This is a genomic window from Vibrio sp. IB15 (assembly GCF_016406055.1).
GTDB lineage: Bacteria > Pseudomonadota > Gammaproteobacteria > Enterobacterales > Vibrionaceae > Vibrio > Vibrio chagasii.
The window spans coordinates 1-47,661 of sequence record NZ_JAEFCE010000041.1 but is presented as its reverse complement, the minus strand read 5'-3'; the positions used below and the strand labels follow the sequence as shown (position 1 = coordinate 47,661).

52 protein-coding genes and 1 other RNA gene are annotated in these 47,661 nt (G+C 45.1%); 16 read left to right on the top strand and 37 right to left on the bottom strand.

The window, feature by feature from the left end:
- Positions 1–173 precede the first annotated feature (173 nt).
- Positions 174–482, bottom strand: a complete 309-nt coding sequence (locus tag JC606_RS15445) for an RnfH family protein (RefSeq protein ID WP_063522688.1) — start codon at positions 480–482, stop codon at positions 174–176.
- Between the two features lie 3 nt (positions 483–485).
- Entirely contained in the window at positions 486–914 is a 429-nt protein-coding gene (locus JC606_RS15440) for an SRPBCC family protein (RefSeq protein WP_063522687.1), read from the bottom strand.
- 118 nt (positions 915–1,032) lie between these two features.
- Here JC606_RS15440 and smpB point away from each other — a divergent pair, with 118 nt between their 5' ends.
- Positions 1,033–1,518: an SsrA-binding protein SmpB gene (smpB, locus tag JC606_RS15435; protein WP_004737567.1), complete on the top strand. Its 486-nt coding sequence runs from the start codon at positions 1,033–1,035 to the stop codon at positions 1,516–1,518.
- A 65-nt stretch (positions 1,519–1,583) separates the two neighbouring features.
- Positions 1,584–1,950: a transfer-messenger RNA gene (ssrA, locus tag JC606_RS15430) on the top strand.
- A gap of 100 nt (positions 1,951–2,050) precedes the next feature.
- Here ssrA and vopD read toward each other — a convergent pair.
- From vopD to sctW, 12 genes are read right to left on the bottom strand one after another with little or no spacing between them, the layout of a single operon-like run.
- Positions 2,051–3,055 (bottom strand): type III secretion system translocon subunit VopD, encoded by a 1,005-nt coding sequence (gene vopD / locus JC606_RS15425; RefSeq protein ID WP_137408940.1) that lies wholly within the window; start codon positions 3,053–3,055, stop codon positions 2,051–2,053.
- A 9-nt stretch (positions 3,056–3,064) separates the two neighbouring features.
- Positions 3,065–4,264, bottom strand: coding sequence for a type III secretion system translocon subunit SctE (gene sctE, locus JC606_RS15420; protein WP_198778913.1), 1,200 nt, complete (start codon positions 4,262–4,264; stop codon positions 3,065–3,067).
- Positions 4,265–4,267: 3 nt separating this feature from the next.
- Positions 4,268–4,759 (bottom strand): SycD/LcrH family type III secretion system chaperone VcrH, encoded by a 492-nt coding sequence (gene vcrH, locus JC606_RS15415; RefSeq protein ID WP_005528925.1) that lies wholly within the window; start codon positions 4,757–4,759, stop codon positions 4,268–4,270.
- A 12-nt stretch (positions 4,760–4,771) separates the two neighbouring features.
- On the bottom strand, positions 4,772–6,583 hold the full coding sequence (locus JC606_RS15410; protein ID WP_137408938.1) for a virulence-associated V antigen: 1,812 nt from the start codon (positions 6,581–6,583) through the stop codon (positions 4,772–4,774).
- Between the two features lie 10 nt (positions 6,584–6,593).
- Entirely contained in the window at positions 6,594–6,884 is a 291-nt protein-coding gene (locus JC606_RS15405; RefSeq protein WP_063522682.1) for an LcrG family type III secretion system chaperone, read from the bottom strand.
- Between the two features lie 60 nt (positions 6,885–6,944).
- The gene (locus JC606_RS15400) at positions 6,945–7,358 is read right to left on the bottom strand and encodes an LcrR family type III secretion system chaperone (RefSeq protein ID WP_137408937.1); all 414 of its coding nucleotides are present in this window, start codon (positions 7,356–7,358) and stop codon (positions 6,945–6,947) included.
- On the bottom strand, positions 7,358–9,484 hold the full coding sequence (gene vcrD / locus JC606_RS15395; RefSeq protein ID WP_157618708.1) for a SctV family type III secretion system export apparatus subunit VcrD: 2,127 nt from the start codon (positions 9,482–9,484) through the stop codon (positions 7,358–7,360). Before vcrD ends, JC606_RS15400 begins: the two co-directional genes overlap by 1 nt.
- The gene (vscY, locus tag JC606_RS15390; RefSeq protein ID WP_137408935.1) at positions 9,468–9,806 is read right to left on the bottom strand and encodes a type III secretion system chaperone VscY; all 339 of its coding nucleotides are present in this window, start codon (positions 9,804–9,806) and stop codon (positions 9,468–9,470) included. Before vscY ends, vcrD begins: the two co-directional genes overlap by 17 nt.
- A 7-nt stretch (positions 9,807–9,813) precedes the next feature.
- Positions 9,814–10,191, bottom strand: a complete 378-nt coding sequence (gene vscX / locus JC606_RS15385; protein ID WP_137408934.1) for a type III secretion system protein VscX — start codon at positions 10,189–10,191, stop codon at positions 9,814–9,816.
- Positions 10,188–10,562, bottom strand: coding sequence for a type III secretion chaperone SycN (sycN, locus tag JC606_RS15380; protein WP_063522677.1), 375 nt, complete (start codon positions 10,560–10,562; stop codon positions 10,188–10,190). Before sycN ends, vscX begins: the two co-directional genes overlap by 4 nt.
- On the bottom strand, positions 10,549–10,833 hold the full coding sequence (locus tag JC606_RS15375; RefSeq protein ID WP_137408933.1) for a TyeA family type III secretion system gatekeeper subunit: 285 nt from the start codon (positions 10,831–10,833) through the stop codon (positions 10,549–10,551). The genes sycN and JC606_RS15375 overlap by 14 nt, the downstream gene beginning before the upstream one ends.
- On the bottom strand, positions 10,814–11,707 hold the full coding sequence (sctW, locus tag JC606_RS15370; protein WP_063522675.1) for a type III secretion system gatekeeper subunit SctW: 894 nt from the start codon (positions 11,705–11,707) through the stop codon (positions 10,814–10,816). The genes JC606_RS15375 and sctW overlap by 20 nt, the downstream gene beginning before the upstream one ends.
- A 184-nt stretch (positions 11,708–11,891) precedes the next feature.
- Here sctW and sctN point away from each other — a divergent pair, with 184 nt between their 5' ends.
- Genes sctN through sctU form a run of 8 tightly spaced genes read left to right on the top strand, consistent with a single transcriptional unit; the run spans position 11,892 to position 18,419 of the window.
- Positions 11,892–13,214 (top strand): type III secretion system ATPase SctN, encoded by a 1,323-nt coding sequence (gene sctN, locus JC606_RS15365; RefSeq protein WP_137408932.1) that lies wholly within the window; start codon positions 11,892–11,894, stop codon positions 13,212–13,214.
- Positions 13,211–13,672 (top strand): type III secretion system stalk subunit SctO, encoded by a 462-nt coding sequence (gene sctO / locus JC606_RS15360; protein ID WP_137408931.1) that lies wholly within the window; start codon positions 13,211–13,213, stop codon positions 13,670–13,672. The genes sctN and sctO overlap by 4 nt, the downstream gene beginning before the upstream one ends.
- Positions 13,673–13,681: 9 nt before the next feature.
- A complete protein-coding gene (locus JC606_RS15355; RefSeq protein WP_198778912.1) occupies positions 13,682–14,671 on the top strand; it encodes a type III secretion system needle length determinant in 990 nt (329 codons plus the stop codon).
- Positions 14,671–15,636 (top strand): type III secretion system cytoplasmic ring protein SctQ, encoded by a 966-nt coding sequence (gene sctQ / locus JC606_RS15350; protein WP_198778914.1) that lies wholly within the window; start codon positions 14,671–14,673, stop codon positions 15,634–15,636. Before JC606_RS15355 ends, sctQ begins: the two co-directional genes overlap by 1 nt.
- Positions 15,633–16,283 (top strand): SctR family type III secretion system export apparatus subunit VscR, encoded by a 651-nt coding sequence (vscR, locus tag JC606_RS15345; RefSeq protein WP_005426130.1) that lies wholly within the window; start codon positions 15,633–15,635, stop codon positions 16,281–16,283. Before sctQ ends, vscR begins: the two co-directional genes overlap by 4 nt.
- A gap of 13 nt (positions 16,284–16,296) precedes the next feature.
- The gene (gene vscS, locus JC606_RS15340; RefSeq protein WP_005426136.1) at positions 16,297–16,563 is read left to right on the top strand and encodes a SctS family type III secretion system export apparatus subunit VscS; all 267 of its coding nucleotides are present in this window, start codon (positions 16,297–16,299) and stop codon (positions 16,561–16,563) included.
- A complete protein-coding gene (gene sctT, locus JC606_RS15335; protein ID WP_198778911.1) occupies positions 16,560–17,342 on the top strand; it encodes a type III secretion system export apparatus subunit SctT in 783 nt (260 codons plus the stop codon). Before vscS ends, sctT begins: the two co-directional genes overlap by 4 nt.
- Before the next feature lie 18 nt (positions 17,343–17,360).
- Positions 17,361–18,419: a type III secretion system export apparatus subunit SctU gene (sctU, locus tag JC606_RS15330; protein ID WP_137408928.1), complete on the top strand. Its 1,059-nt coding sequence runs from the start codon at positions 17,361–17,363 to the stop codon at positions 18,417–18,419.
- Positions 18,420–18,527: 108 nt separating this feature from the next.
- Here sctU and JC606_RS15325 read toward each other — a convergent pair whose 3' ends face one another.
- Positions 18,528–19,445, bottom strand: coding sequence for a LysR family transcriptional regulator (locus JC606_RS15325; RefSeq protein WP_137408927.1), 918 nt, complete (start codon positions 19,443–19,445; stop codon positions 18,528–18,530).
- A 110-nt stretch (positions 19,446–19,555) separates the two neighbouring features.
- On the opposite strand from JC606_RS15325, the gene JC606_RS15320 reads away from it, so the two are divergent.
- A complete protein-coding gene (locus JC606_RS15320; RefSeq protein ID WP_198778910.1) occupies positions 19,556–20,482 on the top strand; it encodes an alpha/beta hydrolase in 927 nt (308 codons plus the stop codon).
- Between the two features lie 88 nt (positions 20,483–20,570).
- Here JC606_RS15320 and JC606_RS15315 read toward each other — a convergent pair whose 3' ends face one another.
- From JC606_RS15315 to JC606_RS15230, 18 genes are all read right to left on the bottom strand, one after another.
- Positions 20,571–21,731, bottom strand: a complete 1,161-nt coding sequence (locus tag JC606_RS15315) for a VopS family T3SS effector adenosine monophosphate-protein transferase (RefSeq protein WP_137408925.1) — start codon at positions 21,729–21,731, stop codon at positions 20,571–20,573.
- Between the two features lie 3 nt (positions 21,732–21,734).
- Positions 21,735–22,172 (bottom strand): CesT family type III secretion system chaperone, encoded by a 438-nt coding sequence (locus tag JC606_RS15310; RefSeq protein ID WP_137408924.1) that lies wholly within the window; start codon positions 22,170–22,172, stop codon positions 21,735–21,737.
- Between the two features lie 238 nt (positions 22,173–22,410).
- Entirely contained in the window at positions 22,411–25,302 is a 2,892-nt protein-coding gene (locus tag JC606_RS15305) for an ADP-ribosyltransferase (protein ID WP_198778909.1), read from the bottom strand.
- Positions 25,303–25,305: 3 nt separating this feature from the next.
- A complete protein-coding gene (locus tag JC606_RS15300; protein WP_198778908.1) occupies positions 25,306–25,701 on the bottom strand; it encodes a hypothetical protein in 396 nt (131 codons plus the stop codon).
- 225 nt (positions 25,702–25,926) lie between these two features.
- Complete coding sequence (locus tag JC606_RS15295; RefSeq protein WP_137408184.1) at positions 25,927–26,562, bottom strand: HrpE/YscL family type III secretion apparatus protein; 636 nt, start codon at positions 26,560–26,562, stop codon at positions 25,927–25,929.
- Positions 26,541–27,206 carry a SctK family type III secretion system sorting platform protein VscK gene (vscK, locus tag JC606_RS15290; protein WP_137408183.1) on the bottom strand — a complete coding sequence of 222 codons (666 nt, stop codon included), beginning with the start codon at positions 27,204–27,206 and terminating at the stop codon, positions 26,541–26,543. Before vscK ends, JC606_RS15295 begins: the two co-directional genes overlap by 22 nt.
- The gene (gene sctJ / locus JC606_RS15285; RefSeq protein ID WP_137408186.1) at positions 27,199–27,957 is read right to left on the bottom strand and encodes a type III secretion system inner membrane ring lipoprotein SctJ; all 759 of its coding nucleotides are present in this window, start codon (positions 27,955–27,957) and stop codon (positions 27,199–27,201) included. Before sctJ ends, vscK begins: the two co-directional genes overlap by 8 nt.
- Before the next feature lie 59 nt (positions 27,958–28,016).
- Entirely contained in the window at positions 28,017–28,361 is a 345-nt protein-coding gene (sctI, locus tag JC606_RS15280) for a type III secretion system inner rod subunit SctI (protein ID WP_137408182.1), read from the bottom strand.
- A gap of 8 nt (positions 28,362–28,369) precedes the next feature.
- A complete protein-coding gene (locus tag JC606_RS15275) occupies positions 28,370–29,017 on the bottom strand; it encodes a YopR family T3SS polymerization control protein (RefSeq protein ID WP_198778907.1) in 648 nt (215 codons plus the stop codon).
- The gene (locus tag JC606_RS15270; RefSeq protein WP_137408180.1) at positions 29,017–29,373 is read right to left on the bottom strand and encodes a YscG family type III secretion system chaperone; all 357 of its coding nucleotides are present in this window, start codon (positions 29,371–29,373) and stop codon (positions 29,017–29,019) included. The genes JC606_RS15275 and JC606_RS15270 overlap by 1 nt, the downstream gene beginning before the upstream one ends.
- 3 nt (positions 29,374–29,376) lie before the next feature.
- On the bottom strand, positions 29,377–29,625 hold the full coding sequence (gene sctF, locus JC606_RS15265) for a type III secretion system needle filament subunit SctF (RefSeq protein ID WP_017107479.1): 249 nt from the start codon (positions 29,623–29,625) through the stop codon (positions 29,377–29,379).
- A gap of 16 nt (positions 29,626–29,641) precedes the next feature.
- A complete protein-coding gene (locus JC606_RS15260; protein WP_017107480.1) occupies positions 29,642–29,848 on the bottom strand; it encodes an EscE/YscE/SsaE family type III secretion system needle protein co-chaperone in 207 nt (68 codons plus the stop codon).
- Positions 29,835–31,136: a type III secretion system inner membrane ring subunit SctD gene (sctD, locus tag JC606_RS15255; RefSeq protein ID WP_137408179.1), complete on the bottom strand. Its 1,302-nt coding sequence runs from the start codon at positions 31,134–31,136 to the stop codon at positions 29,835–29,837. The genes JC606_RS15260 and sctD overlap by 14 nt, the downstream gene beginning before the upstream one ends.
- A gap of 5 nt (positions 31,137–31,141) precedes the next feature.
- Positions 31,142–33,013, bottom strand: coding sequence for a type III secretion system outer membrane ring subunit SctC (gene sctC / locus JC606_RS15250; RefSeq protein WP_137408178.1), 1,872 nt, complete (start codon positions 33,011–33,013; stop codon positions 31,142–31,144).
- Complete coding sequence (locus JC606_RS15245; RefSeq protein ID WP_137408177.1) at positions 33,013–33,441, bottom strand: YscB family type III secretion system chaperone; 429 nt, start codon at positions 33,439–33,441, stop codon at positions 33,013–33,015. The genes sctC and JC606_RS15245 overlap by 1 nt, the downstream gene beginning before the upstream one ends.
- A gap of 12 nt (positions 33,442–33,453) precedes the next feature.
- The gene (locus tag JC606_RS15240; RefSeq protein ID WP_137408176.1) at positions 33,454–34,434 is read right to left on the bottom strand and encodes a T3SS regulon anti-activator ExsD domain-containing protein; all 981 of its coding nucleotides are present in this window, start codon (positions 34,432–34,434) and stop codon (positions 33,454–33,456) included.
- A 143-nt stretch (positions 34,435–34,577) separates the two neighbouring features.
- Positions 34,578–35,438 carry a helix-turn-helix transcriptional regulator gene (locus tag JC606_RS15235; protein ID WP_063522654.1) on the bottom strand — a complete coding sequence of 287 codons (861 nt, stop codon included), beginning with the start codon at positions 35,436–35,438 and terminating at the stop codon, positions 34,578–34,580.
- Positions 35,439–36,021: 583 nt separating this feature from the next.
- Positions 36,022–36,429 carry a YscW family type III secretion system pilotin gene (locus JC606_RS15230; protein WP_170222459.1) on the bottom strand — a complete coding sequence of 136 codons (408 nt, stop codon included), beginning with the start codon at positions 36,427–36,429 and terminating at the stop codon, positions 36,022–36,024.
- Positions 36,430–36,783: 354 nt separating this feature from the next.
- On the opposite strand from JC606_RS15230, the gene JC606_RS15225 reads away from it, so the two are divergent.
- Together JC606_RS15225 and exsE2 are read left to right on the top strand one after the other, a co-directional pair.
- A complete protein-coding gene (locus tag JC606_RS15225; RefSeq protein WP_063522652.1) occupies positions 36,784–37,230 on the top strand; it encodes a CesT family type III secretion system chaperone in 447 nt (148 codons plus the stop codon).
- Between the two features lie 7 nt (positions 37,231–37,237).
- Positions 37,238–37,537 carry a T3SS regulon translocated regulator ExsE2 gene (gene exsE2, locus JC606_RS15220; protein WP_137408175.1) on the top strand — a complete coding sequence of 100 codons (300 nt, stop codon included), beginning with the start codon at positions 37,238–37,240 and terminating at the stop codon, positions 37,535–37,537.
- Between the two features lie 107 nt (positions 37,538–37,644).
- On the opposite strand, the gene JC606_RS15215 is transcribed toward exsE2, so the two are convergent.
- From JC606_RS15215 to JC606_RS15200, 4 genes are all read right to left on the bottom strand, one after another.
- Positions 37,645–39,525: an ATP-dependent zinc protease family protein gene (locus tag JC606_RS15215; protein ID WP_137408174.1), complete on the bottom strand. Its 1,881-nt coding sequence runs from the start codon at positions 39,523–39,525 to the stop codon at positions 37,645–37,647.
- 303 nt (positions 39,526–39,828) lie between these two features.
- Positions 39,829–40,638: a M15 family metallopeptidase gene (locus JC606_RS15210; RefSeq protein ID WP_137408173.1), complete on the bottom strand. Its 810-nt coding sequence runs from the start codon at positions 40,636–40,638 to the stop codon at positions 39,829–39,831.
- A 79-nt stretch (positions 40,639–40,717) separates the two neighbouring features.
- The gene (locus JC606_RS15205; RefSeq protein ID WP_137408172.1) at positions 40,718–41,446 is read right to left on the bottom strand and encodes a DUF429 domain-containing protein; all 729 of its coding nucleotides are present in this window, start codon (positions 41,444–41,446) and stop codon (positions 40,718–40,720) included.
- 50 nt (positions 41,447–41,496) lie between these two features.
- Positions 41,497–43,209, bottom strand: a complete 1,713-nt coding sequence (locus JC606_RS15200) for a class I SAM-dependent methyltransferase (RefSeq protein WP_198778905.1) — start codon at positions 43,207–43,209, stop codon at positions 41,497–41,499.
- Between the two features lie 269 nt (positions 43,210–43,478).
- Here JC606_RS15200 and JC606_RS15195 point away from each other — a divergent pair, with 269 nt between their 5' ends.
- The 3 genes from JC606_RS15195 (at position 43,479) to JC606_RS15185 (ending at position 47,508) form a co-directional block, all read left to right on the top strand.
- Positions 43,479–44,447, top strand: a complete 969-nt coding sequence (locus tag JC606_RS15195; RefSeq protein ID WP_137408170.1) for a hypothetical protein — start codon at positions 43,479–43,481, stop codon at positions 44,445–44,447.
- Positions 44,448–44,614: 167 nt separating this feature from the next.
- Positions 44,615–45,382, top strand: coding sequence for a 1-acylglycerol-3-phosphate O-acyltransferase (locus JC606_RS15190; RefSeq protein ID WP_063522645.1), 768 nt, complete (start codon positions 44,615–44,617; stop codon positions 45,380–45,382).
- A gap of 578 nt (positions 45,383–45,960) precedes the next feature.
- Positions 45,961–47,508, top strand: coding sequence for an alanine/glycine:cation symporter family protein (locus tag JC606_RS15185; RefSeq protein ID WP_137408169.1), 1,548 nt, complete (start codon positions 45,961–45,963; stop codon positions 47,506–47,508).
- The last annotated feature ends 153 nt before the right edge of the window (positions 47,509–47,661 follow it).

Here is a 47,661-nt window from a genome sequence, read left to right as displayed (position 1 = left end):
AGGCTATGAACTCGCCAAGTCTCTTGATTAACCAGACTTGTGATCAAGAGACAGGCTCAATGAGCAGGCTTTTTAATATTTGCTTACAAATTAACCCACCAAATCTCACTCACTGACACAAAAAAGCTCGCCGATTTGGCGAGCTCTCTGTGAATTGAATACGCTTTTTGATGCTATTTAGTAGCAGCGGCTTTTGCTTGTTCGGCACGTTTACGTCGAATCTCTTTTGGATCGGCCAATAGTGCACGGTAAATTTCGATACGGTCTTTATCACGAACCGTTGCATCTAACTTCACGTTACGGCTGAACACGCCAACCTTGTTTTTCGCTAAGTCGATCTCTGGGTACAGTTCCAAAACACCAGACTGCGCAATAATTTCTTCAACGGTCGCATTCTTATTAACGACCAAAGTAAACACACGCTGTTCATGCGGAAGTGCAAACACAACTTCTACGTGGATCATATCTGATTCAATAGTCATGGTTTAGTAAACCTGTTTCGCTCGTTGAGTGAATGCGCTCACCATGTTGGTCGTTAGCTCATTGAAAATCTTACCAAATGCCATTTCAATCATTCGGCTAGAAAATTCAAACTCTAACTTAAGCTCGACCTTACAGGCTTGATCATCCAATGGAGTAAAATACCAACCGCCTTGCAGTTTCTTGAATGGGCCGTCCACCAGCTCCATTAAGATCTCAACGCCATCCGCTAAACGGTTAGACGTTGTAAATGTTTTGCTAATACCGGCTTTAGAAACATCAACCGAAGCCACCATTGCTGAATCTGAAAACTCTATTACACGAGAACCAGAACACCCTGGCAAAAACTCAGGATAACGAGCAACATCATTGACCAAGTCAAACATCTGGTCAGCACTAAATGATACTAATGCTGAACGAGTAACCTTTGGCATATAGACTCCTGTTAAAGACAGCGTTACATTAAACAAACCACAATTTTAATGGTATTGAGCCAGAGCGCAAATAAAAAGGATTCCCCATCTTTCGCGCAATCCGTATAATGAGGCCATTATGGCAAAGAATAAATCAAAATCAAAAGCCGGTAGTAATACCATTGCGCTTAATAAGAAAGCTCGCCACGAATATTTCATCGATGATGAAATAGAAGCGGGGCTTGAGCTACAAGGCTGGGAAGTAAAATCCCTACGTGAAGGCAAAACCAATATCGCAGAAAGCTACGTTTACATCCGTGATGGCGAAGCATTCATTAGTGGTATGACGATCACTCCGCTTACTCAAGCGAGTACTCATATCGTGGCGAACCCAACACGTGTCCGTAAACTCCTAATGTCGAGAAAAGAGCTCGATAACCTATTCGGTCGTATTAACCGTGAAGGCATGACACTTGTCGCAACCGCACTTTACTGGTCTCGCTCTTGGGCGAAGATTAAGATCGGCGTAGCGAAGGGTAAAAAGCTGCACGATAAACGTACTGATATGAAAGAAAAAGATTGGGCGAGAGATAAAGCACGAATTATGAAGAGTAATTTGCGCTAATTTTAAGCACTTAAACGCACAGTGCTAGACAGTGTAAGCTTTTCTGGTACTATGCAAGAACACTTGGGGCTGATTTAGGATTCGACAGGAATTTTGAAGTCTGAGGTGCATGCCGTGGGGCGGTTGGCCACGTAAAAAGCCGCAAAAAAATAGTCGCAAACGACGAAAACTACGCACTAGCAGCTTAATAACCTGCTCAGAGCTCTCTTGCCCTAGCTTCCGCTCGTAAGACGGGGACCAACAAGAGATCAAACCCAAACAAGCTAGCGTGGCTTCTCCCACCTGAGAGGAAAAGCGCGAATTATAATTCAGGTTAGCCTTTAACTAGCGTGTCGGTTCGCAGGTTACTGGTGAAATTAAAGATCGACTAAGCATGTAGTACCAATGATGAATAGTTTTTGGACGCGGGTTCAACTCCCGCCAGCTCCACCAAACGTTTGGAAAGGGCCAACTCGAAAGAGTTGGCCCTTTTTGTTTGCCTTTAATCTAGATTTAACCAAACACAAATAACAATATGATGTCTGATACGCGATTACACCGTTGGAGTGGATGCTCGCCATGCTTGAGTTTGACTATCAGCGATAGAGCGGAAAAGCTCACGTAGCTCTTTTAACAAACCCTCTTGGAAACCAATGTATTCGTCTGCCCTTTGTTTATCTGATTGGGCACGAGTTGCTAATACTTCATCCTCTTTGCTTCGAGCTTGAGCTTTCGTTTGCTCTACGCTTGCTGCTGAGTTCCCCATTTGACCTAGAGCTTGAAGTACAGCGTTTCTCGCTTGATTGGACCCCGCCATCTTTTCAAATTTACGTCCAGTACTGGTTAAAGAGATCGACGTATCAGCAATATTTTCTTTAGCGGCTGCATATGCTTTTCTCACTTGATCCTGATATTTCGTCGACATATTACCACTAGCCATCAGCTCTTCAGCTTGCTCAAAGCCTGCTTTTTGAGTCTGCAAAACCTTGTTATGAGCGACTTCAGAACTAAGTTCTCGACCTGTTCTAAAAGAACCAATCGCACCAACGATTGCTGTTGCTCCTGCAAGAACACCTGATACGATAGCCATTGCGAGCATAGCCTTTGCCGCACTATTTAATTCTTCGGCTTGGCTCTTGATACTAGCTACATTTGCCTCGACCGCAATTTCACGTTGCTGTACTTGCTGGTCACGGGTTAATTTGGATACTTCATACAGCAAAGCGATAAGGGACAGTGACTGAGAAATAGCCTCTGACGAGGACTTAGCCACGTTTTTGCCTGCCAATGCGTTTTCTGTTATTTGCATTAACAGGTTTGTTGTTGAGGCCAACTCATCCATCAATTTTGCTACCGCGATAGCTTGGTCTCCAATAGCTGGCGCTTTTGGGCCATCCAATTGGTAGTGTTTCGCATTCGTCACGTTGCTTTCAGCACTAGCACGGATTGCAGCTGCTTCGATTTTGGTTTCAGGGGTTTTCTCAGTATGACTGGTTCTGTTGAGTTCGCCCAAACCATGAAGAGCTGCGTGTCCAGTATTACTAATATTTTCTATCATAATTATTCCTTAAACATTTGTAGGGCGGTTCGTCAGCGTTTTCATTGTTTCGCCTTTAGCTAGGACCATTTGCATGATGACGTTCATTAGTTCTTGGAAACCTTCCATCAACTTGGAAATTTCTTGTTTCAGTTTGTCAAGCACCGCTTGGCTCAGTGTCATCTCAGCCCTTAACTCTGTAATGTCCGCCTGAATGTTGGTCAAACGGGCGTTGTTTGTCCCGTGAACGCTATCCGTGGCAACTTTACCGACATTGACAGTGATGTCGGCACCCTCAGCACCAAAACGGATCGCTTTTGCAGTTGTCGTTGCCGCTTTCGACCCCCAATCAGCAAACTTTGTGATACTGGCGGATGCTTTTGTGGCGATATCAGTGACTTTCTGTGCAATTTGGCTTGCACTCTTGGCGGCCAACTTGGCAACCCCCGCCGCGGCAGCACCACCAAATGTGACAACAGCACCAATGACAGCAGTCGCAATCTCAAAAGCCATGACGACTTTACTCAGCACATCGACATTAATTCCGGCCTCTTTCATCGCTTCCTGTACAGCAGGTTCTTGCAAAGTCATGTTGACAGCACCCATTACACCGCCCGCGATCATTAACGCGCCAGCAACAGCACCGATCCCAGTTGCGAACATGATTGAGCCAACAACAATAGAGGCTACAGCGCTGACCCAGCCGAAAATCTTAGAAGCTAAGCCCGACTTTTGTGCTTCTTTCGCCGCGGCCTCAGATTCTTTGATCTTCTCCTGGTTTTCTGCCATCTCAAGTTTATGTTTTTCTTGAGCTACTTTGACTTCCTGCATTTTAAGCTTGTTTTGAGCACTCTTAATTTTGTCTGCGATAGCAGCCAGCTCAATCTCAAAGTCGTCCACTGAGCCTGCGATTATTCTCACGGCTAGTGATCCAGTGCTGTCAGCAACAGCATGTAAGCCACCAGCTATCGAGTCTACAATTTTTTGTAGCTGTGCAATGGCCTTCAACGTCAGGTCATTCACCTTATCGCTGACAGCGGCATTCGGTGCATCAAGCTGAACTTTTACCTTACCGGTGTTCAATGCTTCAGCACCTTTACCTTGTACGTTTTCAAAGGTTACTGACGGCGATGCGTGAGCAGCGGTCTTGCCAACCTTGTTTAACGTAGTTTCGTCAGAATCAAGCGTAAATACCTGATTCTGAATGTGGTCAAGTGCAATAGAACTCATATTCTAGTTACTCCTTTTGTTTCTCACCGCTTCTAACATGATGCCTGCTCGTTGATGCAAGTCTGCATACTCTGATTTACCAGCAGACATCTCCTTCGCGCTGTAAAACCCACTCTCTGCTTCCGTCAGTTGCTCAAGTTTGAGATGACATTCTGCAGAGTGGAAAGGTGGGCGTGGATCATTAATGTCCATAAGCGCAGCGTAGCTGTAGGCATCAAGCGCCTGCAGGTACTCACCTAGTTCCTGACGAGCCGCACCCAAACCAATGAAAAATCGCGCTTGATAGTGATCAAGCATGCTAAGCAGCTGAAATACCTTTGCGGCCTGCTCTATTTTGCCTGACTGAAAAAAGTTGTATCCAACCGCGTAAATGTGCTCAATGGTATCTGCCGATACATCGTGCAGCATTTTTAGCGTGCCTCCCTCTTCCAGAAATGAAAGGAGTTCTTCTGCTCGCATTTGAGATAGGTCAGTTGGCGCGTTTTGTGTAGTCATGGTTATTTATCCTTAAAGGGCTCGTAGGATTTCTTGTAAAATACTGTGGTACTTCTGAACAAATTTGTTCATCGCCTCAACGGTTGCATTGTATTGAGAGCTGATATCACTGAGCTCGGTCGTTTTTAGTTGAACTGTATCGTTTTTAACCTTGGACTGATCACTTACTGAATTAGAAAAACTTGCCAATTGATCGCCCTCAAAACTATCTGCTGCTACTGATACGCCCTGCTTTGTCAGAAAGTCTTTGTGGTTTTCGAACTTATTATTTGTCAGATATGCATACTCAGGTGAGGCCTTAAAAGACGCTTCACTGTCGTAGCCAAAGTCACTTGCTTGGAAACTCGTATTCCCTGGTTCATATTTTTCTTTTGCACTTTGTTTTGAGTGTATCTTCGACTGTATGGCACCAAAAATTCTTAACTCCATCGTTAAGTTTTCCAGTTCACCTTTCAAAATATTACGCTTTTCAAGACGGTCTACGCGGCGCTCATTTAAGGCAAATAACACGCGTTCATCAAAGCGATCACCGATACTCGACTCAATAACTGCCAATAAATCGCGAGCAGTCAATGCATGCTCAGCATTTACTTCTTTACTATCAACTTCCTGTGCTGTGATTTTTGCTAAACGCTCACTGAGCTTATAAAGGTTCTCCATCATTTTTTGATGACGTGTGACAAAATCGGTTCCGATATCTTTTCCAGCAACTATTTTCTCGAAAAGAAAACGAATATCTTGCTCGGTATTTTGCTTGATACGCTCAAGCTGTTCTGGTGTTGTTTGAGTTACCTGGATAGCAAGTAGATCGTTAAAGAACTTATCGATCTGAGTGTTAATAAGTGCAATCGCAATATTAGAAAACAAACTTGGTAAAGTGATCGCATTGGGATCTGCGTTAATTCTGTCAACTTCTAAATCCAAAATGGCTTTTAATTGTTTGACACCCTCTGCACCATAGGCATTTTCAAACTGTCCTTTTAGTTGTATCGCTAAGCTATTAATCGCATCGGTAAGCTCCTGCTTAGACATGCCAGGAATCCAAGCAATCTTGTTCGCCAATGCCTTTGCATCATCGGTGCTGATGGTGATCCCAATGCTATTGAAAGAAGCAACCAGCTGATCGGCAACCGCAGCTCTAAAGCTTTCTTCCGTTAAAAAGTAATCTGAGTTCTTAAGCTCATTGAGGTTAACTGAACCAAGATTAGTAAAGGCATTTCGCAAGAACGGAATAGCATTCTCACGAACCTCACTTGTTCTCATATGCACCGCCAGTGTATTTACAAGCGAGCTAATCTCTGCCATTGCTGCTTTAAGAGCACTCGTATTCAAAGCTTGAATTTGCAGTGCTTGGTTACTCTGGCTCCCCAAGCGGAAATCAGCGATAAAATCGGTCGAAAGTGAACTGTCGACCTTATCTTTTAGTAGTGTGCTAAACCAAGATTGAAATTGATGCGCGAGCGTAGTATTAACGCCCATTTCCACTTCTTTAGGTGCAATCTGGCCATTCAAAGCTTGTTGTTGCAGTGACCGCATCCAATGCGCAGTAGTCTCAGTGGCAGCAGTACCAGTAAAGGCCTCTTGCTTCTTTAACAGTGTGTCCAATGAATCTGCATAAAGACTCAAGCTTTCTTGTTCCGTGCGCCCTACGACAATAGGTAATTGGCGAATCAATGACTCTAATTGATTCACGTCGATATGGGCATCACTCAGAATGGGAGAAAAGGTCTTAACCAAACCCTGCTGGAATGCGATCTGAGAATCACGATTGGCCGTTGTATTGAGAACTCCGCTGATGGAGTTCATGGTTGTCATATCCGTCATGTAAAAACCTCTAGATCACCATGCCACGCATCATGGTCGGTCGCTTGCGCCTAATGCCTTTAGTGGTCGTGGCTTGTGGCTGATGCTGTTGTTGTCTGCGGCGTTGTACTTCTTCAAGCAACTCATGCTCTGCTTGTTTCATCAATTGGGGCGAAGCATTTAACCCATCGAGCAGAATATTGCCTGCTACCGGACCAACGCCTAATCCTTCGAGTAGTTCATTGAATACATCAGTTCTGTCTTCAGCATTGCGAATAGCAAGTTCCGCGTTTTCAATGGTTTCAGTAAAGGGTTGCTTCATCTTGTGTCCTATCTTAAAGCCAAGCATCTTTGGGATGCTGTCAGTAACAGTCGAGAGTTTTTAAATTTTTCTCTTTCTCAAAGGTCGGTAATCACTAAGGCGCAAGAAATACCAATCCTCTTGTTGATCATGGCTCGCGCCGCAGGCTCGTAAGTAGAATTGTGCTAACCGTTGGCTGCTCATGTTACTACCTCGCAATACATCAACGTTGCCACGAATAGTCCAGTCGAGCGGATACAAACGGATGGCATGTTCTGCGAGCACAAATAGCGCGGAGAAAGGGTTGCCTAGACCTTGGTTCGGGCTGGTTCTTCGCAGTAGTACAATGATGATTTCGCCCTCTTCGACACGGAAGACCAGCTCCATCCCATCAAATTCATAACGATAACCAAGTAAGATAGTACTTTTCTGCCAAAAGTAGGGCTTCACTTCGATGCCTGACGCCACTAGAGACTGAGTGAGAAGGCATTTCATCACATACCTACCCTGCCAAGCGGTTGAATATTGATTTGTTGCGTCAGCTCTTGGAACGACAACACTGGCAATTCGTAGTATTCAGACTCGATCAGTTTGCGTACGTAACGGCGCACATCCATCGACACCACCAGCACAGGTTTATTTGGCATGCGACTTAAATCACCAATGGTTTGCTTAACGTCGCTGACAAATTGTTGAGTGACAGAGGGGTCAAGCGCCAAGTAACTGCCTGCAGAAGTCTGACGAATGCCATTACGAATCGTATCTTCCAAGCTTTGATCTAATAAATAAGCTGGTAGCATGTTTTGACCGCTGGCGTACTTGTAGCAGATATAGCGCTTCAAGCTTGAACGGATATATTCAGTTAGCTGTACCACGTCTTTCTCTTTCTGGCCCCACTCAACCATGGCTTCTAAGATCACTCGTAAATTACGAATAGAAATGTCTTCAGAAACCAAACGCTGCAGAATTTCCGTCATCTTTTGCAAAGGCACAATACGCTGCGCTTCTTTTACCAGTTCGGAATAGCTACCTTCCATTTGCTCCAGCAGGTAGCGGGTCTCTTGAATACCGATAAAGTCTTGCGCGTACTCTTTCAGAACGTGAGACAAATGATAAGTCAGAATGCGATCAGGGGTCAGAAAGCCCACATGACTGTTTTGGAGTTTTTCATAATGACTTTGGTCAACCCAAAGACTCGTAATACCCGGCAGAAAATCGTCATCTTTTTCATAAGGTACGCCCAGTAAATCGATCTGTTCATTACCTTCTGTTACCAGCAGTTTCTCGCTTTCAATTCGACCACGAGCGACCGGCACTTCTTGCAATTGAATTAAATACTCGCCGTTACTCATTCCCTCGTTGAAACGTAAGTGAATACCGGGGAACGGGACACCGAGATCGAGATAAAGTGCACGTCTGACACGCGCAAGCTCATCGTTGAGAGCCACGGCCTCTAAACTTTCTTGCAAGCGAGAATCCAAGTCGATGAGCAGCGGTACTGTCATCGCAAACTCTTCTTGCTCACCCAGCTTGCCTTTGCTGTTACGAGATGGCGTCGGTTTATTGGGCTTAGCGGCTGGCGAACCAGCACCTTGGGCAACGAAGCTAGGCAAGTCAGAGCTGTCAGATTCGCTTTGTTTCTTTTGTTGGTAGGATAAGAAGAAACCACCACCGCCAACAACAGCAGCAAGAATTAAGAAGGTAATCTTCGGGAAGCCCGGAATAAGAGCAAACAAAATCAGCAGAACACCACCAACCAACAAAGCTCTTGGCTGAGCGGTCACTTGTCCACCAATATCTGAACCTAGGTCAGAAGAATCCTCATTTGAGACACGAGTAACGATGATGCCAGCCGTGATAGCGATAAACAGTGCCGGGATCTGCGACACCAGACCATCACCAACGGTCAGGACTGCGAACAATTCAAGTGCCTCAGAGGCAGACATGCCCTTTTGAGTAACCCCAATAGTTACACCACCGAGAATGTTTACCACTATGATAATCAGGCCCGCGATTGAGTCGCCTTTAACGAACTTCATCGCGCCATCCATCGAGCCATACATTTGGCTTTCTTTTTCGATCAATGAACGGCGGTGACGCGCCTCATGAACATCAATAACTCCAGCACGCATATCGCCATCGATACTCATCTGCTTACCCGGCATCGCGTCAAGAGAGAACCGAGCGCTGACTTCTGCAACCCTTTCAGAACCTTTGGTGATCACCATAAATTGAACAATGGTGATGATAAGGAAAACAACAATACCTACTACCAAGTTACCGCCGACCACGAAGTTACCGAAGGTGTATACGATCTGACCTGCATCACCTTGCAGCAGGATAAGTCGCGTTGTCGTAATAGAAAGTGACAAACGAAACAAGGTAGTGATCAAAAGCACGGCTGGAAATGCAGAAAATTCCAGTGGTGTAGTGATGTAGATAGCCAACATCAATAAGACGACCGCAATGCTCATGTTGGTACCGATCAAAACGTCCACTAGTGCCGTAGGTAGAGGCAAGATCATCATAAAGACGATCGCAAGTAGCATCACGGCAAGCATAATGTCTTTACGCTGTCCGACTTTGTTTAGAGTATCAATCAACTTATTCATTTGATTCACTATTTAGAGATTGTAGATAATGTCGATGTGCTCGGCGGGCACCTTCAACATCCTGTTCTTTCCAGCGAGCTTGGCTTAGGCAAAACCACAAGCCCGCTTTATTTGAGTGTTCGCTTTCCAATAAGCTTTCGCACAGCTCAATTGAACGCGTATATCGGCCTGAATTGAGGCATGCTACCGCTAATGTTTGGCGAGCTTCCTGGTGCTGAGGTTCGATTTCCAGCAGTGCATCAAGCAAGATAATCGCTTGTTCCGGCTTTTGATATTGAACTTGGAGTGCGGCGTGGATAAGCAAAAGCTCCACGTCTTTTGTCTTCAACATGGGCTTTTTAAACCTGAATTAGTAGATTCAACGCCATAGTGAGATAACGTTGGTCTAATTGAGTACTTTGCAATGTTTCCACAGCCTGATTGAGCGCATGAGAGCCATTTTTCTGTGCCAATTCCTGAAGCCGCTGCTGAGTGGCATCAAACTGTTGACGGTACTTGTCCGGGCGAAGTAGCTCCGAATGTGTCAATTTTGGCTTGGCCAGTGACACCAGGTAGTGCTCAGAGGGGCGAAGCTCGTACAGTTTCTCTAAGTGAGTCGCGATGGCTTGACCGTCAGGCAACAGCTGAAAACGCTGTGGGAAGTCGCTTTCAGCCTGCTCAAGTGAAACGTAAGTAAAGCCTTCAATACCGACGTTTAACGTACTAATACGGCTCATGAATCCGCCACATCTTTATGTAAACGAACCAGTAGAGCGAACGCTTGCTCGATGGTTGGTAGGGTCACTTCATCCCCTTCAATTTGTGCAGAGAAGACCAGTGTCTGTTCATCCAGTAAACCGCTCTTTATGACGAATGGCCAGCCTTGACCTGAATGGCAAAAACTCAACGCCTTTTTAATCGGCTCGTTTGATTGGTGCCAATGCAGCGGTTTCGCCAGCATGAGAAACAGGCAGTCCTGATGCCTCTCAACGTGCAGAGTGCCGCTCTGTTCGAAACTCAGTTGAACACGTCCTGCTGACGAGAAGTCTACCGCTTCAAGTCCCATTCCTCGGCAAAAATCATCCACTGATGCATCAATCCAATTCATCGTCCCACATTTCCTCTTCTTCTAAATCAATCGCTTCATCAAGCGCTTTTTGCACAGCTTGTATTAGGTTTTGTCGCTGTTCTTCATCGTTAAATACATCAATTGGAATATGGCGAATAAGTTTGTGAAGTTCCCTAAAAAAGCTGATTTTTCTCTCCGTGGACGCCAACTCCATGGCGTTCACTAGGTTCCATATCTCGACACTTCCCACCCAACGCTGCTCAACCAAAGCGATGACGTCTGACATTAAATCAGTAACTTGATAAGCCATAGTTTGCCTGCTGAGGTTTGAACATCTGGTAGAGGTTACTAACTTGGTCTTGAAGCGTATTCAACGTCTTAAGTTTTTGCATATCGGACATCAGAAGCTGGAGCTTAACGGAGTCAATATTGCTACCTTGAACGCTCAAATCTGCGCTCATACCCTGCAACATAAAGTCGACCGCCGTGGAGACCTCTTTTGCACCAAAACGCTCAACCACATCCTTGTATGCTGAGCCTAAACCTTGGTAGCTGTGTACCGTGTCGCGATAGAAGCCACGCAATTGATGCAAACTGCTAAAGCCTTGCTCTTGGCTGTATTCATCCGCGAAGCTTGAAACACGAATTTCAGTATCAATCTGAGCCCAAGAGTCCGGATTCTGCTCAAAGGTCAGAATGGCTTGGTCTATCAGCGCTAGTAGATTCTTACTTTCTGAATTGGCTCCGAGGAACTTTTTCACTGCTTGCAGCGCTAGGTACTGATGGCTCTTCTCTTCAGAGAATCCGTTGAGGTACGCCTGTAACTGAGCAATCGTTGATAAGTTACCGCTTGCCATTTTGGTAGCAAGGTCTTTGATCTTTTGGTTCTTCTCAAGATCAGGCACTTTTCTTAGGTAGTCAGAAACCAGCTCGTGCGCTTCATTCACGCGAATACTGCCGTCTTTTACTTTGCGTTTCGTGAGATCTTTTTCTGCTTTTTCTGAACCTAACGCCGTCAGCTCTTCCATTGCATCAAACAGCGACTGAGTTGCATTGTGTACGCGGACAGTTTCACCTCGGTAGTTACCATTGACTGAGGCTCCCGTGCGGGAAGACTCGAGGTTACTTCTAATTGGCGCGTCAAATTTGTTGCCCGTAAAAATTTGGCTATTGATAGTGCTCATTGATTTGCACTCCTTCCTACAATATGAGCGAATTATAGGAATTGCATTTTTATTAGGCTGTCAAAATCAGACGTGTTTTTTTAGGGCGTTTTAAGTTTTCTAAAAACTCCCGACCAATAGTCACTATAAAAACGGCTTCATCCTTCCTATTCTCCCAGCATCAGTTATTGCATGTTTTCTTAAATTGAACGACTTCTCATACATCATCGAAACTCAACAATCAGCCATCAAGCAAACGCGTTTGATCCAAATCCGCGGTCGTGTGACTCAGGTTACTGGCACTATTATCAAAGCCGTTGTGCCTGGTGTTCGTGTCGGCGAGCTTTGTGAGCTACGTAATCCAGATCAAACCTTGTCGCTGCTTGCGGAGGTGGTGGGTTTTGAGCAACACCATGCGTTGCTTACTCCACTTGGCAACATGTTTGGAATTTCATCCAATACCGAAGTGAGCCCGCTTGGAAAAATGCACGAAGTCGGTGTTGGCGATCACCTTTTAGGGAAAACTCTTGATGGTCTAGGCCGCCCATTCGATGGTTCTCAAAGCACTGAGCCGAGCGCTTGGTATCCGGTTTACCGCGATGCGCCACCACCAATGCAGCGAAAGCTGATTGAAAAACCGATTTCGATGGGCGTGCGTTCTATCGACGGATTGCTCACCTGTGGTGAAGGACAAAGGATGGGCATTTTTGCCGCAGCGGGCGGTGGTAAAAGTACCCTGCTTGCCAAGCTTATTCGCTCTGCCGATGTCGATGTAACCGTGCTTGCCCTCATCGGTGAAAGGGGTCGTGAAGTAAGAGAATTTATCGAGCACGACCTTGGGGAAGAAGGTATGGCAAAGTCAGTACTTGTTGTCGCAACCTCTGACAGGCCAGCAATGGAACGTGCCAAAGCGGCGTTCGTCGCGACCTCTATCGCCGAGTACTTTCGCGATCAAGGTAAACGAGTCCTGCTGCTGATGGATTCGGTGACGCGTTTTGCTCGAGCTCAGCGTGAAATCGGCTTGGCCGCTGGCGAGCCACCAACACGACGGGGCTATCCGCCTTCTGTTTTTGCCGCGCTACCAAAACTGATGGAACGTGCAGGTCAATCAGACAAAGGCTCCATCACCGCGCTTTATACCGTACTTGTGGAAGGTGACGATATGACTGAGCCGGTCGCCGATGAAACGCGTTCGATACTCGATGGCCACATCATTCTTTCTCGTAAATTGGCGGCGATGAACCACTACCCAGCCATTGATGTGCTTCGCTCAGCCAGTCGTGTAATGAACCAAATCGTCGATAAAACTCATCAAGCGTCCGCGGCTCACATGCGCGAAATGCTGGCTAAATATGAAGAAGTCGAACTGTTGATCAAAATTGGTGAATACCAACACGGTGCCGACAGTCGCGCGGATATGGCCATCGCACAGGGAGATGATATAGGAGCGTTCTTGCGCCAAGGTACGCACGAGCCAAGTGAGCTCGGTGAGAGCGTCACGCAGCTACGAGGACTTGCAGGCCTATGATCGAGCGACTGCTAGAGATAAAAAAAATTCGTGCCGACCGTGCGGATCGCGCGGTTCAGCAACAAGAGTATCGAGTCAATAACGCACGAGCCTCACTCCGAAAGGCGGAACAGTCTGTCGTTGACTATCGTCAATGGCGCGAAGAGGAAGAAGAACGGCGCTTTGCGAAAGCCAAACAGAAAACCGTCGTTCTAAAAGAACTTGAAATATTGCGGCAAGAAATCGCGCTGTTAAGGGAAAGAGAGGCCGATTTAAAACAACGAGTCGCAGAAGAAAAAAAGGCATTGGAACAAGAGAACCAGCGACTCAAGGAAAGAAAGCAAGACGCTATGGCCGCCCATAAAACCAAAGAAAAATTCATTCAATTAAACGAACAAGAAATCGCTGAGCAAGCACGCCAAGCGCAGTATCAAGAAGAGCTCGAACAAGAAGAGTTCCGCAACGTTGTTGTTTCATAGAAGGTACAGATGCGAGTCAAAAACGATCATCCAAACACAACTGAACATCCGCAACAGATTCAACAGAGGCCGGTCAACCAAGTCTCAGAAGAGCTTGAATCTCGCTTTAAGAATGCGCTTAAGCCAACGCAAGCAGAAAGCGAACATGAGTCAGAGACTTCTCGTTTATTCGCTGCTGTATTGAACGCAGACAAGCTCGATAGCATGAAGAACAAAGGCAAGGCCAGCAGTGCTATTCCTAAGGCGGGGAAAGAGCAGCTCGACGGTGGCCAAGAACACCCTGAAAACTTGAAAGATCAACCTGCTAATGAAAAGTCAGAAGCTGGTCTGCATCCAGAAAAGCCAAGTCACGCTCTCTTTGAGAGAGAATGTGTGCAGCAAGGCCAACTGCATAAGTTAGATGCAGCAGCTCATAAACTCGACCCTACGGCAAAAGACGCTGCTACTATTGTGGACTCGAAAATTATCGACTTGAAAGCCGCATTGTCCGCGCTTGAAGAAAAGGTTAAAGCAGTGAAGCACATCGATCTGCGTCATCCAAGTTCAGAGTCGGACGCTAAGCTTCACCCGATGCCCAACCTAAGCCAAGCAACAGCGCAAGGCGACATCATCCTGAAAAACGTAGAGACACACGGGCCCCAGAATAGAGCTCAAGACGTAAGCGAATTGATTAATAAGTTAGTCGACAAGATCTACGTGTCTCTTCCTTCAGCAAACGAGAGAGAAATTCGCCTACTTCTAAATGAAGGCCAATTAAAAGGTGGCGAGATCTCCATCAAGCAAGACAGTTCTGGCTACAGCGTGCTGATTAAGCAAGAGCACGCTCTTTCGCTGATCAACCAAACGGCTAAGCAAGAGTTGACCGAGCGTCTGCAACGTTTAGGCATCGACCAACCGATTCGGATCGCAGTCAGCGAACAGATGAACCAACAACAAGACCAACAACGTTCGCGACAACAACGCAGCATTTACGATGAATGGAAGCCTGAGGACGAATGATGATATTAGATTTCCCAAAGGTCGAGCTTTCAAGCATCACGCTAAGTAATCAACTTTGCGCAAAACAGTGTCACTTTCAAGATAGTCAGAGCAATAGCTTATCGGTCACACTTGGCCAAAAGCCGGAGTTTTCTGGCTATCGTTTAACACTACTGATTGGTGGACAAACTATTCAAATCGATTTCAGCAGTGCGCAATTACAGCAATGGTTGAATGGCATTCTTGACTCGACGGCATTTGAATCACTACCAAACTCTTTGCAATTGGCGTTGCTCAGTAGCCAAATTGAGCCCTACACCGACATGATTAAGCGCTTATTTGGACAACTTCCGGTATTGAGCAAACTTCAAGTTCATGAGCAGCCTGCACCAGAAGAAAACGTATTGATGCTCACCATCAATCGCGATGATGTCTCTCTTAGCCTGTGGGTCCATGAAGGTCGAGATGTGTTGATTGACACTCTGCCACAAGCGTCTTCTTACCTGAGCCAAAACATCGCATTGCCCTTCTGGTTGAGCTTTGGCAAAACACGTTTGGCACTCAGTCAATTTGAGCAACTTGAACTGGGCGATGTGGTGTTTTTCGACGATTGCTACATCGCGCAACACCAAGTGCTTCTTCAGGTCTCCAATCACAACCTTTGGCGATGCCAACTCGATAATACGACACTCCATATCCAAGAAAAAGAAACCAATATGAATGATATCAACAGCTCTGAAGCACTGACCGACCACCAGCAATTGCCAATTGAACTGACTTTCGATGTTGGTCAGCAAACCATTACTTTAGAACAGCTTAACGCGCTGCAACCGGGTTTTATCTTTGAGCTCAACCAACCAATTTCTAACCCAGTCACCATGCGAGCAAACGGCAAAATCATTGGTGAATGCGAACTAGTGAACATTAATGAACGCTTGGGTGTCCGCGTTCTCGAACTGTTTGGCGGCAGTCAGGAGCCAGCATGATCCAGTTACCTGATGAACTGAACCTCATCGTTACACTCGCCCTTCTTGCTTTGATTCCTTTCATTGCAATGATGGCGACCTCCTTCGTTAAACTGGCCGTGGTTTTCTCTCTGCTAAGAAACGCCTTAGGTGTACAACAAATTCCACCCAATATGGCCTTGTATGGATTGGCGATCATTCTGTCGATCTTCATCATGGCGCCAGTGGGGTTTGAAACCTATGACTACGTGACCCAGCACGAAATCTCACTTGAAGATTCGGAGAGCATCGAAGGTTTAATCGAGAGTGGATTGCAGCCGTACCGCGAGTTCTTGAAAAAGCACATCCGTGAAACTGAATCGGTCTTTTTTACCGATGCAGCAAGAACCTTGTGGCCACAAAAGTACGTCGACCGTTTGGAGTCAGACAGCTTGTTGTTGTTGCTCCCCGCCTTTACCGTGAGTGAGCTAACGAGAGCGTTTGAGATTGGCTTCCTGTTGTACCTGCCATTCATCGCTATCGATCTGATCGTATCCAACATCTTGCTGGCCATGGGCATGATGATGGTATCGCCAATGACCATCTCACTGCCATTCAAACTATTACTCTTTGTGTTGCTAGACGGTTGGACAAAGTTGACCCATGGCCTAGTGCTCAGTTACGGATAATGAGGAGAGAAGCATGAATCCGGCTGAAATCATCCACTTTACCACTCAGGCTCTAACGCTTGTTCTGTTCTTGTCGCTGCCACCTATTTTGGTTGCGGCACTTGTCGGTACCTTGGTCTCTCTTGTCCAAGCGCTAACACAAGTACAAGAACAGACGTTAGGCTTTGTCGTCAAACTGATCGCCGTCATCATAACCCTATTTGTTACCACACAATGGCTGGGCGCCGAACTGCATTCATTTGCTACCTTGACCTTAGATAAAATCCCGCAAATACGATGAGTTACGATGATTTGCACCAGGCCCTGTTCCTATACAGCTTGACGCTCCCTAGGTTAATGGCTTGCTTTATATTTTTGCCGATTTTAAACAAACAAACGCTCGGTGGCACCTTGGTGAGAAATGGTGTTTTGTGTTCGCTTGCGCTGTTTATCTTCCCAATGATCAACCAACAAGACCTGCCCGCAGAAACGGACGGGATTTGGTTGATGGTCATCTTAGGCAAAGAGGTACTATTGGGTATGCTGATTGGCTTTGTTGCAGCAATCCCTTTTTGGGCTATTGAGGCGGCAGGGTTTCTAGTGGATAACCAACGTGGTGCTGCGATGGCAAGTATGTTTAATCCCACTCTCGGCTCTCAGTCAACGCCAACGGCTGTGCTATTGACTCAAACACTGATCACCTTGTTTTTCTCCGGCGGTGGCTTTGTCGCTTTTATTTATGCGCTGTTTAACAGCTATTCGTCGTGGCCTGTTATTAGTTTTTTTCCAACCGTCACTGAAGAGTGGGTGCACTTTTTCTACGCTCAGTTCGAGCAACTTATGTGGCTTGGCGTTTTGATGTCTGCGCCTTTGGTTTTGGCCATGTTCCTTGCCGAGTTTGGACTCGCGCTGATTAGCCGATTCGCCCCACAGCTGAACGTTTTCTCTTTGGCCATGCCGATCAAAAGTGCCATTGCCAGCGTGCTATTGATTGTTTATTTGGCATTGATGATGGACCACTTTCAAGCCCTTTTCTCTGAAATCGCACTGTTCAGAGAGCAGCTCAATACCATTTGGTAATAACAGACAGGAAGAGCAATGAGCGGAGAAAAAACAGAACTCCCCACCCCGAAAAAACTTCGGGATGCCCGGCAAAAAGGGCAAGTCGCTAAAAGTCAGGAAGTCGTCTCATCGGCGTTAATCCTAGCCCTAATTGCCGTCTTATTTGCCTTTGCTGACTACTATATGTCGCACATCTCTGCCCTACTTTTGTTGCCGAGTGAGTTGGCTTATCAAGGGTTTCAGGATGCGTTGCTTGACGTAGCCGTCGCAATCGCCAAAGAAATGGTTTACTTGCTGGCACCAATACTGATAGTGGCGGCATTGATCGCCATCATGTCGAACATGGGGCAATTCGGCTTGCTGTTTAGTGGTGAATCCGTCAAACCAGATATCAAAAAGATCAACCCTGTCGAAGGGGCAAAACGAATTTTCTCGCTAAAGAGCATCATTGAGTTTATTAAATCGATTCTTAAAGTGTCGCTCCTTTCCTGCATTATTTGGGTCACTCTGCAGGGCAACTTAAACACGCTACTGCAAATCCCGACATGCGGATTAGAGTGTGTACCGACCATCACCGGCGTATTAGTGAAACAACTCATGATCATCTCTTCCGTCGGCTTTATTGTGATTGCAGCTGCCGATTACGCATACCAAAAATTCGACCACACCAAGCAACTGAAGATGACTAAAGACGAGGTCAAACGCGAATATAAAGAGATGGAAGGCAGCCCAGAAATCAAGAGTAAGCGTCGTCAGTTGCACCAAGAGCTGCAAACTTCGAACCAAAGAGATAACGTTAAACGTTCGAATGTGTTGGTCACGAACCCAACCCACATCGCGATTGGTTTGTACTACAAAAAAGGCGAAACGCCGCTGCCTGTGATAACCCTTAAAGAAACCGATGCGATGGCAAAACGTATGATCGCGATAGCCCACGAAGAAGGCATCCCTGTGATGCAAAAAGTACCACTCGCACGTGCTCTTTATGCCGATGGTCAGTTAAACCAGTACATTCCAGGCGATCTTATTGAAGCCACCGCTGAGATCCTGCGTTGGGTTGCGTCTCTTGAGCAGGCTGAGGAATCGCGAGTATAACTCTCTCACAATCATGTGCGTCATGCTCAGAGAGCACACAGTACAAAAAAGAACTGTGTGCTAACAAAGTAGAATGGAATCGATAGATCTAAGCGATTCAGAAAACGATTAAGCATCTTCTGAAGAGTTAAGATTTCTAAGCTGTCGTTCAATGAAATCGGTGCACATTTTGACATTGAGCGGAGGCGTTTTTGCGTAATTATGAACAGCATAAATAGGAATCTTGGGAAGCGTATACCCAGGAAAAATGTTCTCTAATTCTCCTTTGCGTCTGAGACTTTCGAACATAAATTCAGGAATTAATGCCATACCAGCTCCCGCTTTGACCATAGAGATAACCGAATGAACCGAATCATTAAAGCGACTCGCTTCCAGCGACACTTCTATTCGCTCACCACTGGACGAGTGTTGTAAAATATATCGAATAGATTTCCCCTCCCAGATATTCGCCACATAATCGAAGGCGAGCAACTGAGACGGATCCTTAATAAGTTTCGCGATGCTGAGATCATGATTCTGAATATATGAAGGGCTTGCACAAAGCACTTTCTTTAAACTACCTATCCTTCTTTGTATGTACTCACTTGATGGCAGCTCACCGACATGAATCGCGAGATCAGCCGCCGTTTCAAATAAGTCCACGCTGCCGTCATTGGCTAGAATCGTAGGAACTAATTCAGAGTAGATACTGACTAAATGCCCAACTGCCGGTGATATCACGGGCTCGATCAACGCGTGGGGTGAACTAATCTTAACCATTCCTTTTGGCTCAATTTGGCTGATCCTTGCAATATCCCATGCCTCATCAACAAGCTCGCTAATCTTTTTACACCGTTCAAAAAACTCTATTCCCATAGGCGTAAGCAATTGTTGGCGAGTGGAGCGTTTGAGTAACAAAACACCTAACGCCTCCTCCAAAGCTCTCAAATGTTGACTAACAACGGATTTACCCACCTTTAATTCGCGTGCAGCCGCAGTAATAGATCCCTTCTCCACAACTCTCGTGAAGATGATCATATGACGCATATACTTGTTCATAGTTTATAAAAATTAAACAGTCCGTACTAAATTACCTACCTTTTTCATACCAATAAAATCATTAATAATGTCCTAAAGCAACCAAAGGGGACAAAATAGTGAACAAAACAAGCACAAGCTCAATTGCACAATACTTCTCACGAGAGATAGCAGATGAACAATACAATCCGACGTTATGGACCAATAGATTACCCACGGATGATTTGTTACCGAAACACATAAAATTTACTAGCCAGCAAAGTGAGCGTTATCGAACAAACCTGGAAACAGGACTTACCGAGATGGCATATGGAGAAGGCGAGTTTTCTGGAAAAATAGATATCTACAAGCCAAAGGGGCTTGCCAAAGATGCACCTATGGTTATCTACATACATGGCGGGTGGTGGCAATGGTTTTCAAAGGAACAATTTGGGTTTATCGCGCAACCTTTCAATCAAAATGGTTTTGCGGTTTACATGCCAAGTTACCGAATGGCTCAACACTGGACAAACGGTGCGCCAATGGAGTCCATCCTTAAACAGATGCAGCTTGCAGTTAAAGAAATCTTATCGCTCGCAGTGGAGAATAATTCTCCCGCAGTCTACCTAGTAGGCCACTCGGCTGGCGGCCAACTTGTATCCATGCTCCATAAAACAGATTGGGAACAATTTGGAGTAGAAGCAGAAGGCAAAGAGAAACTCAAAGATGTTTTTTCAATCGCTGGCCTTTTTGATATTCGACCACTTGTGAACAGCTTCGTGAACGATAACATTCAGATGACCAATGAATCATCGGAGAGGGTGAGTCCACTGCTTAATGATTTTCCTTCAGAAGAGGAACTGGCGCCGTTGCACTTGATTGTCCCAGAACTGGACACGCCTGAGTTCTTACGACAAACAAAGGAATACCACGCCAAAGTGCTTGATGCTAAACAAGAGTGCCGCATTTACCTCGCTCGAAAAAGAGACCACCTTGATATAATCGAAAACCTCATTAACGACAACGATAATGTACTCAACTATATGCTTGAGAATATGAAAAACTAAAGGTCGCTAATTTGCTCAGTTTCCAATAAAGGCCGACAGGCTTATAAAAAAGAGCGACGAAAGTCGCTCTTTTTTATTTTTGGGATACTTACTTAATACCGTGCAAGTTGTTTTCAGCAGTCATGGCAAGAGGCGTAAATGAATCGTTTCTCAGCTCAGCAATCGCATACAGCATACGTCCCATACGACCGTTACCATCCGTGAAGCCATGGTAGCCAATCACGCCAGCAAACAACTGCTTACCAAGATCTTTATCTGCCACTGGGTTTTCTTTCAAAAAGCCCTCTATGTGCTGTTTTAGCATGCCTTCACCACCAATGCTTGATGGAAGTGCGCCACCAGCCGTTGCTGGGCCTCGGTAATCTCTTTCAATATTCGGCACCGCTCGCGCATGAAGCTCTTTTAAGTTATCCATGTTCAGCAAGTCTTTATCATTGGCCGCGTATTCTTTAAGAAGCGCAGTAATATTATCAGCATCGTTTCCTTTCGAAGTCGATGCGTTAATGATCCAAGCCGCAGCACGTTCAAGGTTGTTCGTCGTGCCCGTTTTATTGAACTTATCTTCCGCTAGCGAATCCGCATAGACACCCGAACTCAAGTCTTTGTTTGCCAAACCTTCAATATGTGCTTGTGCCGCTTTTAAGTTCTTAACCTCGGTTTCAAATACAACTTCCAAGCCCATCGCGGTATTTGGGTTGTTCTTCACGCCCATCGCACCGCCACCAAAAGCTTTAACAACTTTGCCAGCTAATGCTTTTGTTGCACCCTCACCAATTTGTGTATTTAGGCTTTTGGCAGGTTCCGTATCAAGCAGTAACTCAGACATAGCAAGATCAGCCAATTGGTTAAGCTCGCCACCATAAGATTGAATAGTTTGAGCATCAAGTCGACTAAAAGCATTCAATACATCGACTGGCGTTTTTAAACTAGCATCTTTAAAAAACATCTGGCCATGCTCTACTGAAGAGCTGGATTTCAAACGCTCAGCTTGTCCTAGCGCATTGTCGAATACCGATTTTGTCATCGCTTTAGCTACTGAGTCTGTGTTGCCTTCTCTAAATAGCTTACCTGTTGCTTCAAAGAATTGAGCGACTGCATTATTACTTGGGTTTGAACGAACAAACTGCTGAGTATTTGCATCGACCTTATATTCCTTGCCACCAACATTGAGTTTGCCTTCATTGAGAATATCTTTTCGCGCTTCCGGAAGTGCCGCTTGAAGTGCGCTTACGTTTCCAAAACTAATCATTATTTATACCCTTAATGTGGCAAATTGTGCCGTATCTATTGTCCGTGTTTGTTTCTGTTCTTGCGCCACTTGCCCCTGCGGGCTTGCTGACAGCTTTAACCAATCAACAAATTGAGCAATCGACGTTTCAAAATATGTCTCGGTTAACATTATCTGATGAATGTGAATAAAACCGATGTAGCCAGCATCTTCATCCCAACATACGTAGGGCTCATCTTTTGTTAATGCTGCTTTCATGTGCTTAAAATAAACATCGGGATGCGGTTTCTCACCTGAAATTAAGCCAATAAGCGTCAACTTCTCTTCACTTGAGCGAAGTGTAATTGCTACTTCGTTATCAAGAATTAATTGGCAACAGCCTTCTTCATCAAATTCCAGCGTTTCCATTTGGCAACGCTTTGCAAAGTCGTTTAGAAGAGTCGATATAAATCCGTTGACCATCTGATTTACATTCCTATTTTGTATTTATTAGTATTTACATCTCTGCGGTTTAGATAATCGCAAAGTGTTGGCTGGTGTGGTTATTATGCTGAATACAGATGGGGGAATATGCTAGATATGGTCGGCTTTTTTTCATTTTAAGCCGTTTATATTAAGGCACATGATGATAAAAAAGCTCAGCATGATGTGCTGAGCTTTACAAGTTGGCTAGACTAACTTAGGTGGTTAAGCTTCTTGGCTAAACAAAGCCACCAGAGTACATTGGTTTAAAGGCTTCTGTTGCCGCTTTATCCGCATTCGCTGTATTGGCGCTTAGTGCACTGGACTCTCGGCTCAATACCACAACTTTGGTTTGCTCTTCCATGTTCGAGGGATTTTTCTTGATATGATCAATCAAGTCAGAAAGTTCTGCCTCTCCTTTTGGATCGCTTTGACCACTTAGGCCCGCTTTCTCCATCTCTGGCGTCGTTATGCGTATGGTCACATGAGGTTTGCGGCTCCCCGTAGCCACTTCTGCATCGTAAATTCGCTTTTTCATCGCCGTATTGGCTGAAGGCGGGTAACCTTTCTCCAGGTGTAAGGTATAGCTTTGTTCCACAGTAAAAGACGTCCCTGCAGGAACCAAGATTTCTCTCTCACCTTCCGCATTACTGATGGGTTCAATATTCACCCCAAGGTCTGGCGCCGGGTTAATGACCAAAAGCGCACCTTTCGCCATGTAACTTTGTGCCACGTCTGGAGCACGCGTTGTACTCATAAAGCCAGGAAACTGAAAACCGGTTCCCTTCTCTAACGCAGCATCGGCAACACTGGTGTGACAGCCGTGCCAGACTTTACCGGAGTATCGTTCAAACATTGGAGAGTCTATCGCAGCCTGTAACATATCCACGTTCTGGCGATACTCTTTCTTCGCTTGCGCTCGCTCAGCAGAACTCGTGTATTGATTACGTTTTAGGAACGATTGAAGACGCATCTCCATTTCACTCTCGTTCTTTGGTGGAGCAAAATCGCCGTAGCCTGGGTTGATAATATTTGCGCCATTCCCTGTATAGAATCGAGTCGTCGCCAGCAGCATCGCGTTAATCAGCGTCGCTTGGTTATTTGCATCATCACCAATGGCCTCTAATACCGCTTGTTGACGTTCAGTTGATGTGGTTTTACTACTCGCGACATCCTTTAAAAAGGCCAACGCATCTTGGTGATCAGGTTTGTTTTTGAGCACCAACTGAGCATCAAGCATGTTCGACTTATCTACCGTGCGAAAGGTTTCCCACACGTCATTACGCTCACCGTAACGAAAAACATTACTTAGCGATCCTTCCTGTGAAGATTCCGCCAACAAAGACGCAGCATTACCGAGAAGCTGTTGGTATTGCGCAGGAGACTGCCCCTCCAACCAGTTGCCTAACGCTTCCGCTTTAACACCATCGATAAATGGTTGCCCTGACGGTTTTCGCTCAGGCAATTCCGGCATGGTTCGCTGCTCGGTATTGTATAACTTCAAGTCATTCATATTTTGCGGAGCGTAGTGAATTTTCTCTGAAGCTAGGCCAAAGGTATCGTCTGCTTCTTGATCACTCTGCGCGGCCTGCGCCAGAACATCAAGATACTCACTCCCTGCATATTGTGATGGGTAGCCTTTCCCTTGAGTGACAGATTGATCGAACTCTTCGACACTCATTTTCACCGGTTCAATCGCGGGTAGATGAACCTCTTGTCCATTTAGTGTGATTGTCTTGGCATCCATACCGGGTAAGTCGATGTCTTGGGTTATCAGCCCCTCGTAAGCACCAAGCCAATTGCCCGTCTCACGTGCTTGCCACGTCATCATGCCATCACTGTCTACTGTCGCAGCGCCGTGGTCATTGTGCTCCATTGCATAAGCATCCAGTGCTCCCATGATCTCTGTAAAGCTGTGATCACGCGGCTGAATCATCCACCCCAACAGCAAGGCTCGAAAGGCTTGCGCTTCAGAAGCAGGCATTTTGAGAAGGCGTGCCACTTCGTACATAAAAGAGGTGGTACTGGATGGCCCCGCAAACATAGGTAACTTCTTATCCATGTTTTGTTGGCGCCAGTTGACCGAAGTTGGTTTATCGTCGCCAATCGTGGTTAACGTTTTGTCATTGATAACGAAACCACCATAGCCGGACTCATGTTCTGGACGCTCTTTTAAAGCAACAGCGTCGTTGTGATAAGCCGCAGGCTTCATAGCCTCCTGCATTCCTTGAAACTTGAATCCGGTCCCTTTGTGAGGGTCGCCATTTTGACGACTGCCGATAAAGTCATTGCCGGTTTTGTTGCCGAGCACTTCACTTGTATTCCAATCGGCATACTTAAGCCATGCCCAACCGTGGGGCTGGGTGGTGGTCGGCGTCGAGATCTCTGGCTGCGCCCCTTCACCGTGTAAGTGGAAAATGTTCAGCCTTTGGTTTGCTTCCTTAGCATTCAGCAGCGGCTGATTCACAGCATCGCCCATCATCTTAAGTCGTGAAGGATCACGAAATACCCTCAAATGGCTATAAGCTAATGTAGTCAGTACCCGAGCATTGGCTTTAGGGTCCTTGAGTACGCTGTTGAGCTGTTCTGCCCACTTAACGTCATCATCACTCCAGCCGTCCAGAAAACCGATGCCAGCGTCTTCATTTTTCTTTGCTACTGGCACTGAAGGATCTTTCGCTTGAGCGATCGCTACGTTTTCTAGGATCCGACGCAAAAACGATTGAGACATGTACTCAACGGCAGGGCTCTGCAGCAGGTCATTGCCCAAATGGTTAAACTCAAATGCTTGGTTGGCTTCTGCAATCTTTTCCACCGACTGAGCGACTATCTGGTTTTTCACCGCGTCAGAGGTTGTTGGAAACTGCGCATTTACCTTATCTCGGACTAAATTTTCAATGCTACCTTCATACTGGGCAGCACGCATGATGGCGTGATTAAACTCTTCCTCGGCCTGACGCAATGGTGGCATCGGGGCTGGTTGGGTGTTCAGCGGCGGTTGATTGCCGACTAAGGAAACGGAGACCGATGAAACCTGACTTAAAGAGATATTAGACGCGCTTGTTGTCTGCTGCGGGGACAGCAAAGCCGCAGTGCTTGCCGCGCCGTCTGTTCTGATCGTTGTTTGCATCGATCACCCCGCAGTGGATTCAGTGATCGCATCAAACAAAGCACTGCGTAAACTGAGTGCATTTTGCCAAAAGATATTGAGGTCGCTATTCACCACTGACTCATCCGGCAATGCAAAATTAAGTACAACAGTGGTGTTGTCTGCGGCTAACGAGAACGACGCAATGCCGACAACATCAGGGTGAGAATTCAGCGCCAGCAGTTTGGAGGGTGATATTCCTCCCTCTGGCTGTTTGGCTGGTGACAAGGGGAACATGACCACCATGCGGTTTTCATAATTGAAAATCGTGGCGTAATGCATGCCATCTTCGCCAACCAAGTTGCATTGACCATTCAAAAGCTGCCATTGCCCGCCAGATAAATCAGACAGCCAGTTGTTTATGATTTCTTCTTTGTTCATTGCGAGGACCCTTTTCGTATTGAGTAGTCAAAACGATAAGCGCAAGGGTATTCGCCATATATCACTTTTGGCCAGAAGTTTTTAGGACACCTTTTATCGGTTAGCGCTCACAACTGTCATCTGCATTTATGTGATAGAAAATTGATGCTAAGTCTGGAAATAGCCAACCACTGGAAATAAAAAAGCCCAGCATGGCTGGACTTTCGGTGAGCAAAAATAAACGCGTTAAGGCTGTATCTGTTGACGTTCACTCAATTGCTTAGTAATAGCTTGCTTAAGCGCTTGCAGTTGACCGTCGATACTCGCGTCAATAATACCGACCTCTGTCTCCAATATGCAGCCGCCGTTTTTTAAACGCGCATCGGCAATGACTTCAACGTACCCCACCTCTGGGAAATCACTGAGTATGGAAGACACTTTCTCCCGAGCTTCAGTAACCTGATCTGGGTGTACATGCAGGATCACTTGCTTTTGGTTACTGACAAGCTGGAGCGCCTCTCTCACGACACTTGCCGTAGTATCCACATCATCGAAGCTGTTGATGATCTTTCTAACGGCATCGAGCACAACGCCTGTCATTTTATGCTCGACCTGCAAATAGTATTCGTTGCATCGAGCAAGTGTGGCCAGCATGGTTTCAGCGTTCTCGATCTTCGCTTGATCGATGCCATCCTGATAACCTCGCTGCCTCTCTAACTCATAGGCTTCATCCGCTTTGGCAATGATGCTTTCTGCTTTTGAGTGCGCCGCCTCAACCAGATGCTGTGAATCTAAGTAACTCACATAGTCCTTTGCTTTAAGCACTTTTAAGCCCGGTGCCAATTGCAAGTTGTCGGTTTTTATTTCAACAAATGAAACCATTGAGGAATTACCTGTTTTGCGATTTTCTTGATAAGTCGATATGCGAGATCGCGATGCGTGTCATCCAACCAATCTGCACTATGATCCGCCAACGTCAGTTGACGTTCGAGCTTGAACTGCCATCGTTGCACTAACTCTGATGGTGACTTTGCCAATAAGAACTTGATCCATAAATACCCTAGCTCTCGGGCTGTCTTTTCAAAGCTTTTTTCATCGAGGCTGGTTGGCAGTGGCTTTTGCCAACCGCTGGGCCAGTTGGAAATCATCATCGGCCCTTGTTGGATCAAAAAACGCGTTTCATCCACCCCAAAAACCTGATTAAGACATTGTTTAGGTTGCTTTAGTACCACTTGGCGCATCGCTTGGCAATGCATGATTCCGCCAATCATCAACAGCAGTCGATCTGTTGCCTCAACAGGCAGCAAAGCCAAACTGTTGTATGGATGATTAAAAGCATGATCTGTAATTGGCGATAACTCCCAGTCTTCAATACACCACTGATTGATGGCCGCTTGGTTTCTCCAGCCTTGGAGTTTTAACAACCAAGACTGTTTTTCCGTTATCCAACTTTCGTCAATGTAGCTGCAAGGGCAATAGTTAAACTGATGCTGAATTTGGGAAACTGGCGTTTCGGAATTAACCACGTTTCACGTTCCTGCGGCACCAAGCAAACGTTGCTGCGTTAGAGCCAATGATCAGCAGTACCAAGAAAACAAGGATAGAAATCAGATGGCTTGCCGTGTCTTTGGTCACTTGAATCGACAGAATGCTTTCGAATTGATTATCTTGAGATATCACGCGTACTTCCGAAGATGGCACCATAACCACACTAATACGGTCGTAGTTCAGCCCTTCAATGCTGTTATTCACTAATAGTTTTATTTGTGGGATATAAGAATCCAACGCGACATCGGCGGCATGCTTGATAAAAACAGATGCCGATGCCGGCGTTGGGCGCTCACCAGGACGAAGGTTTTGGTCTTCAAGTACAACGTGGACGCGAGCGACTAGCACGCCGTCAATTTGTGACAATGTGGACGACAACTCTTGCGATTTCGCGTAAATAAGTCTGGCTCGCTCGGCAAGCGGAGAAGAAATCAGATCGTCTTTGGGGAAGACTTCTTTCAGTGTCGAGAACTGCTCTCTTGGATAACCTTTGCGCTTAAGCGCGTCAACCGCGAACGCTATTTGTGCCTTATCCACCATCAACTTGACGGTGTTGTCTTTATCTGGTTCTTTGGTGGCGACGACGCCTTCAGAAAGTAAGATTGACAACATTTCGTTGCCTTCTTTCTGGCTCACGCCGGTGTAAAGTTCGGTCTGACACCCCACCAAAAATAGAACCAGTAACATGCTTACTGCACGCATTTTTTTTCTTGTGGTGACTGACCTCATTGCAACTACTACCTTTGTCATGACTATTGCTTTCATCATGGCTTTTACTTTCATCATCGCTACTGTGCCTTCAACAGTGTTTCTACATTTTGCGTCGTTTTACCTACCGTCTTGGCGATCAGCTCCTCTTGAAAGGTAATTCGAGTCAACGCCCATTGCATTTGCAAAAGCTGAGCAGGATCGTCGCCCACCATTTTCATGCTGTCAGCTAAACTGCTTTTTGCGTTATCGATGGTATTTTTCAGTTCGCTAATGTTTTCTAACAAACCACCTTCCAAGCCATTGTTTCCTTCCGGGACCGACATCGCTTGCTCGAAACGTTCACTAAGCCCATCCTGAGCTTGTGCATCCTGCACTTGCTCTAGATTCGTCTGTATGACTTCGGTGTACTGCGTATTAATCATCTGCGTTCCTATGAAAGATCTAGTTTGTGGCTGTAAGTCAGCATGTTTTTGACCATCGAGTTGATTTGTATAACAAAACTCAACTCTTCCCGTACTAGGTCTAACAATGACTGTTGATCAGAAGTCTCTTTCAACTCGGCCCAGCTATGCCAAAGTGCTTGTTCCTTTTGCGCACTCAGAGAGAAATGCTCAGACAGCAACACTTTTAGCTCCTCACGGTCTTTTGGAGGATCTGCTAGTAAACGTCCAGAAAAACTGCCCAATAATTCTTGTTCGAATGAAGCCAGTAATTCTGGTGACGCTTTATCGGTGCCTTTTGCGCTTCTTTCCTGGTTAAGTGCATACCACAACGCTTCTTTCTGATCGCTTGAAGAAGTAAGCACTCCGTCAAGTGAGCGGTTAAGTGCCGTTAAGCTGAAGTTTCCGGAACTCTTGAGCACCTCATACCACTCTTTAATTGCCGTCACTTTGGCCTCAGATTGAGAGACTATGTCTGTAGTTTTTTGCACTGGCGATGCACTCTTGTTTGATGAACTGCTGTCAGATGCACTTTCACTCATCAAACGGCTCATCTTGTGTGCCTCGAGCGGAGCAACTCTGGCTGGCTGCTGAACCTGACTTAGCACATAGTTGAGCGAGTTGTTTTCAACCTTCATTAAAGGTTCCTGATATCCTGAGAGAAGCTCGCAGTAAACGCTTGGCTTTCCTCACTGCCTTTTGAAGCAATCGCCAGCCAAGATTCAGCTTTGCTCGCTAACCCTGCTTTACCAGCAGCGAGAGCCGCTAAGCAGACTAAATCAGTAGAGTCTTCGCAAACTGGTTCAAGCAAGCGATGAGCCTCTTCGTAGCGACCGCGGTTCATCAAACTCATAGAGCGAATCATTGCAACGACCTCCTCGGTACCCCTTTGGGATTCGAGGCAAGATGCAATCGTCTCTGCCTCTTCGTGGCGATGTATACCGGTTGCCATCAAAGCCGTTTCGGCCAGCAGCAAACGCATGTCTTTTTCCATAACCTACACCTTCTGTAGAATCGACTGCATCACATCCTTAATTGCGCGAGTTGTGGTCGCATTGATGTTATAAATCACTGACCATTTGTTGATAGTATGCTGCAATTCAGCCAGCTTTGATGGGTCATCAGCGTTGGATTCTAAGTTTTTGATCGCTACGTTCACGGCCTCATTCGCCGCCTTTGCTTGTTCTTCTAGTTTCGCTTTAACATCATCGAGATAAACACTATTACTCGGATCATAAAATGACATAGGTATTGCCTCTTGTTTATTTATTGCATTCGACAGTTTCAATCACAGCTAAGGCCGCTTGATAGGCTTCATGCTGTTTGAGTAGCAACTGATATTCATGGGGTGTACAGCCTAAATCAAGCTGGCGCTTAACCGCAGATTGCGCTTGCTTGAACTTGAGAATAATGGCCTCTTTCTGTTCCTGCCCCGAGTCGCTTTGTAGTAGTTGTTCAAGATTTGTCATTGGTATTTCCACCTTCATACCCTAGATTGATCGTGATCACTCGCCCGCCTTTCACCAGCTCAATTCCTGCTGGGGTGACGCTAGAAATGCGATATCCTTGAGGGGTTCGAGCCCCTACCATATAACGAACATTGTCCGTAAGGATCACATAAGGGACTTGACCGAAATTCACGCTTCGAAACGGAAAATCGATGTTAGTGCCCTTGCTTACTTTCGGAATGGACTTCAAAACCAAGTAAGGTTTCTCGCCATACTGCTCACGGAAATCCCTCGTAACCCCATAGAATCGAGTGGTCTCGATATCGTCCAACTCACCCCGTACTTCGATACGATCGTCACTTGTCGCTAGCTGAACTTTCTTTAGTAACTCTGCTTTTTCAAGCAATGTTTTGAGCGTATCCATATAGGCTCCCGCTCTTTGCAATTCGACCTTCCAAGCGACTAGTCCTGGGACATCACGTTCTAATATCTGCTCGACTTGGCTCCAACGGCTCGCGTCATCAATGTACCCCGTTAGGAGCAGCGTGCCAGTCTCTTCACCATTCTCAATTTTAACTTGATGATAACCGAGGTTACGTAAGATAAAGCGTACACCGCGACGAATCTCTTCCATGGTTCGCAGGTCACTTTTGTAGTTGAGCCCAAGCGCGTCAATTCTTCCCAATAGCTGCAGTTTTGCGGTTCTATCCTCAACGTATCCTTCCAGTACCGCCTGCCTTACTGTTGCATTCCATTCAACCCGCACATCATCAAGTTTCAATTCGCTGAGAATATTGCGAACTAAAACGATAGGCTCTGCTGCCGTGATGGTATCGTTGTCGCTGGCTCGGATTTGGCTATACCAAACACCGGCAAATATCACGCTTGGGATCAAGCTACACATCAAGCCGAGCAAAAACGTTCTCTTCCAACCTGATGACGCTTTATGGCTGACCGATACTGGTTGTTTATCTGTGGTTTCCCTCGCGATATCGCTCACCAAGTCGTCTTCAAGGTGTCCTACCGCAAACGTCAAGCGACCAACCGAAAGCAAAGCGTTACGTGATAATTCCACCCCATCAGCGTCAACCGTAACGCTTTCGTTATTGATCGAAACGTCTTCACAGTCACGCAGTAAAACGCTATCGCCATTGCATACCAATACAAGGTGACTCCCCTTGATGTCTGAATCGGTTAATACAAGATCGGCGGTAAAGTCATCGCTCCCCAAAACCAATGAGTCATTGGGTAAGGTCACCTCTACTCCGGCATGAACACCTGAGAGAATACGAATTTTCCATTGCTGCATTGAGGCTAATTCTCCTCTAATGGTCGAAGGCAATGATTATCTGAGCCATCACACTCTTTGATTTGCACTCGCCATCCTTTTTGTCCCGAAGGCAGCTCGCATTGCGATAGCACAGAAGACTTACCCTGTGACAACAGGTCTTGCTGATAACGCTCCGCTTGTACTTGAGATGAACAACTGTAGAGCGCGAGTGCGGATTTCAGACCTGCACTGTTATTTGAAATATTATTCAAGGCACCGAGCTTAGGCCTTAAGTCATACTCATTACCGATAAGCACGTTGTCACCAATGCCATCGACAACAATTCTCGGCTCAATAATGAACATGCGCACCGTTCTTCTGGTGGTATCAGTGGTACTTCGAAACAAGGCACCAAGGTATGGAATGTCCCCCAATAAAGGGACTTTCCGCAGCTGATGACTCACTTCATCACGGTATACACCACCGATTAACAGGCTTTGTCCTTGCTTAACCGTCGCCAGCGTACTGATCTCTGTCTTGCGAATAGATGGCACATCATCAACACCACCATCTGGAATTTGAGCACCGTCTTCAAGATGCAAACTTAGGTTGATTTCGGGCCTTTCAACAAATCGGTCTCCGACAATACGTGGAACGATGCGCAGTAAAGTACCGTAGGTCACCTCTTCAAGGGCTGCCGTTTCTCTACCGACCAACTTAACGTAGAAAGTGCTGCTGTTGTTCAAGACTGCCTCCACGTTTTCCTGAGTTAGCAAAGTAGGTCGAGACACAACTTGAGCACTGCCTTGAGATTCCAATAAGCGAACTTGAGCCAACAGATAATTTAAGTTGGTCGCATCAAGCAATGATTTGAAAGTCTGCCCGCTGCCTAGCGTTACATCGCCACCATCAACATCACCCGTGGTTTTTATGTCAAGAATGCTGTTGTTGCCTACGTCAAGACCCGCTCGCCAATCCACACCCAATTGACTCAAATCGTTCGCACTGATATCAACAATCGAGAGTGCAACTTCGATTCGTGACTGTGGCTGATCCAACTGAGCGACTAACTTGCGGTACAAGGGCAAGCGCGCTTGTGTATCACGAACTATAATGGCGTTTAATCCAGGCTCAGCCTCTACTGATGCGCCGCCATGCACAGAAACATTCTTCGTCGTGATTGCAGCCGTATTAATATCCGTTTCTTCACCCTCTCTAGTCGCCTTTATCTTAGTTTGAACACCCGACAAGACTCTGCTCAATACTGAAGCTACGCCCGGCACCGTGACCCCTTGATCGCGATAAGTAATTTCTCTATCTGTCGCCGAGGCATATTTCAAAGGAATAATTTCAACAAACAGCTCATCAGTAGAGTTCGACTTTTGAACCAACCGGCTTTCCAGCGCTTCGGCTGTTTGCACAACCAAATCAACGTATCTAGGTGGGCCAGCTAAATAAACCAACCCTTTGTTCTCTGCCGCACGCCAACCATAGCGAGAGTCCCAAATCCCTGTCGATATCAGAGTACTGCGCAGTTCACGGGCCGTCAGAAGTTCAAGCTGTAGCAGTCGTGAACGGGTTTCCGTCGCTTTGTACACATGCAACACCGCGCCATCGAAATACCACATCATGTTGTAGACCTGTGCTAGGTAGTCGAGAAACTCGGCTGGGTCTTCTGGAGTAAATCGGCCACTAACTCGATCATTGACCTTGTCACTGACCGACACAGAAACGCGATAGTTAGCGCCAAAGTTATTCAATAGTTCTTTTAAAGAATCGTTGTCCGCATAGTAACGAAACGGCTGGTCAGGCCAATCCAACTCTGATGCGTGTAAAGGCAATACCGCGAACACACTCAAAGTACATGCAACAGACCAAACTAGTCGGCTTAGTTGTCTTTTTAAAACGGAAAGCATTATGGAATCCAAATACTGTGGCTGACGGTATGATTGACGCGTTGATGCTCTAACACAGCACTTAACTGCTCGACCAAATTCACATGCTGGGAGAGCTGAGTGCACAATACCTCTGTGGTTGCGCTTTCCATTTTCATCTTTCCTTGCACAATCAACTGTTCGTTATCATTAACCGTCAGTGTGCTTCTCGTATCGCGCAGTGTCTTCAAAGAGAGCTGCATACAATGCTTGAGTGCCTGCTCTTTTTGGAAATCGAGGTGCTGTTCAAACTGAAAGGGGAGAACGGTTTCCCACAAGACCCATGATGAATGCTGCCGAATGTTAAGCAGCATCTGGTCGACTTCGATATCGTAGGAACCATTATTTGAGATAATAAAATCCCCACCCCCCAGCGTTACCGCGAGAGATTTCATCATTTGATCTAACATATTTAGCTCTATTTAAATCTGACTGAGGTGGTTACACGCTTGACCGCATTGATTACTCTGAATATCAAAATAATAGTGATCCACATACCCCACGGTATGCATGTCTTGAAACCACTGCCAAATCTTCGCAACCGCATTCAAATCGCTGTAAACATGGTCACAAGCATCCCAAACGTCTTTAAGCTCAGGTGCTTGAACTCGGGCTTCAGCACACCAGCCTTTCCATTCAGAGATAAACTTATCTGATGTTTTGCCGTGCTGAGATAGGCCCTTTAGTTTTTCCAGCGTTGGCTTCCACTCTTCTACGGTAGTTCGGTGGGATTCCACGACCTGATTTTGTTGTTCATTAAGAACATCAAGCTGTTCATACAGCTCACTCTGCTGCCTCTGAATCAGCGATAACTGCTGATCTGCGAAAATTGCACTGTTCTCTTCCGCCGACAGTCTCAACCAATACTCTTTCTGAATACCCAGTTGATTGATAAGTTGTTCAAGTTTAATGGTGTCATGCAGTATCGTCTGATCTGTCTTTCGGTTAACCCATTCATTAATGGCTAAATACATGGAAAGAATCAGCGTTTTGGGGAATGCCAAATTGAAACGGAACCCCAATCGACCATTAATATAATCCAGCCTTTGCTCAAAAGAGCTCAACACATGACTATCACTCAATTGCCCACCCACTTCGAGAAAGAGGCGCATTGCGAATCGGTCTAGAGAGGTACCAAACCTTTGATAGATTTTGACCACTTGGCTAGCACATAGACAATCAACGACATTACGGTCAAGTAAACGTTGCAGCAAAGACAATTGCTCAGAACTCAAAACTCCTTCACTTAGAAGTTGTCGGTGATTGACATTAACAACATTGGACACTTGTGATGATTGGGTTAGCCCCTCATATCTTGTGCCTCTATGCAAGACAGTGACCTTCCTTTGCGCCACAATGTTATTAGGAAAAAGCGAACGGCGTCGCCAATGCAGCTTTTTCATCGGTGTTGTTCTCCGCATCTACTTCGAACAATCCAGAAGGAAGTAGAGGTATTAGTTTGATTCGTTGTTACGCTAATCATTATAGAGTTTGCGCCAGTTAATGCCTTTCAAAATTAGTCAGAAAATTTTAGTCGTCAGACATTTCACTTAGCAATAGGCACTTGTTCTTCCCCAGAACGCACACGGCTTGGTGTCGTTCCAAATCGACGTCGATAACTTTGCGTAAAGTAAGATTGGCTTGAAAAACCCGCTTCCATTGCGACATCGACAATACTCATCTTGCTAGTGAGCAATAACTTATGAGCATGCAGCAAGCGACGCTCACTGATCCACGCTCTAGGAGATACGCCATAATGCTCATTAAAAAGCTCTTTAAACGTCGTTAAGCTCGCACCAAACTCTTGAGCATAATCCGTTAGTTTCCACTCTTTCAGGTAATGGACCTCCATAAAACGACGCAGTCGGTCTGAGGTTTTGTTAGTCAGTTGTGATAATAATGCATATAGGTTTTCTCCTTTATCACCATGAAGCAGTAGGATCAGTATTTCCTCGTACTTTAAGCGCATAATAGTATCAGGATAAGACTGCTCCTCTAACGCCTTAATTCCTGATAACGCTTGATCTACCAATATGTTCAAAGTGAATGGAAACAACCCAGACTGAATGCTCTCAACTTTTGGCAGCGACATAAGTAATTCACTATGCTTTTGCAAAAATTGGCTGACCAGTTCGTTGTCAAATTCAACCATTGATGCCATATAGTGGCCATCTGATGGAGTATATTCGAGCAAGTAATCCCCTTGAGAAAGGTAAACCCCACAACCAGCGGCAACATCGAGCGTACAGTCACCCGTTTGAACTCTCAATTGCCCATTGTGAACGACTACAATATGAGACTGGCGAGAATGAAAAACTTCATCGTATTTTTCATAGTAACAAGTACTATGGACTTTTCGCGATAGCGAGTTGACCCTTTCTGTATTTAGCTGGCCTAACACATCCATTTTCTACCCTTCATAATCCCAATTTCTCTAACAGAGCCAGAGAAATACCAAAGCCTGATTTACAACAACACGAAAAATTACACATGATATGCAATCAGAACGATGTCAATTAAAGAAGCAAGAAAAGAGCATAGGTGCGATAGCACGACCATGCTCCCCTAATAAATTACAAATAGCTCAAAAGCCACCGGTGGTAGCAAAACGTAATCTTGGAGAGAACTCTCGATGTTATTTTTATTTTCTCGAGAGGTTAATAAGCTTTTGCTAAAATTCAACGGTAACTTGCGCTACTCAATTGAACAAAAGTTAAATTATATTAGAAAAAGTTGAAATACTAGTGCTTAGTATAACCACTTATATTATAAGCCCTAAGAAAATGGCGTGTTTTTAAAATCATTTTTATCGAACCGATTTTTCTTAAGGGTGGAATATAAACATAAAATTTACAGTAAGTGCAACTGATATTCATATAAAGAAGGCAGTTTAATTCTATTATTACAATTAAGATTTAGGGTTTAGCCTTCCTTCCTTCGCTTAACTCACCGTTAACTTTTATTAACATTTAAAAATAAAAGTGATTAATTTACTCATTATTGTAGACTTTTAGTTTTAAATTCTGATGGAATCTTCCTCGCGTAAACATATAGCCCTCTTCTTTAATAGCTATGATTTCTCCTTGAGAATGTAACACAGCACGGATCTTCATTTTCCCCTCACCTGCTTGTATCGGCGCTAGAACAAAAGAGTATTGCACAGGTAGCTGAACTCCATGATAAGTTTGCCTTGCAACACTAATGCACTGCTCATCAACCACTTGGCACACATCGACATCAATCAAAGTATTTACAGGAGCAACATACTCATCAAAAGACACCCATCCGTACAATGCTGCCTGAGAGTCGCTTTTGAACATACTTCCTAAATGGCCTGTGTGAGTACAAGCGCTCAAAAGAAATATACTTAGTAATAAAAAAGACGTATTTACCTTCACTGTATGCTCAATCAACTTATCTTTTTAATAAAAATAACAATCTTGATTGTTCTATAAAAATGCATCAAAGATCAATAGGTATTTCTTTTAATTATTATAATCACGAGTCTCAAAAATAAGAATCACAATTAAATACATTGAATTCAGTTTGATAAAAATCTTGATGTTAGTTCCAAATATAAAGTCGTTCATTATACAAACACTAACTATATTAAACTTTGTTATAAGAAACACAGCTAATAATCCCTAGTTCATCAATAAAAACGTTTATATAAAAAAATCCAACTAATATTGATAAACAACGAAACACACTTGCCATAACTTCAAGCTTAAATAAAAAAAAGGATGACTTCTATGTCTGCGCGCCAAATCGTAGATGAGGTTTTACTTAAATTTGCTCATCATATAGGGTTACCGAGATTAGAGTTGATCGAAGACGAGTTGGGGTTAGCTTTTGATGACAACATAAGAGTACATGTAATCTTTCACCCAACAACAGGGACACTTCAATTGGAAGCTGAGATCGTTGATCTACAAATTGTAACCCCTGATCTTTACCGCTCTTTTGTCGCATTTAACTATCACTGGTCTGAACATCAGCTGTTTTTTAGTTTAGATAACCACAGGCACAAGCTATGTTTGAATAGACTGCTTCAAGCAGAGTCACTCGATTATGAGCTGTTTGAAGATTCATTAGCTGAAATACTTACACAAAGTGAATCTTGGGAAGACTTGTTATCGGCCCATGTAACCATGGAAGCTTTGCCATCTAAGTTTCAAAGCTCGGATTTAAGAGTCTAAGTAATCTATGTCCAATAGCATCCAACCAATACCAAATCACTCGTCGATAAATTGGATCGAGAACAGTCGCGAGAATGAGTCAGGAAAAAAGGGAGACTTTCTGGGCAGAACTGTGGTGCTGATAAACCCTAATGAGAGAGAACAAAACCGCACGGGCTCAAAGCTTGAATTAAGCGAGATGCTCTCGACTTTTGCCAATACTGAACTTTCTAACTCGATTTTAAGCTTCGAAAAGAATTTTAGTTCCACTCAAGAGTTGTTGAATAGAAAGGTTCAAGTTATCTCAACTAACAGAGCAACGAGTTAGATACAAAACACCCAACAAGTCACCACATAACAAAAAGCCACACATCCCTTTACTGAAATGTGTGGCCGTTTAGAACTGCTCTATTTCGCTTTTAGTAAGTTAAGACGTTACTCCATTTTCCCTAGTACGTAATCTTCATCACTACTTACTACCGCGCCGTACTTCAGGAAGTTCTTACCTAGAATCATGCTGTATTCAAAGCGTGAACGGTCTTGAAGGTTCACTCTCACCTCTTTTTCTAGGTCGCCTAGCTTCACTTTCATTTCTACGACAGGGCGAATATTCACCTTCTCGCCTTTCTTCGCTTTAATTCGCATCACATCAATAACTGGCTTGGTGAACTCTTGCTTATCTCCTTGGTTATTTTGATAAGTAAAGGTCACCATGTCTTGGCCATCTTTCTTAAATCGCTTGATGTTCACCGCGTTCATAGAGCTCACATCAGCACCTGTGTCTAGCTTGGCAGGGAATGTCATGCCGTGCACTTCGACCACTTCAATGTGCCCCACTTTAAACAGAGGCTCTGCTTTTAGTAGATAGTCAGAGCGCGTGTTTACGTAAACACCCTCTTTCGCCATTTTCTTACCTAGAATGAAATAAGGTTGTTTTTCATCACTGTCCAAAACATCGATGGCAAACTTTTGTGTGCGAACCTTGCCAGAAGCCAAGAACTCACCACTCACTACTGGGCGAGTATCATCTCCCACCTTGAGCTTTTTAATGATTGGTTTTGTGACCTTCTGTTGTTCACCACTCGCGTCAGTTAGGTAAAACTCAACCGATTCATCTTTACCCTTGCCGACAATCTCAAAGCTGTCCACCTTCAATAGAGGCGTGTTTACAGTAAAAGAAGCCACAGCCTTTAGCGAGAACCCATCAAGTGTGATGTCCTCTTCCGGTGAGATAATCATTGGGGAACCCGCTTCAACCACATTGCTAAAACTCGATGAACCTTGTGAGAGCAAATTCTCAGCATTGGTATCAATCATAAAGAATTCGCTGGCGGTATTCGTCCCCACCTTTAACTGAGAAGTACCGCCTGAATGCTCGCTCAAATAAACAAGCACATCTTTAGTGGTACTCTCATCGAGTTGAACTGGTACATACACAAGAGGCCTCTGATTTCCGCTCACACTTAGCATACGAACTAACGGTAATGTCACCTCTTTTTGCTTGCCAGTGTTACCGACGATATCAAACGTGACTTCGCTGTGTTTTTTGTCTACATCAATATTTTTTGCATGTAGGGTGCTGTAGCGGTTCTTTAAAGAGAAGGTCGCGTTCATTGGCATGCCCGAAATAGACACCACCTCTTTACGACCAACCACCGTTGCGTTCTCTTGCTCTTGCAAATAATCATAGCCAGCGAACACCAACGCGTTGTCGGCTAGGAAGGATTTACCGATTAATACAGGTGCAGAGAAATGGCTTCTATCCGTGAGGTTAACGTCTGTTTTTAGTTCTTGATTAGCGATGGTCAGGGACATCTTCACCGTCGGACGAAGCAAAGACTTACTGCTAGTGCGGCTACGTATAACACTGACACGCTCTAAAGGGGCCTCAACCTTTACTTTCTCTCCATTCCGCGGGTTTTGCACCTTAAAAGAAACGATCGCCTGATACTTTGCAAAGTGGCTGCCATCCCAATCACTGTAGTGGAGAGCTCTGTTGCTCCGAGTCTCTTCGACCAATGCCGCCATCAACTCCTCATCTTTGAGGTTCTTGTAGTCGGCATGGAGACTTCTCACATGAATATCTTCAGCATGCATCGAAGTGGTTTCTGCACCGGTGTCGATTTTACCCATGAAAGGGACGTCTTTTAGCCCTTGAACGCCAGAGAAGTACACATTCTCAGTTCGCCCTAAGACCACTTTACCATCAAGTTCGTAACTCGGGTTTTGCGTGGTGTGAGAGGTGTCTGTAGCCAAAGAGTATTGTGACAAAAATAGAGAACTTAAAAGAGTTAGAGTCAAAGGGATCTTTTTCATTAGTTAGTCCGTTGTGATCAGTTCACTAATAATACTGGTGAAAAGGCAAGAAGTTCCCCACCAGCAATGGTTCTCACATAACGTTTACGCTATGACTTTTTCAATGACAAACCGATGACTTTGCGTCGCATTATTTCATCAATTGTTGACTAACAGACACTCAATAACGTTTGGATACTCAGTGTTCTATTGGAGAAATGAATACACAAAAGGCCAACGACGCGCGTTGACCTTAGCGATTAAAAATACCCATGAAGCGAGCTTAACTTGCTAAAACACGAACGGTTCTAGATAAACATAGCACTAAAAAGTCCTGACTGTTTTCTTTGCACAGATAGCACGAGCTTTTTCTGCACCCTCACCTTTATTTTTATTAAAGCATTGGCGGTAAGTTTCGACGTATCGCTCAAATAACACTTTGGCTTCTGGTTTGGGTTGAGAGAGCAGTTGATTGACGAACTTCCTTGATCCCACTTCGAAATGCTGAGTATCAATTGGGGAATTCCAGTCCCCTCCCCAGATCATAAAACCATGATGTGCAAACAACTCGACCACATCTTCCGCCATGCCTCGGCGTTCAATGTTCTTGCGAGCACGAAAACGCGTTCTGTTCACATAGCTAGTCGCCGATTGTGAGGGCTTGACCGTGATGGTTCCGTTACTATCGAACGCTAAGAAAGGGTTTTGAACTGGGTTGATATCGATTGCCACACCGTAAGCATGCTTCGACCAACCTCCTCCACCAGTGATAGGCCGAGCATTAAACGCACTGCTGTTGTTCGCTTCCATCGAGGCGTTATCATCACCGTTGAACTCTCGCATTAGGCGCGCAGAATGCAGTGGGAAGTTACGCTGTTTAAGTTCTAAAAAGAGTTGTTCAACAGAAGGGGCGATAACATCAAACACAATCATATTCCCCTGCTGCGTTTCGCCTTTAAAGTTAATGAAATCAAAGTCCACTTTGGATAGTCGCTCGCAGCCAACAGGTGCTCCGCTACTCAATACCTTGTTCTTTTTCATCATGTCACATTGCCATTGGGACACAGGTGCTACTTGGCCATAACTCGCCGCACTGCTCAAAGTTACCAGCAAACCAACAATTAAACGATTCATATCAAGGCTCAAAAACATTAAGAGTAAAAAGATAGGGAGTGGAAAATAACACACTCAACCTAACAGAGCGCATGCTTCGCTAGTGCACTTTGTTCCAATAAACGATTTCGCGAACTCGACCATTCTGATCCTTATCCGCCTCTCCATCAATCTCAGAAAGTTCTGGCAAGCACGACAATGTTGGAGCGTGATAAGCAATCAACATCAATATAAATGCGTCATAAATGTCATCTATCGCGACATCTTTACGCTTGGTGTTTGAGATAGCTAACTCCGCAGCCTCACACCATTGCGGGGCGATTTGCTGAATAATCGAAAGCCTTTCTTCTTTGCCCTCTTGGGTTCGCTTAGAAAAGGTAAGCGGTTCTCCTTTTAAGGCCGCAAACACCACCTCAGGGTGAGACTCTCTGATCGATAAATGTGGGTGATCATCGATGAGTTTATCTAGTTCTCGGATTTTTGGAACAATACCCCAAGTTTGCTTAGAGAACTTCTTACCAAGCTGCTGCACATTGGCATTGCACGCCGCGATGTAATCGGTTTGGTAAACCGCCTCACGACACGGAACCGGAAACACCGAAGAGCCACGTTTGCTGGTTAGAAAACGCCTTGCTGCTTTGTCGCATAAACGATCTGGAGCCTGCGCATCACTAAAACCAATCGGCATGTCGATAAGCGCCTTTGAACCGATGAGATCACTCACTAACTCATCAAGTGCCTTTACTACTTTGAAAACTGGCGCTTGATTATCAGAGACAATCCAAGCGATCCAACCCGCCTTACAGCCATCAATTCCGATGTATTTCATTTTTACTCTACCATTACTTAAAGGGTTAAATTAGCGGGTATGCGTGACGCTCAATGCCACTCATTGATTAGCAGTCGACTTTTCACACCACGTACCTGCAGACCCATTGCGTCAAACACCTCTTCAAAGTCTCGACATTGTGGGGGAATATTAGGTAAAGAAAGAACCGCTTCAGAAAAGAATTGCTGTTCAAAATGAGCCGAATCACTCCACGCCAATTGCCACCATTTGAGAATACGAGGTTTAGACGCGCGAAGTTTTTCAGCGGTAGGCACCTTGTCATTTTTGCTTAAGTTCTCTTTGCTTGTGGTTGGAAAGAGGTTCCATTTATCGTTATTCGGCCAGTAAGCAAAAGGCAGACAGTGATCAACGTGATACTCATTTTTTAACGATTTTCCACTCCAAACGCTGACAATGTCTGCATGTTCAGATCTAAGTTGCTCAACTCTTTTACGTACGTCACGAGTGTCGTGATTTCGGTCAATCCAGACTAAGCAGTCGTGATAGGTCTGAAGTGATATGTTGCGCTGTCGATTTAACTCAAAACGCTGCATCTCCATCACCCATTGATTCACGACTAGCGGCTCAATCCAAGAGTGATAGATTCTGAAACATTCCCATAAGCTTTCATCCAGTGTGAAGTAACCAAAGCTTGCTAAAAATTCACTGTCGATAACTAGTGATTCTCGACTCTTTCGTCGCTGTTGAGGTGGGAGTATCTCAAACAACTTATTCTCTTTGGTACCTTGATAAATAAAGGTCACTGGACCCGATTTAATGGTGCTGATCGTCTGTGAAAACAACTTCTGCAATGCTTTGGCTTCATCACCAATAAACAGAGTGCCTACCGCTAAATCATCGGCAGTGAGGTGCTTGAGCTTGTTCCAGCCATCGTCCTTTACAAAGCCTAGGCCTTTACTCGTGTTGCTATTTTGCTGAATCCCAACGCCTTCTATATCGATATCAATGAGACGCTTAAATTGCCTAACCCAATACAGAGTAACCAAACCCACTGGTAGAGATATTTTGCCATCGGTTCGATCAATCACAGCACCTGAATGGGCATCTGCGATTCGCAGCAAGGTTCTTAACAGAGCCAATTTGTATGTGGCCGACTTATTGTCATTCACAATAATGTGGCGCACCTTGTTTAAGTCACCCGATCCGTCATCTGGCAAGGTCATCACTACGGTTTGCCACCAAACCTCACTGCGCTTCAAGGTGTCTTGGCTATCATCGACATGACGCACCAACAAAGCACTGTTCTTCGATAAACGCTCAAGCTCTTCAACCGAGACTTCATAGCCCTCTCGGTCGTCATGAAACTCTCCGTGACGTAGCGTAATCACTAATTTACCATTTGGAGCGAGTAAGTTAGATAACTTTCTGAATGCTCGCTCTCGATATGACGGTGCAAGGTGCATCCACACAGCACTTACTAGTATCAGGTCAAAACGCATTCCAAGGTTTTCAGTTCGACTCAAGGATGGGAGTGAATCATCCAACCATGTAACATCTGGCCCAGTATATTCTGAGCCCGGCTCACGTAATGACGCACTGGGTTCTATCGCGATAACTTCCGCACCAGCCTTTTGCATCCATAACGCATCACGGCCACATCCCGCCGCTACATCTAGTACCTTATCGCCCTCTAAAGGCCAATAAGCTTGCCAGCTTTTATGAACAGCTTCAAAAGCAACAGAATGGTACTGCTGGCAAAGTGTGTGGGCATTTTTATCGTAAAAAGGAATCGATGAAGACATATGCGCTATCGGAGTAAGGAGTCTAACTCCATAGTAATAGTGACCTAACAAGATTACTAGCGGCACATATCGGTTCAGCCACTCCCATCCACATTCATCATTAGTCGCTGTTTTATATAAACATATCTCCACCAACTCATTCTAATAACAAGCGCTTAAAATCAAACTCGGTGGAAAAGTGAAACAAACCAGATGCAAGGCGACACCCGAACAGAGATAATTGTTTTACCGGAATGCTCCCAACCTCAACACTCAGCGATAGACGTTCAATGACTCAATACCCCTACATAGACATCCCATTCAACCTACGCCACACCTGTTGGTTTTGTGGTGAGCCTTCTAATCACAGCGTTGAGTTTCCTAAAACCGCTTCGCTTTTTGCCAAGGTTGGTCATGCGCCGATAGCACTGCCAGCGTGTAAAGAATGCGCGAGTGTGAAGTATGCGAAAGACCTGACTTCGATTTGGGCGGTGCGCGACCAGATAAAGCATGCGCTCATTGATAAGTATGCCAAGCACTTAGGAATTGGTGAGAACTGGACAGAGCAAGAGCTAATAGACAGTGAGTTTACGGGCTCGACACTCGGTGGCTTTGGGCGCAGCGCTTGGGAAATGTATCAAATAGCTAAGCAACGAGTTGAGTATCAAGGCTGGTCTTTGTCACTTGATAACATTGCCATTGAGGCCTACGACGAAACCAGTGGCTTTGAGTTTGAAGGCACTCGTTATGCTTCACTCCATTCTTGTATCGATTATTTCACCAAGGCTGCAGGAGTAGACAAAGAACTGCTGTCTGAACTGGTCAATATTGTGTCATCAGAAAGATTTAGCTACGCACTGAGAATTGCAAAGCTGAATAAGAATATCTCAAATACCAAGCGTTTAGCGATCATCGATGAGGTGCTGCTGCAAGAATCTGAGCAACAAGAAATTCTACTGGAACAGGCTAATGCGATGTTTAACCCCAATATTGAAGAAATATCGATTGCAGGCTCAACGGCTCCAGTGTTTGCGATTCAATGGGCACTGGCGAACAAGGTCAAAGATTTAGCGCATTTATGCACGCTTGAAGATGATTATTTTGACTATTTCGAACATCTTGGCGGTCCTGCGACTTTTATGTCTTATAATGGCCTACAACTTTATGTACAAGCCCGTCAAAACCCTGAATGGGTAAACAAGTCTGATCCTAATAAGCAATATTGGCCATCAGAAGCAGGTACCAGTGAACACATGTAAGCTCGGTAACCCCCTCCTAGAGTGCTTGTTAGTCATTGTTTTATATAAAGATCTAAAAAAAGACGTCTCACACAGTTAATTGTTGCATTTCAGTTAAATAGAGTGAAGACTTCAAATACCTGAAACTATTTAATCACTGCACTCTTGTAGTGAGTAAGGAGTCAATTTTGCTTTCTGTTCTTCGTATTATCTTGGCTACGGTGTTTATTATTTTCACCACGTTATTTGCTTTTGTTTACTGCTTGTTTAGCCCCAAGAACCCTAAGCATGTGTACTTTTTTTGTCGTTGGTTCAACCAATTACAGAAGATCCTTGGTGTAAAACTGGTGCAGCGTGGTCTAGAGAATGCACCCACACCAGAAAAGAGCGTGTATATCTCTAACCACCAAAGCGTGTTGGATTTTGTCACCGACCCAGGAATGTTAAGGCCGCGTACCGTTTCTTTGGGTAAGCGTGATTTATTGATAGTGCCTTTCTTTGGCCTACTGTATTGGATCACGGGGAACATTCTGATCAACCGTGAAGACAAGTCGAAAGCGCGCGATACGATCAAACAAGTGGCAGAAGCGATTCATCAACGAGACCTTTCTGTGTGGGTTTACCCAGAGGGAACACGTAGTAAAGGGCGCGGGCTATTGCCGTTCAAAACGGGCGCTTTCCGAATGGCGATTGAGGCGGGTGTACCTATCACCCCGATGTGCACGAGCACCACTCACAACAAAATCGACTTTAACCGACTAAACAACGGCATTGTGATTACCGAAATGCTTGAACCTATTGATGTATCTGGATACAAGCTGAGTGACGCAAGAGAACTGGCGAATCACTGCCATGCGTTAATGGCTGAGAAGATTGCAGAGCTTGATGCTGAAGTCGCTAGATGGGAATCACAACAAAACTCTGAGCTTGATTCCGACCGTTCTTCTGCTCGGTAATTCGCTTCAAAATGATTAAGCTTTAATTAAGCCTCTCCCAAAAACCTTCACGATTACCACTATCGTTATTCATCATTTACTGGGCTGACGTTTGTCTTGAAAAGTGAACGCAGCCTAGTCCAGCTGAGAAATAGCAGTCAACAACGGTCACCTCCACCTATCTTGCCCTGATTGCTTGATTGTTCAGCAATCAAAAAAGTCCTAACCCGACGCACTCATTCGTAACTTTAATGCAACATAAGAACTAACCACACATAGCTTTTGATGTAAGCCAGTCACAGAATTCCCACCCATTTTATTGCGCTTCTTTCAACCCCGACCCAGTAATGATTGACATAAGATATAGAGCAATCACTCTTTCAACACATCTATGAATACAAAGAAAAACATACAGTTGCATCAAAAAAATCAACTCACCCCATCATAAAAAGCGATAAAAATTAACAATTACTGTCAAGAAGTTGCTTTGTATCACAGTAATCTTAACTCACAGATAAATAGTTTAACAATTAAGTTACAAGTGAAGTATTGTGTTGTTCGAAAAACAATCACAAGTAAAACTAACAGGGAAAAAACTCATGCAGTCATTCGTTGATTTTTTGAATGGAATAATCTGGAGCCCAGTGCTTATCTATCTATGTTTAGGCGCAGGCTTGTTCTACTCGGTCATGACTCGATTTGTACAAATCCGTCATTTTTTCGAAATGTGGCGCTTATTATTATCAGGTAAAAGCTCTACTAAAGGTATCTCCTCTTTCCAAGCACTTGCTGTTTCGTTATCTGGCCGTGTAGGTACTGGTAACATTGCAGGTGTTGCTGCAGCTATCGGTTTCGGTGGTCCTGGTGCAGTATTCTGGATGTGGGTTGTAGCCTTCTTTGGTGCTGCGACTGCGTTTGCAGAATCAACGCTAGCGCAAATCTACAAAGAAGAGGACGAGGGTCAGTTCCGTGGTGGCCCGGCTTACTACATCGAGAAAGCGATGGGTCAGAAGTGGTACGCATGGATCTTTGCAATCGCGACGATTTTTGCTTGTGGTATTTTACTCCCAGGTGTCCAGTCAAACAGCATTGGCAATGCGGTAGAAGCTGCATTTGGTTCAGGTGCAATGATAGAAACAGCTGTCGGTACATTCAGCTTCGCTAAAATCTTCACTGGTACCGTTGTCTCAATTATCCTTGGTTTCATCATCTTTGGTGGCGTTAAGCGTATTGCGAACTTCACGCAAATCGTTGTTCCATTCATGGCATTAGCTTACATCATCATCGCCTTCATTATCATCCTACTCAATATTGACCAAGTACCTGTTGTGTTCTCTATGATTGTTGGTGATGCATTCACACCTATGGCTGGCTTCGGCGCTGCGATTGGTTGGGGTGTAAAACGTGGTGTTTACTCAAACGAAGCGGGTCAAGGTACAGGTCCCCACGCCGCAGCAGCAGCAAGTGTTGATCACCCAGCTCAGCAAGGCTTGGTTCAATCATTCTCTATCTATATCGATACACTGCTGGTTTGTTCTGCTACGGCATTCATGATCATCATTACTGGCGCTTACAATGTACATGGCGGGACTGAGGGTGTATTCCTTGTGCAAAACCTTGCTGAAAACGTGAGCGCGAATGGTCCTGTATTTACACAGCTAGCGATTGAAAGTGCACTACCGGGTGTTGGTAAACCATTTATCGCATTTGCTCTATTCTTCTTCGCATTTACAACAATTCTTGCTTACTACTACATTGCAGAAACGAACATTGCTTACCTGCGACGCACCATAAAAATCCCAGGGATGATGTTTGCGCTTAAACTTATCATGATCGCTGCGGTTTTCTACGGCACGGTCAAAGCAGCGAACCTTGCATGGGCAATGGGTGACGTTGGCGTAGGCTTAATGGCGTGGTTAAACATCGTTGGTATTCTGATCATCTTCTTCATCTCTAAGCCTGCGCTTAACGCTTTGGCTGACTACGAGGAGCAACAGAGTAAAGGCGTAACCGAGTACACATTCAACCCTGTAAAACTAGGCATCAAAGGTGCAACTTACTGGGAAGAGAAGTACAAGCGTAAGACGGGTAAGTCGCCAGAATCTGAAGTGGCAGATAGCAAGCCAGTAGAACAGCCTTCAGCGTAAGGCTTTCAATTACAGCTTTTGAACGATAAGTTGCTCTAGATTCTGTTTTTCTTTTGAGCAAATGCAAAAAAGGGTTAGCCATGGCTAACCCTTTTTTTAGGTTCATCGCGGCTTTCCGGGGAAAGCCGCTTTTATCTTCAAGAAGAAGTAGTC

Coding starts and splice junctions, on each gene's coding strand:
- JC606_RS15445 (WP_063522688.1), bottom strand. CDS start 482: ATGACTATTGAATCAGATATGATCCACGTAGAAGTTGTGTTTGCACTT.
- JC606_RS15440 (WP_063522687.1), bottom strand. CDS start 914: ATGCCAAAGGTTACTCGTTCAGCATTAGTATCATTTAGTGCTGACCAG.
- smpB (WP_004737567.1), top strand. CDS start 1,033: ATGGCAAAGAATAAATCAAAATCAAAAGCCGGTAGTAATACCATTGCG.
- vopD (WP_137408940.1), bottom strand. CDS start 3,055: ATGATAGAAAATATTAGTAATACTGGACACGCAGCTCTTCATGGTTTG.
- sctE (WP_198778913.1), bottom strand. CDS start 4,264: ATGAGTTCTATTGCACTTGACCACATTCAGAATCAGGTATTTACGCTT.
- vcrH (WP_005528925.1), bottom strand. CDS start 4,759: ATGACTACACAAAACGCGCCAACTGACCTATCTCAAATGCGAGCAGAA.
- JC606_RS15410 (WP_137408938.1), bottom strand. CDS start 6,583: ATGACGGATATGACAACCATGAACTCCATCAGCGGAGTTCTCAATACA.
- JC606_RS15405 (WP_063522682.1), bottom strand. CDS start 6,884: ATGAAGCAACCCTTTACTGAAACCATTGAAAACGCGGAACTTGCTATT.
- JC606_RS15400 (WP_137408937.1), bottom strand. CDS start 7,358: ATGAAATGCCTTCTCACTCAGTCTCTAGTGGCGTCAGGCATCGAAGTG.
- vscY (WP_137408935.1), bottom strand. CDS start 9,806: ATGTTGAAGACAAAAGACGTGGAGCTTTTGCTTATCCACGCCGCACTC.
- vscX (WP_137408934.1), bottom strand. CDS start 10,191: ATGAGCCGTATTAGTACGTTAAACGTCGGTATTGAAGGCTTTACTTAC.
- sycN (WP_063522677.1), bottom strand. CDS start 10,562: ATGAATTGGATTGATGCATCAGTGGATGATTTTTGCCGAGGAATGGGA.
- JC606_RS15375 (WP_137408933.1), bottom strand. CDS start 10,833: ATGGCTTATCAAGTTACTGATTTAATGTCAGACGTCATCGCTTTGGTT.
- sctW (WP_063522675.1), bottom strand. CDS start 11,707: ATGAGCACTATCAATAGCCAAATTTTTACGGGCAACAAATTTGACGCG.
- sctO (WP_137408931.1), top strand. CDS start 13,211: ATGATCGAGCGACTGCTAGAGATAAAAAAAATTCGTGCCGACCGTGCG.
- JC606_RS15355 (WP_198778912.1), top strand. CDS start 13,682: ATGCGAGTCAAAAACGATCATCCAAACACAACTGAACATCCGCAACAG.
- sctQ (WP_198778914.1), top strand. CDS start 14,671: ATGATATTAGATTTCCCAAAGGTCGAGCTTTCAAGCATCACGCTAAGT.
- vscR (WP_005426130.1), top strand. CDS start 15,633: ATGATCCAGTTACCTGATGAACTGAACCTCATCGTTACACTCGCCCTT.
- vscS (WP_005426136.1), top strand. CDS start 16,297: ATGAATCCGGCTGAAATCATCCACTTTACCACTCAGGCTCTAACGCTT.
- sctT (WP_198778911.1), top strand. CDS start 16,560: ATGAGTTACGATGATTTGCACCAGGCCCTGTTCCTATACAGCTTGACG.
- sctU (WP_137408928.1), top strand. CDS start 17,361: ATGAGCGGAGAAAAAACAGAACTCCCCACCCCGAAAAAACTTCGGGAT.
- JC606_RS15325 (WP_137408927.1), bottom strand. CDS start 19,445: ATGCGTCATATGATCATCTTCACGAGAGTTGTGGAGAAGGGATCTATT.
- JC606_RS15315 (WP_137408925.1), bottom strand. CDS start 21,731: ATGATTAGTTTTGGAAACGTAAGCGCACTTCAAGCGGCACTTCCGGAA.
- JC606_RS15310 (WP_137408924.1), bottom strand. CDS start 22,172: ATGGTCAACGGATTTATATCGACTCTTCTAAACGACTTTGCAAAGCGT.
- JC606_RS15305 (WP_198778909.1), bottom strand. CDS start 25,302: ATGCAAACAACGATCAGAACAGACGGCGCGGCAAGCACTGCGGCTTTG.
- JC606_RS15300 (WP_198778908.1), bottom strand. CDS start 25,701: ATGAACAAAGAAGAAATCATAAACAACTGGCTGTCTGATTTATCTGGC.
- JC606_RS15295 (WP_137408184.1), bottom strand. CDS start 26,562: ATGGTTTCATTTGTTGAAATAAAAACCGACAACTTGCAATTGGCACCG.
- sctJ (WP_137408186.1), bottom strand. CDS start 27,957: ATGAGGTCAGTCACCACAAGAAAAAAAATGCGTGCAGTAAGCATGTTA.
- sctI (WP_137408182.1), bottom strand. CDS start 28,361: ATGATTAATACGCAGTACACCGAAGTCATACAGACGAATCTAGAGCAA.
- JC606_RS15275 (WP_198778907.1), bottom strand. CDS start 29,017: ATGAAGGTTGAAAACAACTCGCTCAACTATGTGCTAAGTCAGGTTCAG.
- JC606_RS15270 (WP_137408180.1), bottom strand. CDS start 29,373: ATGGAAAAAGACATGCGTTTGCTGCTGGCCGAAACGGCTTTGATGGCA.
- sctF (WP_017107479.1), bottom strand. CDS start 29,625: ATGTCATTTTATGATCCGAGTAATAGTGTTTATCTCGATGATGTTAAA.
- JC606_RS15260 (WP_017107480.1), bottom strand. CDS start 29,848: ATGACAAATCTTGAACAACTACTACAAAGCGACTCGGGGCAGGAACAG.
- sctD (WP_137408179.1), bottom strand. CDS start 31,136: ATGCAGCAATGGAAAATTCGTATTCTCTCAGGTGTTCATGCCGGAGTA.
- sctC (WP_137408178.1), bottom strand. CDS start 33,013: ATGCTTTCCGTTTTAAAAAGACAACTAAGCCGACTAGTTTGGTCTGTT.
- JC606_RS15245 (WP_137408177.1), bottom strand. CDS start 33,441: ATGTTAGATCAAATGATGAAATCTCTCGCGGTAACGCTGGGGGGTGGG.
- JC606_RS15240 (WP_137408176.1), bottom strand. CDS start 34,434: ATGAAAAAGCTGCATTGGCGACGCCGTTCGCTTTTTCCTAATAACATT.
- JC606_RS15235 (WP_063522654.1), bottom strand. CDS start 35,438: ATGGATGTGTTAGGCCAGCTAAATACAGAAAGGGTCAACTCGCTATCG.
- JC606_RS15225 (WP_063522652.1), top strand. CDS start 36,784: ATGTCTGCGCGCCAAATCGTAGATGAGGTTTTACTTAAATTTGCTCAT.
- exsE2 (WP_137408175.1), top strand. CDS start 37,238: ATGTCCAATAGCATCCAACCAATACCAAATCACTCGTCGATAAATTGG.
- JC606_RS15215 (WP_137408174.1), bottom strand. CDS start 39,525: ATGAAAAAGATCCCTTTGACTCTAACTCTTTTAAGTTCTCTATTTTTG.
- JC606_RS15210 (WP_137408173.1), bottom strand. CDS start 40,638: ATGAATCGTTTAATTGTTGGTTTGCTGGTAACTTTGAGCAGTGCGGCG.
- JC606_RS15205 (WP_137408172.1), bottom strand. CDS start 41,446: ATGAAATACATCGGAATTGATGGCTGTAAGGCGGGTTGGATCGCTTGG.
- JC606_RS15200 (WP_198778905.1), bottom strand. CDS start 43,209: ATGTCTTCATCGATTCCTTTTTACGATAAAAATGCCCACACACTTTGC.
- JC606_RS15195 (WP_137408170.1), top strand. CDS start 43,479: ATGACTCAATACCCCTACATAGACATCCCATTCAACCTACGCCACACC.
- JC606_RS15185 (WP_137408169.1), top strand. CDS start 45,961: ATGCAGTCATTCGTTGATTTTTTGAATGGAATAATCTGGAGCCCAGTG.